This window comes from Streptomyces sp. NPDC050610 (assembly GCF_040654875.1).
GTDB lineage: Bacteria > Actinomycetota > Actinomycetes > Streptomycetales > Streptomycetaceae > Streptomyces.
This window is the reverse complement of sequence record NZ_JBFAIV010000051.1, coordinates 1-44,674: the sequence shown is the minus strand read 5'-3', so window position 1 is coordinate 44,674 and position 44,674 is coordinate 1. Positions and strand designations below refer to the sequence as shown.

The following is a 44,674-nucleotide window of genomic DNA, read 5'->3' as shown; positions in this document are numbered from 1 at the left end:
CGTGGTCACTACTTTAGCGGATTTCCCTGGTGACTCATAATCGAGTCCGTGGTCCGAATTCCGGCATGCCGAAATCTGTCCCGTTCAGGGGCCGTACTGTAGTGATTTGCCGCCGGTGCGGCTGAGGTGGCTGTCCCGCCGTCCTTTCGGACGCCGCGGCAACTCGGAGCACACTACACGAGGGCTCGCCGAGCGACAAAACCTGTGGCGGGAGGCCGCTCGGGGGTGTACGGGCGGGCCCGCTAGCCCTGGCCGGAGGCCAGTTCGCGGCTGCGGTCGCGGGCGGCTTCGAGGGCGGCGATCAGGGCGGCGCGTACGCCGTGGTTCTCCAGTTCGCGGATCGCGCTGATCGTGGTGCCGGCCGGGGACATGACCGCCTCGCGGAGCTTGACCGGGTGCTCGCCGCTGTCGCGGAGCATCACGGCGGCGCCGATGGCCGCCTGGACGATCAGGTCGTGCGCCTTGTCCCGGGGCAGGCCGAGCAGGATGCCCGCGTCGGTCATCGCCTCGACGAGGTAGTAGAAGTACGCCGGGCCCGAGCCGGACAGGGCGGTGGCCGCGTCCTGCTGGCTCTCGGCGACGCGGAGCGTCTTGCCGACGGGGTTGAAGAGCGCTTCGGTGCGCTGGAGGTGGGCCTCCGTGGCGTGGGTGCCCGGGGAGATGACGGACATGCCCTCGTCGACGAGGACCGGGGTGTTCGGCATGACGCGGACGACGGGGGTGCCGGCCGGCAGCCGTTCCTCGAAGAAGGTGGTGGGCAGACCGGCCGCCGCGCTGATGATCAGGCGGTCGTCGGCCACGTGCGGGGCGAGGTCGTCGAGGAGGGCGCCCATGTCCTGCGGCTTGACCGCGAGGATGAGGATGTCGGCGGCCTTGGCCGCCTCGGCGTTGGTCACGGAGTCGACGCCGTACTTGCCGCGGAGCTCCTCGGCGCGTTCCGGGCGGCGGGTGGTGACCAGGACGTCGGCGGGGGACCAGCCGGCACGGATCATGCCGGAGAGCAGGGCCTCGCCGATCTTCCCGGTGCCGAGTACTGCGACCTTCTGGGACTGGGACATGGGTCTGTTCACCTCACCGATGCGCCGGACGTATCGCGGGCCATCCTCGCATTTCACTTCCGCGGCGAACCGTTGGTTTCAGCTGCTGGGATGGGCCCGGTGGGCACGCCGTCGGAGCGGGGTAGGGGGCGTACAGCGCGCGGGAGGGCGCTTTCGCTCGTCCGTCCGCCGGCGTGAACGGAGCAGTCAATTCCGGTTCAGTGACCCTGAGTTCATTTTGCTGTTACATGACTAATCACAATTCGACGTTGTTCTCTGGACACAATGGTGGTGAGTGTCCAACCACGCCGTAGGGGGGTCGATGGCCGTGGCATCCCAGCGGGTCGGCCGTGCGCTGCTGACATCCCTGTCGCTGCTGCTCGCCCTCCTCTTCGCCGTGGACGGCCTGACCACACAGGTCGGACACGTCTCTGCCGCCACTTCGCTCCCTGCCGCGTCCTCCACCGCGCTCACCGAGCGCGCCGAGGAAGAGGCCGAGCGCCGCGAGACGCGGCGGGCCGCCGGGTCCTCGACCGCCGTGCCCGTACCGCACCCGCGGTCCGGGCGTATCCGCGGGAGTGGTTCCGGCCGCGCCGTCAGGGACGCCGGTGCTCGTACGCGCGAGGCCGGGGACGGCGTCGGGCGGGCTGCCTCGCCGCCGCTGAGATCCGGCGAGTTGTCCATCGCTCTTCAGGTCTTCCGCTGCTGACAGCCGCCGGCAGTCGCTGACAGCGGTCGGCAGCAGCTGGCAGCAGCTGACCGTTCTGTCGCCGCTCGGCCTGTCCCCCCTTCGCCCGTCCCCGTTCCGGCGGCCGCGGGCGGCTCGTACGCGCCCTTGACCGGCTCGTACGGTCCGCGCTGCCCGGGCGCGGTCCGGCCCGTTCGCACATCACCCGCCAGGTAACGCATCTCATCGACATGCGCCCGCCGAGGCGCGCTGGAGGCGCTCCGCATGCAGAAATCTCCGTTCGACCACGCCCGAAAAGCCCGAGCCCGACGCGGCCGACCGCACGGCCCCTCCCCCTGGTCCGGCCTCTCCCCCCGGGCGCTGGCCTCCCGGACCCTGGGGTCGCCCTGGTTTCGGACCGACGCCCCCGCCGACCTCACGGCCTCTCTCGTCGTCTTCCTCGTCGCCCTCCCCCTCTGCGTCGGCGTCGCCGTCGCCTCCGGGGTCCCGGCCGAGCTGGGGCTCGTCACCGGCATCGTCGGCGGGCTGCTGACGGGGCTGCTGCCCGGCAGCAGCCTCCAGGTCAGCGGCCCGGCGGCCGGGCTGACCGTGCTCGTCTACGAGGCCGTGCGGGAGTACGGGCTCGGGGCGCTCGGCGTCCTCGTGCTCGTCGCCGGCCTGTTGCAGATGACGATGGGGGCGCTGGGCATAGGCCGGTGGTTCCGGGCCATATCCGTCGCCGTCGTGCACGGGATGCTCGCGGGCATCGGGCTCGTGCTCATCGCGGGCCAGCTGTACGCGCTCGCCGACGCCAAGGCCCCGGCCGGCGGGCTGGAGAAGATCGGATCGCTGCCTGGGCTCGTCGCGGACACGGCCGGTTCCGGCGCCGCGCTCACGGCCGTCGCGGTCGGGGCCGGGACGGTCGCCGTGCTCGTACTGTGGCCGCGCTGGCGGCGCGGCGCCCGGGCACTGCCCGCGCCCCTGGCGGCGGTCGTGCTGGCGACGGCCGCCGTGGCGGTCCTCGGTCTGCCGGTGGCCCGGGTCGAGGTGCACGGCCTGCTCGCCTCGGTGCAGCCGCCGGGCGCCGCCGACTTCGCGCGCCTGGCCGACGTGGGGGTGCTGGGCACGGTCCTGGCCTTCACGCTGATCGCCTCCGCCGAGTCGCTGTTCAGCGCGGCGGCCGTGGACCGGCTGCACGACGGGCCGCGTACCGAGTACGACAAGGAGCTCATCGCGCAGGGCGCGGGCAACGCGGTGTGCGGGGTGCTCGGCGCGCTGCCGATGACCGCCGTGATCGTACGGAGCTCCGCCAATGTACGGGCCGGGGCGCGGACGAAGATGTCGCGCGTGCTGCACGGGGCGTGGCTGCTGATCTTCGCGGTGGTCTTCCCCGCGGCCCTGGGCGTCATCCCGCTGGCGGCCCTCGCGGGCGTACTGGTGCACGCGGGCTGGAAGCTCATTCCGCTGCGCGAGCTGGGGCCGCTGTGGCGTGAGCATCGGGGAGAGGCCGTGGTGCTGATGGTGACGGCGGTGGCCATCGTGACGACCAATATGTTCGAGGGCGTGGTCATCGGGCTGCTCATGGCGGTCGCCAAGGCCGCGTGGGAGACCTCGCACGTACGGGTGGAGACCACGCAGGTGAGCAGCGGTGGCGGCGCGGCGGCCGAGGGGACGGCTGTCGACGGGGCGGCTGTCGAGGGGACGACGGCCGGCGGGACGGTGCGGGTCCGGGTGCTGGGCAGCGCGAATTTCCTGCGGCTGCCGAAGCTGCTGGACGAACTGGAGACGCTGGCCCGCTCGCTGCCGCGCGATCGGGGCGTGGAGCTGGACCTGAGCGGTCTGCGCCATGTCGACCACGCGTGCGGGGTGGCGCTGGAGGGCTGGGCGGAGCGGCACGCCTCCGCGGCCGACGGGCCGGCCGCCCGGAAAGCGCTGCCCGACGCACTGCCTTCCGAGGCGTGACCGCTCGGGCCCGCCGCTGCCGGAGGGACGACGGCGGGCCCGGCATGGCCGCACGGCGGGGACGCATCGGGTGCGCGTCGAGGTCGCGTCGGGGTCGCGTCCCGGATATCCCCGTCGGCGAACTCCGGGGTGGCTCAGGGTCTTCCCCCATAGTGTTCGCGGGCCGGCGGCGGGACCGTGACGGTATGAGTCGTTCATACCGTTCAGGTGAGGTATCCCGTACCGAGGAGCGGCAGTTGGCCGTGGCCTCGGCCAGTCTCGGCCCGTGGCGGGCCGCGGCCGCGGTCGGCGCGCTCGGCGGCGGAGTGTCGCTCGGGCTCGACGCGGTCACCGGCGAGTTCGGCCTCGCCGTCGTGGCCGGCGCGCTGTCTCTCGCGCTGATGCTGTTCTTCTTGGTCGGCGGCGCGGGGGCGGTGCTCGGCGGTCGCGACGGCGCCCGCGGGGACCACCGCATCCGCCGCTGGGCCCGCGGTCACCCCTGGCAGGTCGCAATCGTGCCCGCCGGGGTGCTGCTGGTCAGCGACTTCCTGATGCGCCAGATCCTGACGGGCGAGGGCTTCTTCGGCAGCCTGTGGGACGGCCTGTGGCGCGGGGTGCTGGTGGCCGGCGTGATCGGGCTGATAGGCGCGATGAGCGGCGCGCGCCGCCGGGCCTGAGCGGGGACGGACGTACGGGCCTGAGCGCGTACGGGCCCGAGCGCGTACGGGCGTATGTACGGGGGCGGGTCGGCGGTGCGGGCTCCGGCTGTTCCGGCTGCTCCGGTCGTTACGGGTGTCCCGGCTGTTCCGCCCCGCTAGCGGTTCTTGCGCTTCTTCGCCTTGCCCGCCGGGTTTCCCGTACGGGCCGTGCGCCGCCGCTCGTACCGTCGGCGCTCCTCCTCGTACTCCGCTCGCCGCAGCTTCTCGCCCGGCGCCTCGACGAAGGTGCGGCAGAAGTAGGCGAGCAGGATGCCGACGAAGCCGATGACGCGGATGCTGCGCATCGACTTCTCGGCGGCGGCGTCTGCCGGGGCGTCCGGGCGGCGTACGAACCCGGACCAGGTGTGGCGGAAGGCGAGCGCGCTGCAGATGGCGAAGGCGACGACGAGCAGGACGTTGACCAGGCTGCCGGCCTTGGCGTCCGCCACGCCCTGGAAGGCGAAGCGGAGCACGAGGCAGCCGGCCGCCGCGGCGACCAGCGCGCCGATCGCGGTCGCGGCGCGGCGCAGCGCGTATCCGCCGTCGTGGTTCAGCCAGGTCGTGCCGTAGAACCGGATCTCCGTGGGCTGAGGGCCCGCGTCCGGGGCCTGCCGCTCGTCGCTCATACCCCCGATTATCGCCCGGCCCCGCCGAACCGGTCGGGCCGGTGGGCGGCGGGGCCGGGCGCGGCGCGTGCCGCCCACGCGGGAGCGGTCCGCGCGGCAGTCGCGACGGTGTCGTCGGTGTCGGCGGATGACCCGGGCGAGGGGCTGCCCCACCGAGGGCCCGTCAGCCCGAGCAGCGCACCGTGACGAAGCCGTCGCTGCCCGTCTTCACGTACGCGTCGGAGATGTACTGGCCGGGCGCGATGCTGTCCCAGATGTCCGTCGTGCCGTACGGGCCGGAGACGCGCTGGCCGCGGGTCTGGCAGCGGATCGGCACGCGTGAGCCGATCGCCAGCTTCTTGACGAGCTGGCTGCTGGTGCTGGGGCCGCGTCGGACGTTGAGCTGCACGCCGGGCGCGACCGGGTAGTAGACGACGCCCGCGGCGAGCGCCCCGGCCCCGGCCCCCTCGTCGGCTTCTTCGACCTGTTCGACTTCTTCCACAGCCATGTGGCCCTCCCCCGGGTAAATGTCGGACCCCGCGCGGACGGCGGGGCCCCAACCGGCCGCGTCGGCCGGTGACATGCGCAGGCTAGCAACGCTTCTCGGGAACCGTACGCACCATCGACTAGGCTCCGGGCGTCGCGTGGACGCGGCCGAGAACACGGGGGTGGGGTATGCCGCCGCTGCGCAGTACCGGGACGGGCCCGGAAGCGGAGGAGCCGGAGTACGCCGGGGAGTACCGGCTCGAAGCGCGGCTCGGCGCGGGCGGAATGGGCGTCGTGCACCTGGCGCGATCGGCCTCCGGACTGCGGCTCGCGGTGAAGGTCGTGCATGCGCAGTACGCGGCGGACCCCGAGTTCAGAGCACGGTTCCGGCAGGAAGTGGCGGCCGCGCGGCGGGTCAGCGGGGCGTTCACGGCGCCGGTCGTGGACGCGGACCCGGACGGCGTACGGCCCTGGATGGCCACCCTCTACATCCCCGGTCCCACCCTCGCCGAACGCGTGAAGCGGAACGGGCCGATGGGCCCCGGCGCGGTGCGGCTGGCCGCCGGGCTCGCCGAGGCGCTGCGCGACATCCACCGCGCGGGCGTCGTGCACCGGGATCTCAAGCCGAGCAATGTGCTGCTGGCCGAGGACGGGCCGAAGGTCATCGACTTCGGCATCTCCCGCCCGTACGACAGCGAACTGCGCACGGAGACCGGCAAGTTGATCGGCACGCCGCCGTTCATGGCGCCGGAACAGTTCCAGCGCCCGCGCCAGGTCGGGCCCGCGGCCGATGTGTTCGCGCTGGGGTCGCTGCTGGTGCACGCGGCGACGGGGCGTGGGCCGTTCGAGTCGGAGAGCCCGTACATCGTGGCCTACCAGGTCGTGCACGACGAGCCGGAGCTGGCGGGCGTTCCGGAGGATCTGGTGCCGCTGGTGCGCGCGTGCCTGGCGAAGGAGCCTGGGGACCGGCCGACGCCGGACGCGCTGATGGCGGAGTTGCGTTCCGCGCTCGTACGGTCGCCGGCCGCGCCGCCGCTGACCGATCCGGTCCCGCGCGTGCCGGTGCAACGTGGCCCGGCTTCGCACAGTGATGCCTCCGGCGCGCCGGAGGACCCGCCCACCCCGCTCCGCGCGGTCCCGCCGCCGCGCGAGCGGGCGTCGGCCGCCGCTTCCGCCGCCGGGCGCGGCAGGCCGCGGGCGCGGCTGCTGGCGGCCGGGGCCGTGGCGCTGGCCGTCGTGGGGGCGGGGGCGGCGTGGACGGTGCAGCGGCTGGACGGCGCCGAGCCCGCGCAACCGCGCCGGGCGCCCGTGGCGGCCGGGTGGCGGCCGTGGGAGTCGGGGGTGTACGAGGGGTCCGCGGCCAAGGGCGGCGGGGTGCGGGCGACGTTCTGCTCGTACGGGTACGGGGCGCTGTTCTGCTCCGGCCGCGGCGTGCAGGCGGCCCGTATCGACCCCGCCGACGGCAAGGTGGCGTGGCAGCGGCCGGCGGCGGAGACCGGGGGCGCCCCGGACAAAGGAGGGGCGCCGGTCGCGCCCGTACTGTCCGGCTCCGCGGTGCAGGTGGTCTCGGGGGACGGTACGCGGCTCACGGCGCTCGATCCGCGTACGAAACGGGTGCGGTGGAGCCGGGACGTGTCCGCGTACGGCGGGCGGGTCTACCACGCGGGCGACACGGTGCTGCTGGTCGCGGCGGACGGCACGGTCACGGCCGTGGACAGCGCGACGAACAAGGAGCGCTGGCACCACCGGGTGGCGGGCCAGGACCAGCCGCAGTTCTCCTCGTACGGCGACGGGCACGCGGCCTACGCCGTCACGCCCTCCCCCGACGGCCGGCACACTCAGATCACCGCCGTCGACCCGGTGCGCGGCACGACGCTGTGGCAGCGGCGGAGCGAGGGGTCGCTGACGGCGGCCGGTACGGGCCCGAGCGGCGTCCTCTTCCTCACCGCGACCGCGGCGGACACCCGCACCTCGGCCGTCGTCCGCTACGACCCGGCTACGCGCGTCGAGCACCGGGTGCGGCTCTCCTCGCCGCTCGCCGCGGTCAGCGTCACGGCCCGCGGCTCCATGGTGTATCTGCTGGGCGCCGAGGGCGGGCTGGTGGCCGTGGACACCGCGCGCGGCGGGCGCGGCTGGCGGCTGGAGACGTCCGTCGCCAACGCCTCGCAACTGGTCGCCGGCGAGGGCCGGCTCTACTTCTCCGCCGCCGACGGCCGGCTGCTGGCCGTGGACACGGACCGGCACACGCTCATGGGCCAGACCCCGCCGCGCCTGGCCCGCGCCGGACACGGTTACCTGGAACTGGTGCCCGCGCCGGTGGTGGCCGACGGCAGGGTCTACGCGGCGGCGCCGGACGGCACGGTCTTCGCGGTGGACGGGCGGGCTCCGGGGCGCTGGTAGCGGGGGTGCCTGGGCGTTCGTAGCGCGGGTGTCCGGGGTCGGCTTGTGTCCGGCCCCTGTTGCCCGCGTGTGTGCGGAGGCGAGCACCCCGGACGCACCGGATGTACCGGACACACCTGACGCGCCACCCAGGGCGCCGTCTTTCAGAACTGCCGAAGGTGGTCGCGCAGTCTGCGGGCGACCTGTGACATGAGCGCGTCGGCGCCGGGCTGGGCGCCGGCCGGAACGAGCGATTCCGTGAGGACGGCGATGGCGAAGGACTGGCCGTCGGAGTGCTCGACGACCCCTATCTCGTGGCGGAGGTTGAGGAGGGTGCCGGTCTTGGAGGACCAGGCGGTGGCGTCGGAGCTGAAGTCCGGGGTGAGCCGGTGCCGTAGCAGGTTGTGCGCCATGAGGCCGCGTATCCGTGCGGCCACCTCGGGGTGGATCTTCGAAGGGGTCCACAGTGCCTGGAGCAGTTCGACGTGGGCGCGGGCGCTGCCGGTGTTGGCCCGGGTGGTGTCGAGCTGCGGCACCCGGTGGCCGCGGCCGCTGGTGCCGGCGTCGATCGCGAGGGCGTGGGCGAGGTGGACCTGGGCGGCGTCGAAGCGTTCCACGGGGGTGTCGGCCAGTTCGCGCATGGTGTGCCGGACAGCGATGCCGCGCAGGCCGAGTCCGTGCAAGAGCTCGGTGACCTGGGCGGGCGGGGTGAGGTCGAACAGCGCGTCGGCGGCGGAGCCGTCGCTCACACAGGTGCTCAGGTACAGCAGGTCGTCGACCGCGATCCGGGCGGGGTGGCGGAACCGGCTCACCCCGGCGGGGCCGGGTGTGGTGATGCGTCCGGGCGGTACGTCGATCATCGTCGCCCCGTCCAGTTCGCCGCGCCGGATGCGCTCCGCCGTCGCCAGCGCGAGCGGGACCTTGACCAGGGAGGCGGAGGGCAGCTGGGTGTCCGGGTCGATCCCCAGCTCCTCTCCCGTGTGCAGGTCGCGTACGAGCAGGCAGCCGCGCAGACCGCCGTCGCGCAGTTGCCGGCGCAGGTCGCGCAGGAGAGGCTCGGTGTTCACGCCGTCGTCCTTCCCGCGGTTCCCGCTCCGGCGCGGGTCCGGTGGTCCGGGCCCAGGCAGCGTGCGATGGCGTCGCCGAGGCGTGTTTCGATGTGCTGGGGATCGCCGTCGCCGGCGGCGGTGAGGGCGAAGCCCCGGCTGAGCCGGAGGTCGCCGATGGGCCGCCAGGCCAGGGCGAGTTCCGCCGCCTGCGCGGGGGAGCACAGCAGCAGGTCGTGGGTGCAGAGGACTTCGGCCACGGCGGTCGTCAGGTCGGGCGCGGCGACGAGCTGCGCGGGCCGCAGGCCGAGCGCGTCGCGCAGGCGCGTCAGCGGGTCGCGGATGTGCGGTACGTCGTCCTCCTGCTGGAGCCAGACGCGGCGGGGCGGGCCCGGGGAGGCCCGGCCGATCCGTAGCGTTTCGAGGTAGACGCGCTTGACGCCGGGGTCCTCCCGGGCGGTGGCGAGGCCGAGCGGCACGGACCACGTCGCCTCGTCCGGCGGGACCGCGAGCAGGGCGGCCCGTACCTGCTGGGAGTGGACGAACTCCCTTCGTCGCGCGGGGGCGGCGGGACGGAGGTCGAGGGTGACTCCGTGCCCTCTCGCCTCGGCGACGAGGCGGGCGAGGGCGACGGTGGAGCAGGTGCCGGGCACCGCCAGCCGCCATGGCTTGTGCTTGGCGGCCTCCGCCTCGTGCAGCAGCGCTTCGGACGCCCGTACGACTTCTCTGGCCGTCGGCAGCAGGTCCCGGCCGTAGGGGGTGAGGACGACGCGCCGCGACGAGCGCTCGAACAACTGCCCGCCGAAACGTTCCTCCAGGGCGGCGACGCGACGGCTGGCCACCGACTGGGACATCCGCACAGCGGCCGCTCCGACGGTGAAACTGCCGTGGTCGCTGACGCTGACGAACGCGCGGCACGCTCCCACCAGATCCACGGCCCGAACTCTATGCCAGTTCGGCATGGAACGGCGCGGGAGCGTATTGGACCGCATGACCGGCCCGAGGCGAAGGTGTTCCCGGCGTCCGCGATCGGCACCGGTATGGATTCATGCCATTCCATATCGGGCTATTTCCCGTGTGCCCTGCGCACCCTGCACGCACTCCTCGCCCCACTCACCCCGTAAACCCGCAGCGATTCGCATGCCCTGCCCCTTACATACCTGCCCGCATACATCCCATATGCGCCAGACACCTTGGGTGTCAGGCGTCTTGGAGGTCTGGACTGTGAAGCTCATCCGTACCCGACGAGTCGTTCGCGGCGCGCTCGCCGCACTCGTCCTCGTTCCGCTCGCGGCCTGCGGGCACGACTCGTCCTCGTCCTCATCCTCGCCCCCGGCCATGTCCGCCTCGGCGTCTCTTACCGCCGGGTCGAAAGGACCGGACGCGGGCGCGAAGTCGTACGCCCGTGCCTTCATGGGGCTTGAGCGCAAATACGACGCGAGGATCGGCGTCTACGCCGTCGATACCGGCACCGGCCGCGAGGTGACCTACAAAGACGGCGAGCGGTTCGCCTACAACTCCACGTTCAAGGCGCTGGCCGCCGGCGCCCTGCTGCGGAAGTACTCCCTGAGCGGGATGGACCGGGTGATCAAGTACTCCGAGAGCGATCTGATCGCCAACTCGCCCGTGACCGAGAAGCACGTCGGCACCGGGATGAAACTCGGTGAACTGTGCGACGCGGCCGTCCGCTTCAGCGACAACACCGCGGCCAACCTGATGTTCGACGAGATCGGCGGCCCGAAGGGGCTGAACGCCGAACTCAAGAAGATCGGTGACGATGTCATCCGGATGGAACGCCGCGAGCCGGAGCTGAGCCGCTGGCTCCCGGGCGACACACGGGACACGAGTACGCCCCGGGCGATGGCAAAGGATCTGCGCGTATTCGTTCTCGGAAATGTCCTGGGACAGAAAGAACGCGCACAACTCACCACCTGGCTGCGGACCAACACGACCGGGGACAACCTGATCCGGGCCGGGGTGCCCAAGGGCTGGGTGGTGGGCGACAAGACCGGAACCGGCAGCTATTACGGGGCTCGCAATGACATCGCCGTACTGTGGCCGCCGCACAAGGCGCCCATCGTCGTAGCGATCCTGTCGCACCGGAACAAGAAGGACGCCGAACACGACGACAAAGTAATCGCGGAAGCGGCGACGGTGGTCACCAATACGCTGTCGTCAGCGCAGAGTTCCGCTTCGACGCGGCCGTAATTCCACGGAGGCACGGCCGCCGGTCACCGCGCCGGGGCGGTGCCCGTAACCGCTCCAACCCTCCAGCGCCCTCCGGTACCCCAGCGCCTCAACGCCCCAGCCGGCCGTCGACCCGTTCTCTCGGGCCCGTGCGCGGGACGGTCGCCGGTTCAGTGGTCCCCGCCGTGGCCTGGGCGAGGAGGGACAGCGCCTCCTGCGACGGGGAGCCGGGGTCGGCGACGGCCAGGGTCAGCCGCTGTTCGTCGGCCTGGGGGAGGACGAGGCTCTGGTGGGTGACGGTGAGCGTGCCGACCAGGGGGTGCCGCATCTCGTGGCGGGCGGCGGCGCAGGGCTGTACGCGGTGGCCGGTCCACATGGCCGCGAACTCCTTGCTCCGGACCGTGAGTTCACCGATGATCGAGGTCAGGAGCGTGTCGTCGGGGTTGCGGCCGGCGACCAGGCGCAGGTGCTCGACCATGCCCTTGGCCTTCGCCTCCCAGTCCGCGTACAGCTCCCGCGTGTGGGCGTCCAGGAACAGCATCCTGGCGAGGTTGGGCCGCTCCGCCGTCCGCCGCGGGCCGTCGAAGTCCACGTGCGCGGCGAACAGCGCGTGGCCGAGCCCGTTCCACGCGAGGACGTCCGCGCGGCGGCCGTACACGAGCGCCGGAACGCCCTCCAGGGTGTGCAGCAGGGCGAGCGTGTCGGCCCCCACGTGTTCGGTCTGCGGCCGACGGGCCGGGGTGCGGCGGCGGCCGGCGTCGGCGAGGTCGTGCAGGTGCCGGCGTTCCGCCTCGTCCAGGCACAGCGCCCGTGCGACGGCGTCCAGGATCTCGGGGGACGCGCCCGTCGCCTGCCCCTGCTCCAGCCGCGTGTAGTACGACGCGCTGACGCCCGCGAGCAGCGCCAGCTCCTCCCTGCGCAGGCCCGACACGCGCCGCCGGTCGCCGTAGTCCTTCAGGCCGACGTCGGCGGGGCGCAGCTGGGAGCGCCGGGCGTGCAGGAAGTCTCCTAGGCGGCCGCGTTCTCTCATGCCTTCCAGTCTGCATCGGCGCGTACGGCCCAGCCTGACCCTGCCGGAGGTAGGCAGCGGCGGGGCTGGCCCGGCCGGGCGGGCCCGACGACGGTGGTGCTCCCGACCAGGGTTCCGACGAAGAACATGGAGCACCCGATGGACCTCACCAGCCCCACCGACCGCATCGAACTCGGCGACGTCACCGTCACCCGCGTCAAGGAGTTCTACGGCCCCATCGGCTTCACGCCCGAGGCCTTCGTCCCCACCGTCCCCGAGGACGCCTGGCGCGCCAACGCCGACTGGCTCGCGCCCGACTTCGTCGACCCGCGTACGAACATCGTCAACGCGGCCGTACAGACCTGGGTGCTGCGCAGCGAGGGAAAGACGATCCTCGTCGACACGGGGGCGGGCGACGACAAGGAGCGCCCGTACGCCCCCGTCTGGAGCCGCCTGCGGACCGGCTTCCTGGACCGCCTGGCGCGGGCGGGTGTCGCGCCCGAGGACGTCGACATCGTGGTCAACACGCATCTGCACACCGACCACGTCGGCTGGAACACCCGCCTGGACGGCAGGGAGTGGGTCCCCGCCTTCCCGAACGCCACCTACCTCATCCACCAGGACGACTACGACTTCTGGAATCCGGAGAACGGGCACGAGCCCGTGCTCGGGCGCGGCAACCAGAACGTCTTCGAGGACAGCGTCACCCCCGTGCACCGGGCCGGGCAGGTCCGGCTGTGGGAGGGAAGCCACCGGATCGACGCCGCCCTCCGCCTCGACTCGGCCCCCGGCCACACCCCCGGCTCCAGCGTCCTGGCCCTCTCCAGCGGAACGGATCGGGCGGTCTTCATCGGCGACGTCGTGCACAGCCCCATGCAGATCGTCGATCCGCACCACAACAGCTGCTTCTGCGAGGACCCCGCCGGGGCACGCGCCACGCGCCGCCGGGTCCTGGGGTGGGCTGCGGACCACAACGCGCTCGTCTTTCCGGCGCACTTGGGGGGCCGCGGAGCCGCCGAGATCGAGCACGCGGGCGACGGGTTCGCGATCAAGGAGTGGGCCCCGTTCGCCCCGTACGAGCCCGCCGGGAGCGACGCCGAGGGCCGGGTGGCACGGGCATGACGACGCGTACCGTGACCACCGCGCAAGGAGCCGTCCGCGGCGCCCTCCGCGACGGCTTCGCCGTCTTCCACGGCATCCCCTACGCCGCGCCCCCGTCCCGCGCCGGGCGCTTCGCCGCGCCGTCGCCGCACGAGCCGTGGCCCGGCGTCCGGGACGCGACCGCGCCCGGCCCGACCGCGCCGCAGGCGGAGCGGAACCTGGGCGCCATCGACATGTCGCCCTATTTCGGGCCCGGCTGGGTCCTCGGGGACCCCGGGGGCGCCGGGGACGACTACCTCACCGTCGACGTGTGGACGCCTGACGACGTACGGGTGCCTGGCGACGTACGGGCATCAGACGGCATCCGCGTGCCTGACGACGTACGGGCGTCCGACGGCATACGGGCGTCCGACCCCCACCACGGAGACCACAGAGACCACGGCGAGCAGCCCCTCCCCGTCATGGTCTTCGTCCACGGCGGCGGCTTCGTGGCCGGTTCGGCGCGGGCGGGCCTGTACGACGGGGCCGCCTTCGCCCGCAGCGGCGTCGTCCTGGTGACCGTCCAGTACCGCCTCGGCATCGCCGGATTCCTCGACCTCCCCAGCGCGCCCCGCAACCGCGGCCTCCTGGACGTGCTCGCCGCGCTGCGCTGGGTGCGGGAGAACATCGCCGCATTCGGCGGCGACCCGGACCGCGTCACGCTCTTCGGCCAGTCCGCCGGGGCGACCGTCACCGGGGCCGTCATCGCCTCCCCGCGGAGCGACGGCCTCGTGCGGCGCGCCATCGTGCAGAGCGGCAGCGGGCTGGGGGCCTTCTCGCCCGAGCAGGCGGCGCGGGTGACGAAGGCGGCGGCTGCCGCGCTGGGGGTCGCGCCGGACGCCGGGGCGTTCGCCGCGCTGTCCGACGCGGACCTGGTCGAGGCGGCGTCCAGGCTCGGCGGCATCGATTTGCGGACCGCGACCGCCTATGACCCGCTGATCGGACCCAGCCCCTTCAGCCTGGTCCTGGACGAGCAGCCCGCCGACGCCGTCGCCGCCGGGCGCGGGGCCGCCACCGGTATCGATCTCCTCATCGGCGTCAACTCCGAGGAGGGCAACCTCTATCTCGTGCCCTCCGGGGCCCACGCCGCCTCGACCGCGGCGGACGTCCGTACGGCCGCGGAGCTCTCCCACCCCGATCCGGACCGGCTCCTCGACGCCTACCGCGCGGAGCGCCCCGAGGCCGCGTACGGGCAGTTGCGCTCCGCCGTCATGGGCGACGCGCTGTTCGGGGCGGGGACCTGGGCGCTGGCCGGGGCGCATGCCGACCGGTCCGCGGGGGTCACGTACAGCTATCTGTTCGACTGGCGGTCGCCCGCCCTCGGCGGGCGGCTCGGGGCCGCCCACACCGTGGAACTCCCCTTCGTCTTCGGCCTCGACCCGGCGCCGCTGCGCGGGGAGCGCGCGCTGCTCGGCCCCGCCGGTCCGCCCGCCGGTCTGGCCGCCCGTACGCACGCCGCCTGGGTCCGCTTCGCCCGCACCGGGGACCCCGGCTGGGACCCGTACGACGCCGAGCGCCGGGCCACCATGGTCATCGGCGGCGAGTGGGAGGTACGCGAGGACCCGCGCGGCCCCGTCCGCGAGGCGTGGCAGCGGTGAGCTGACAGACGTCCGCCCGCCCACGGTGATCGACCGTGGACGGGCGGACGGACAGGCGGACAGCAGTGCTCAGCCGAGCAGGCTCACGTCCCGCACCGCGCCCTTGTCCGCACTCGTCGCCATGGCCGCGTACGCGCGCAGCGCCGTGGAGACCTTCCGCTCGCGGTTCTTCGGGGCGTACGTACCGCCGAGCGCCGACCGGCGGGCCGCCAGCTCGTCCTCGCCGACGAGGAGTTCCATCGAGCGGTTCGGGATGTCGATGCGGATGCGGTCGCCGTCCTCGACGAGCGCGATGGTGCCGCCGGACGCCGCCTCGGGCGAGGCGTGGCCGATGGAGAGGCCCGAGGTGCCGCCGGAGAAGCGGCCGTCGGTGACCAGGGCGCACGCCTTGCCGAGGCCGCGGCCCTTGAGGAACGAGGTCGGGTAGAGCATCTCCTGCATGCCGGGGCCGCCCTTGGGGCCCTCGTAGCGGATGACGACGACGTCGCCCTCCTTGATCCGCTTGGTGAGGATCGCGTCGACGGCGTCCTCCTGCGACTCGCAGACCACGGCCGGGCCCTCGAACGTCCAGATCGACTCGTCGACGCCCGCCGTCTTCACGACGCAGCCGTCCTCGGCGAGGTTGCCGTAGAGGATCGCGAGGCCGCCCTCGGTGGAGTAGGCGTGCTCCATGTCGCGGATGCAGCCGCCCTCGGCGTCCGTGTCGAGGGTGTCCCACCGCTCGGACTGCGAGAAGGCGGTGGCGGAGCGGACGCAGCCGGGGGCCGCGTGGAACAGCTCGACGGCCTCGGCGGACGGCGATCCGCCGCGGATGTCCCACTGCTTGATCCAGTCGGCGAGGGACGGCGAGTGGACGGTGTGGACGTCCTCGTTCAGCAGGCCCGCGCGGTACAGCTCGCCGAGGATGGCGGGGATGCCGCCGGCCCGGTGCACGTCCTCCATGTAGTAGACGCCGCCGGGGGCGACGTTCGGGGCGACCTTCGACAGGCACGGCATGCGGCGGGAGAGCCCGTCGATGGCCTTCATGTCGAAGTCCAGCCCGGCCTCCTGGGCGGCGGCGAGCAGGTGCAGGATCGTGTTGGTGGAGCCGCCCATGGCGATGTCGAGCGCCATGGCGTTCTCGAAGGCGGCGCGGGTGCCGATGTTGCGCGGCAGCACGGTCGCGTCGTCCTGCTCGTAGTGGCGCTTGGTGATCTCGACGACCGTGCGCCCGGCGTTCTCGTACAGCGCCTTGCGGGCGGTGTGGGTGGCCAGCACCGAACCGTTGCCCGGCAGGGACAGGCCGATGGCCTCGGTCAGGCAGTTCATGGAGTTGGCGGTGAACATGCCGGAACAGGAACCGCAGGTCGGACAGGCGTTGTCCTCGATACGGGCGATGTCCTCGTCCGAGACGCTGTCGTTGACGGCCTCGGAGATCGCGGTGATCAGGTCGAGCTTGCGGACCGTGCCGTCGACGAGGGTGGCCCGGCCGGACTCCATCGGGCCGCCGGAGACGAAGACCGTCGGGATGTTGAGGCGCATCGCGGCCATCAGCATGCCGGGGGTGATCTTGTCGCAGTTGGAGATGCAGATCAGCGCGTCCGCGCAGTGCGCCTCGACCATGTACTCGACGGAGTCGGCGATCAGGTCGCGGGACGGCAGCGAGTACAGCATCCCGCCGTGGCCCATGGCGATGCCGTCGTCGACCGCGATGGTGTTGAACTCGCGCGCGATGCCGCCCGCCGCGTGGATCGCCTCGCTGACGATGCGGCCGACCGGCGCCAGGTGGGTGTGGCCGGGCACGAACTCGGTGAAGCTGTTGGCCACCGCGATGATCGGCTTGCCGAAGTCCTCGCGCGCTACGCCCGAGGCCTGCATAAGGGCTCGGGCGCCCGCCATGTTGCGGCCGTGGGTGACAGTGCGGGACCTCAGCTCGGGCACTTTGGACACTCCCTCGGGGTTGATCGGCGCCATCGGCGCGGCTGTGGCCGAGCGTACGCCCTTCACTCCATGATCTGGACAGTGCCTCCGGTATGTGAGACGGGGGTTCGCTGTGCGGACACCTGCGGGCACCTGCGGACACCGGGGCGGGCGGTTTACGGGCGGGGGCGGCTGCGTACGGGCGTAGAGGCTCAGGGGGCGGGCGGCGGGCGGCGGGCGGCGGGCGGCGGGCGGCGGGCGGCGGGCGGCGGGCGGCGCCTTAAGGTTCACCCCTCGAAGCTCATCCCTTGCCGGTCAAGTGTCGCTGCATCGCCGGGGCGACCATGGCGATGACCTTCTCGATGTCGGCCGACGCGAGCGGCTCGGCCTTGATCACGTACCGCAGCAGCACGGCGCCCACCACCTGCGCGGTCGCCAGCTCGGAGCGCAGCTCGGGGTCCGGTACGTCCAGCTCGCTCGCGATGCGGACCATGAGTTTGCTGGTGACGAGGTTGCGCAGGACGGTCGCCGCGGTCTCGTTGGTGACGGCCGAGCGGACGATGGCGAGCAGCGGATCGCGCGTGGCCGGGTTCTCGTACATCCCGAGAATGAAACGGGCCAGCCGCTCCCCCACGCCGTCCCGGTCGCCCGCCAGCACGGTCTCGGACGCGGACACGGCGGGCGCGAAGGCGACCTCGACGGCCGCGGCGAAGACCTGTTCCTTCGTACCGAAGTAGTGGTGGACGAGGGCCGGGTCCACGGACGCGCCCTTGGCGATGGCGCGGATGGACGCCCGGTCGTAGCCGCGCTCGGCGAACTCGGCGCGGGCCGCCGTCAGGATGCGGTCGCGGGCGCCGGGGCCCTGGGCCGTGCTCGTACGGGCGGGACGGCCGCGCTTCTTCGGGGCGGGGCCGGCCTCGGGCCGGGTCTCAGGGCCGGTCCCAGGGGAAGGGCCGGTCCCAGGGGAACAGTCGGTCCCGCGTCCGGAACCGGCCTCGTCCACATGCCCGTTCATTCGCCCGCCCGCGGGCTCCTCGGCGTCGTTCATGATCCCGGCACCCCGGTGGAGGAGGCGAGGTAGAGCCGGGTGAAGGCGAGCGCCTCCGCCAGGTCGGCCTCGCGTTCGGCGGCGGACATCGCCCGGCGGGTATTGACCTCGACGACGACGTGCCCGCCGAAGCCGGAGTTCGCGAGCCGTTCCAGCAGCTCGGCGCACGGCTGCTTGCCGCGGCCGGGCACCAGGTGCTCGTCCTTGTTGGAGCCGTTGCCGTCGGCGAGGTGGACGTGGGCGAGCCGGTCGCCCATGCGGTCGATCATCCGCAGCGCGTCCGTGCGGGCCGTGGCGGTGTGCGACAGGTCCACCGTGAAGTGCCGGTAGTCGTCGTTGGTGACGTCCCAGTCCGGCGCGTACGCGAGCACCTCGCGGTCCCGGTACCGCCACGGGTACATGTTCTCCACGGCGAACCGCACGTCCGTCTCGTCCGCCATCCGCCAGATCCCGTCCACGAAATCCCGCGAGTAGTGGCGCTGCCAGCGGAACGGCGGATGCACCACGACCGTGGACGCGCCCAGCTTCTCGGCCGCCGCGCGGGCCCGCTGGAGCTTGACCCACGGGTCCGTCGACCACACCCGCTGCGTGATCAGCAGGCAGGGCGCGTGCACGGCGAGGATCGGTACCCCGTGGTAGTCGGAGAGCCTGCGCAGCGCCTCTATGTCCTGGCTGACGGGGTCGGTCCACACCATGACCTCGACGCCGTCGTAGCCCAGGCGCGCGGCGATCTCGAAGGCCGTCGCCGTCGACTCCGGATATACCGAGGCCGTGGACAGGGCGACCTTCGCATCCGGGATGCGCACCACTGGCTCCGTCACGAAGGACAGCGTACGACCGCCCGTCATCCGGCGGGCAGCCGGTCCAGCCGCCGCAGGATGACGCCCTCGCGCAGCGCCCACGGGCAGATCTCCAGCTCCGTCACCCCGAAAAGGTCCATCGCACCCTCCGCGACCAGCGCACCGGCCAGCAGCTGGGGAGCCCGTTCCGCGGAGACTCCGGGCAGTTCGGCGCGGTCCGCGCGGGTCATCGCGGCGAGTCTGGGCACCCACTCCTCCAGCGCCGCGCGGGAGAGCGAGCGCTGCGCGTACACGCCCTCGGCGGACCGCGCCGCGCCCGCGATCCGCGCCAGCTGCTTGAAGGTCTTGGAGGTCCCCACGATGCGGTCGGGCGCGCTGTGCCGGGCGAAGTCCCCGATGACGCGGGCTATCTCGGCCCGTACGTGCCGGCGCAGCGCCCGTACGTCCGCGGGGTCCGGCGGATCGCCGGGCAGCCAGCCTGCCGTGAGCCGGCCCGCGCCGAGCGGCAGGGAGGCGGCCACGTCCGGGGTCTCGTCCATGCCGTAGGCGGTTTCGAGGGAGCCGCCGCCGATGTCGAGGACCAGCAGCTTCCCGGCCGACCAGCCGAACCAGCGGCGGGCGGCGAGGAAGGTGAGCCGCGCTTCCTCGGGGCCGGTCAGTACGGACAGCGCGACGCCGGTCGCCTGGTGGACGCGGGCCAGGACGGCGTCCGCGTTGGACGCCTCGCGGACGGCGGAGGTGGCGAAGGCGAGGACGTCCTCGCAGCCCTTGTCCTCGGCGGCCTGGAGCGCGTCGCGGATGACGTCGACGAGGCGCTGGATGCCGGTCTCGCTGATCGCGCCGCCGACGCCGCCGCCGTTCTTGTCGCGCTTCTCACTCCAGTCGCTCCAGCGGTCGTCGCCGGCGCCGTTCTCCCGCCGGCCCGCATCGCCTTCCTGCCGGCCCCCGTCGCCTTCCCGCTGCTCCCCGTCGTCTTTTCGCCGCTCCCCGTCGTCTTCCCGCTGCTCTCCGTCGTCTTCTTTCTCTCGGTCTCCGACATCTTTCGTCTGATCCGCGTCGTCCTTTTCCAGGAGTTCGGCGAGCCGCAGATCCGCCTTGTGGGAGTGGGCGGGCAGCGGGCGCGCGCCGGGATGCGCGTCCACCACCAGCAGGTGGACGGTATTCGAACCCACATCGAGGACACCGAGTCTCATGGACGGAACGCTACTGCGGGCCCGCACGGCGCATAGGCTGGCGGGGTGGCAAAGACGAAAAAGGCGAAGCGGGACAAAGAAGTGAAGAAGACGGCGAAGACAGCCAAGACGGCGCAGCCGCAGCCGTCCGACGAGGTCGGCCTGGACTTCGCCCGCGCCTGGGTCGAATTCCCCGACCCGGCCGACGACGAACAGGTCTTCCGCTGCGACCTGACGTGGCTGACGTCACGCTGGACGTGCATCTTCGGACAGGGCTGCCAGGGCATCCAGGCGGGCCGCGCGGACGACGGCTGCTGCACCTTGGGCGCGCACTTCTCGGACGAGGAGGACGAGCAGCGGGTCGCACTGCACGTGGACCGGCTGTCGCCGGAGGTCTGGCAGTTCCACGACGAGGGCAAGGCGTCGGGCTGGGTCCAGGTCGACGAGGACGGCGAGCGGCAGACCCGCCGGTACGAGGGGTCGTGCATCTTCCAGAACCGCCCGGGTTTCGCGGGCGGCGCGGGCTGCTCGCTGCATATCCTCGCGCTGCGCGAGGGCCGCGAGCCGCTGGAGACCAAGCCGGACGTCTGCTGGCAGCTCCCGGTCCGGCGCACGTACGACTGGATCGACCGCCCGGACGACACGCGGGTGCTCCAGGTCACGATCGGCGAGTACGACCGCCGGGGCTGGGGCCCCGGCGGCCACGACCTGCACTGGTGGTGCACGTCGGCGACGTCCGCGCACGGCGCGGGCAAGCCGGTGTACGTCTCGTACGCGCCCGAGCTGACGGAGCTGATGGGCGAGGAGGCGTACGACCGGCTGGTCGAGCTCTGCGAGGCCCGGCTGGCGGCGCAGCTGCCGATGGTGGCGCCGCACCCGGCGGACTGACGGACCGCTACGCCATCGACCGGCCTTCGCCCGATCCCCTCAGCCGCCCCCGCAGGCACCGCCCGGCCTTTGCCCGATCTCCTCACCCGATCCCCTCAGCCGCCCCCCGCGGGCGTCACCGACGGGGCCGGGGAGGACGGGGTCGGCGTCGGCGTGGTGGGGCTCGGGGACGGCGGGGTGGGCGTCGGGGTGGGGGTCCGGCCCCGGCCTTCCACGGTGATCACCGCGCCCGCCGGGGCCACGGCGATCCTGGCCTTCCAGGGCCCCGCGGGCTCCCGCTCGTGGTCCACGGCGACCGTGATCGTGACGCTCTGCCCCGGCTCCAGCGAACCGGACGACTCGCTGAGGCTCAGCCATGGGGCGTCGGCCGAGGCCGACCACCGCACGGCCCGCCCGCCGCTCGCCGTGAGCGTCACGGCCGTACCGCCCCCGCTCGGCTGCGCGTCGACCGTGAGCCGCCCGGGCCCCGGTGCGGGGCCGGGCCGCCCCGGCGCCGAGCCCGCGCCGGTCGGACGGCCGCCGTCGCCGTCCGCGCCTTCGCCGCCCCTGGCGCTGCCCGGCGCACGGCTCGCGCCGGGCAGCGGTCTCCCGTCGGAGCCGGTCACCTCCACCGTCACGCCCGGCGAGGGGCTCCCCGCCGGAAAGCGCGAGACGACCCGGTCGTTGCGCACGTTGCCCGCCTTCTCGTACGGACGTCCGTCGAGCCCGTCCGACGAACGGGCCGTCACCGACGCCGCGCCGTCCTGCCCCTCCCCCGTCTCCGGCGCGCCGCGGTAGGCGGCCCACAGGGCGAGGACGGGCGCGGCCACCACGGTCGCGACCACCGTCGTCGTGACGGCGCGGTTGCGCATCCGGCGGCGGCGCGCGGCGCGGTCCTTGGGGGCCATGGGGAAGCCGCTCCGATCGAAACGGGGACCGGCGAGCGTAGTGCCGCGCGCCGGGCGTGCGCGCAGCGCGAGCTGCATGGCGGCGTGCGCCGCCGGACGCGGCGCTTCCAGTACGGGCAGGGCCGCGGCGGCGGCCACCGTGCCGGGCCAGGGCCCGCCCGCGGTGGCCCGTTCGGCGGTGCGGCGGCACTCGCCGCACTCGTCGACGTGGCGCACCAGCTCGCTCCGGAGCGCCGTGCCCAGCAGCACCTGGGTGTCCTCGGCGAGCCGGGCGACGACTTGGCAGTTGCCGAGTTCGACGACGGCGAGGGCGGTACGGGTCCGCTCCACCTCGCACGCGGCGGCGGAGAGCAGGGCCCGCGCCGCGCCGTGCTCCATGCGCAGCACGGTCGCGACCTCGGCCGGGGAGAGCCGGTGCCGCACGGCGAGCTCCAGCGCCTCGCGCTGCTCGGAGGAGGTGCCGGCGGCCTCGGGCCAGGCGAGCCGGGCCAGTTCGCGCTGCCGCTGTCCGGCGGCGGCCTCGGACATGCGGTCCGCGTCCGCCGCGCCCGCGCCGTTCGCCGGGTGTCCGGCCCGTTCAGTGTGGGCGGTGTGGCCGACGTGTCCACCGTGCCCGGTGTGTCCCGCGTGTTCGGCGTTCAGCTCGGCGAGCTTGCGCAGGCAGGTCCAGCGGGCGAGGGCGTACAGCCAGGGGCGGCGCAGCACCTCGCCGTCGGGGCAGCGGTCGCCGCGGCGCTCGGCGAGGGCGAGCACCTCGCCGAGCACGGCGGTCGCCGCGTCGTGCTCGCACAGAACGGACAGGCAGTAGGTGAACAGCCCGTCCAGAAACGGCTCGTACCGCGCGGGCGGCGCTTTCACCGGTCGAGGCGGCGGGGACGACGACTCGGACGGCGGGGACGACTGAGACGGCAGGGAGGACTGGGACGACAGGGCCGGCAGGGACGACAGGGAGGGCACGGAGGGCACGGAGGGCACGGAGGGCACGGAGGGCTGAGACTGCTGAGACTGCTGAGACGGCACGGACGCCGGCCGCGGCTGCGACGGCGGAAGCTCTTGGGACAGAGGGGCCTGCGGGGGCCGAGGGGATTGCGACGGCTGGGGCTCTTGAGGCAATTGGGGTGCACGACGCCGCGCCCGGTGTGCGCCGGTGGAGTGCGTGGGGTGGTCGGGCCTGCTGCTCATCACCCGGCGACGGTAGAAGGATGATGCAGATCACCTCGCGCCTCTTGCTCCCTTTTAACCCTTACGGGTGACCATCTCCCTCAAAAGGGGACACGAGCCTGACGTTCCGTGATCACGGCCGGCGCTCCTCCCTGGGCGGTGCCGTGAGCATCGCCCGATGCCGCTCGGCGCCGACCGCCCCGGTACTGGTCGGATCGGCTGCATCGACCGCATCGACTGCGTCGGCCGGGGTGTCAGTGGGCCGCGCTAGCGTTACCGGCATGGCAACCCGTAAAGCGTCCGCCAAGGACCGTCCCTCCTACCGCTGCACCGAGTGCGGCTGGACCACCGCCAAGTGGCTCGGCCGCTGCCCGGAGTGCCATGCGTGGGGCACGGTCGAGGAGTTCGGCGGCGCTCCCGCGGTCCGTACGACGGCGCCCGGCAGAGTCACCGCCGCCGCCCTGCCGATCGGCCAAGTGGACGGGCGCACGGCCACCGCGCGCTCCACCGGCGTGGACGAGCTCGACCGCGTGCTGGGCGGCGGCCTCGTACCCGGCGCGGTCGTGCTGCTCGCGGGCGAGCCGGGCGTCGGCAAGTCGACGCTCCTGCTGGACGTGGCGGCGAAGGCGTCCTCCGACGAGCACCGCACGCTCTATGTGACGGGCGAGGAGTCGGCCAGCCAGGTCCGGCTGCGCGCCGACCGCATCAACGCCCTCTCCGACCACCTCTACCTCGCCGCCGAGACCGACCTGTCGGCCGTGCTCGGCCACCTCGACACGGTCAAGCCCTCCCTCCTGGTCATGGACTCCGTCCAGACGGTGGCGTCCTCGGAGATCGACGGCGCGCCCGGCGGCATGGCCCAGGTCCGCGAGGTGGCGGGCGCCCTGATCCGCGCCTCCAAGGAGCGCGGCATGGCCACGCTGCTGGTCGGCCACGTCACCAAGGACGGCGCGATCGCCGGCCCCCGGCTGCTCGAACACCTCGTGGACGTCGTCCTCAGCTTCGAGGGGGACCGCCACGCCCGGCTGCGCCTGGTGCGCGGCGTCAAGAACCGCTACGGCGCGACCGACGAGGTCGGCTGCTTCGAGCTGCACGACGAGGGCATCACCGGCCTCGCCGACCCCTCCGGTCTCTTCCTCACCCGCCGCTCCGAGCCCGTGCCCGGCACCTGCCTGACCGTCACCCTGGAGGGCCGCCGCCCCCTGGTCGCCGAGGTCCAGGCGCTCACCGTCGACTCGCAGATCCCCTCCCCCCGCCGCACCACCTCCGGCCTGGAGACCTCCCGCGTCTCGATGATGCTCGCCGTGCTCGAACAGCGCGGCCGGATCAGCGCGCTCGGCAAGCGGGACATCTACAGCGCCACGGTCGGCGGAGTGAAGCTCTCCGAACCGGCCGCCGACCTCGCCATCGCGCTCGCCCTGGCCAGCGCGGCGAGCGACGCCCCGCTGCCGCAGAACCTCGTGGCGATCGGCGAGGTGGGGCTCGCGGGCGAGGTCAGGCGGGTCACGGGCGTACAGCGCCGGCTCTCCGAAGCGGCGCGCCTCGGCTTCACGCACGCCCTCGTACCGAGCGACCCGGGGAAGATTCCCAGCGGTATGCGGGTCCTGGAGGTCGCGGACATAGGGGACGCGCTCCGGGTACTGCCGAAGCGCGTACGCCGGGAGGCCCCACAGGAGGAGGACCAGCGCCGGTAGACTTTGCCCGGGTCTCGCCCGTACGCCCGCGTACACGCGCCGGAGGGGCGGGCTGCGGCACCGTTGACCTTGCGACCGGAGGAGTGCAGTGGCAGCCAACGACCGGGCATCGGGCCCCGGCAGGGCCGGGGGAAGCTCCGGTGCCGACGGCCTGATGCGCGCCACGCTGAGCGCGGTCGCCCCCGGCACCGCCTTGCGCGACGGCCTGGAGCGCATTCTCCGCGGCAACACGGGCGGGCTCATCGTGCTGGGCATGGACAGGACCGTCGAATCGATGTGCACGGGCGGCTTCGTCCTGGACGTCGAGTTCTCGGCGACCCGGCTGCGCGAGCTGTGCAAGCTCGACGGCGGGCTGGTCCTCGACAAGGACATCACCAAGATCGTGCGGGCGGGGGTGCAGCTCGTGCCGGACGCCTCCATCCCCACCGAGGAGACCGGCACCCGGCACCGCACCGCGCAGCGCGTCTCCATCCAGGCGGGCTTCCCCGTCGTCTCCGTCAGCCAGTCGATGCGGCTCATCGCGCTGTACGTGGACGGGGAGCGGCGCGTCCTGGAGGAGTCCGCGGCGATCCTCTCCCGCGCCAACCAGGCGCTCGCCACCCTGGAGCGCTACAAGCTCCGCCTCGACGAGGTCGCGGGCACCCTCTCGGCCCTGGAGATCGAGGACCTGGTGACGGTCCGCGATGTCACGGCGGTCGCCCAGCGCCTGGAGATGGTGCGCCGCATCGCCACCGAAATCGCCGAGTACGTGGTGGAGTTGGGCACCGACGGACGGCTCCTCTCGCTCCAGCTCGACGAGTTGATCGCCGGCGTCGAGCCGGAGCGCGACCTGGTCGTGCGCGACTACGTACCCCAGCCCACCGCGAAGCGCACCCGTACGGTCCCCGAGGCGCTGGCCGAGCTCGACTCGCTCACCCACTCCGAGCTGCTGGAACTGCCCATCGTGGCCCGCGCGCTGGGCTACAGCGGCTCGCCCGAGACCCTCGACTCGGCGGTCTCGCCGCGCGGCTACCGGCTCCTCGCGAAGGTGCCGCGGCTGCCGAACGCCATCATCGAGCGCCTCGTGGACCACTTCGGCGGCCTCCAGAAGCTGCTCGCCGCGAGCGTCGACGACCTCCAGACCGTCGACGGCGTCGGCGAGGCCCGCGCCCGCTCGGTCCGCGAGGGGCTCTCCCGGCTGGCGGAGTCCTCGATCCTGGAGCGCTACGTGTAACGCGGCGCCCGGCCGCGTCGGACACAGCAGCAGGGCCGCCCGGGGACGATTCCCCCGGGCGGCCCTGTCGGTGTCGGTGTCGGTGTCGGTTTCGGTTTCGGTGCGTTCCGGCGTCCGATGCGTGCGCGGCGGGCGCTTTCCGGTGCGTCAACCCGTACGTCATCGCGTCCGTACGGCAGGCCCGTACAGCAGGTCAGAACAGCTCGGTCTCGTAGTGGTGCTGGACGATCGTGCCCAGGGACCCCAGCCCCTCGCCGAGGTTCGCGGCCATCTTCTCCGCCATCTGCGCGGTGACCTGGGCGTAGAAGTCGCTGGTGAGCGTGAGGGAGTCGGACAGGCCCCGCGGGTCGTCCTCCCACAGCCTGGCGCGGATCACGGCCTTTCCGCACTGGAAGAACGCCTCGCGCACCTTCACGATCGTCGCGAGGACGGCGGGCTTGCCCTCCGCTCCGAGCTGCTGCAACAGGTCGGGGTCGTCCGTGACGAACGCGTCGCCGTTGATCCGGACCGTCTCCCGTACGCCGGGTACGAAGAAGACCATGCCGACGCCCGGGCTGCGGGTGATGTTCTCGAAGGTGTCGGCGGTGCGGTTGCCCGGCCGGTCGGGGACGGCCAGGGTCCACGGGTCCAGGATGCGGACCGAGCCCGGCGGGTCGCCCTTGGGGCTGGCGTCCACGGCCCCGGTCTCGTCGACGGTGGCCAGGCAGAAGAAGGTGCTGTGGGCGATGAAGCGGCGCATGAAGTCGCCGATGAACGGCTCCTTCTTCTCCGCGATGAAGGGTTGCGGCTCGCCGAGGATCTCCCGGACGCGGTCCATGCCGATGGGGGTGTAGGCGTCGGCGGCGGTGTGCTCGGGGGCGGGCCGGCGGTAGTCCCACAGGGCCGGGGCGGTTTCGGTGCCGATGGTGGAGAAGGGGTCATACGCATCGCCGCCGGCCGTACCGGAGAAGGCCTCGGGCGCGTCAGGGGCATCAGGCGCGTCAGCGGCGTCGCGAGTGCGGGAAGTGTCTCCCCCGGCGGTGTGCCGGGAGGCGGTGGCCAGGTCCATGGTGCGCTCCTTGGTGAATGGGCGGGTGGGCGGACTAGGCGGTCGAACGGACGGATCGAAGGACGGACGGATCGAAGGACGGACGGTTCAGGCGGGCGGACGGATCGAACAGACCGATCGGACGGATCGATCGGACGGATCGATCGGACGGATCGATCGCCAGGTGCGGGTCAGATGTCGAGGACCAGCTGAGGGGTACGGGCGCGGGAGACGCAGACGAACATCCGGTCGCCGTTCTCCCGCTCGTCCTCGGAGAGGATGTCGTCGCGGTGGTCCGGCACTCCGTCGAGCACCCGCGTCTCGCAGGTGCCGCACACGCCCTCGCGGCATGAGCTGGCCACTCGCAGGCCCGCGTCGCCGAGCGCGTCCAGGACGCTGCGCTCCGCCGGTACGTCCACGGTCTTGCCGGACCGTTTGCAGACCACCTCGACCGGGGCGTTGGGCAGCGGTTCCCTGGTCCGCGGCCTGAACCGCTCCATGCGGACGGTGCCCTTCGGAAGGTGTGCGCCGCCGTCCGCCACGGCGTCGAGCAGCGGTTCGGGGCCGCAGGCGTAGACGACCGTGCCCGGCGCGGTCTCACCCAGCAGATCGGCCAGCGGAATGTGGCCGGACCGGTCCGAGGGGAAGAGGCGGACGGAGTCCCGGTGGGGCGCCAACTCGTCGCGGAACGCCATGGAGACGGCGGACCGCCCGCCGTAGAAGAGCTGCCACTTCGCGCCCGTGTCGATGGCCTGACGCACCATCGGCAGGATCGGGGTGATGCCGATGCCGCCCGCGATGAACAGGTAGGACTCGGCCGGCTCGAAGCCGAAGTTGTCGCGGGGGCCGCGGATGCGCAGCGGCTGGCCGGGCCGCAGGAAGGAGTGCACGTACTCCGATCCGCCGCGGCTGGCGGGCTGGTGCCGCACCGCCACGCGGTACGCGGACAGGTCGTCGGGAGAGCCGCACAGCGAGTACTGCCGGACGATGCCGGTGGGCATCAGCAGCTCCACGTGGGCGCCCGGCCGCCAGGGCGGCAGCTGCCCGCCGTCCGGCCGGGCCAGCAGCACGGAGACCACTCCGGCGGCCTCCCAGCGCAGCTGTCGCACCATGACCAGGGTTTCCTGCCCCTCGGTCTCCGGAGCCTGTGGTGCAGCGGCGGCGGGCACGGTCTCGGTCGCCATTCCTCCTCCTTCCGACGGGCTCCTCGCGGATTGCCCGAGGGAACCAGTAACGACGTTAACAACAACAAATTAAAGCTAGTGATAACATCGTTAACATGTCAATTCAGGGAAGCGGCGAAGCCGGTACGCGCAAGGGCCCGATCCGCCCGGACACCGTGGTGGACACCGCGTTGGCCCTGGTCAACCTCGGCGGCCTGGAGTCGCTGACCATGCGGCGGCTGTCCGACGCCCTCGGCACCCAGCCGCCCGCCCTGTACCGGCTGTTCCACGACAAGGACGCCCTGGTGGACGCGATGGCCGACGCGGTACTGGCCTCCGCACTCGGCCCGCTCCCCGAGGCGGGCTGGGAGGACCGCGTCCACGTCATGGCCGGACGGCTACGGGCGGCCCTGCTCGGCCAGCGCGACGGAGCCCGCATAGTGGGCGGCTCCTACACCACCCGGCAGCCCAACCTCACGGTCGCCGACACCTTGCTGGCCGCGATGGACGAGGCGGGCTTCACCGGCGAGGAGGCGATCTGGGCCATCGCCACCGTCTTCTCCTACGTTCTCGGCGAGGTGCTGGAACAGCAGGGGCGCATCGAGGTGGACCCCAAGGCCGTACGGGCGTCGCTCTCCGCCGAGGAGTACCCGCACCTGGCGCACAGCGCGCTGCCGTCGCTGCTCGACTTCGACGCGAGGTTCGCGTTCGGGCTCCGCGTGCTCACGGCGGGAATCCGCGCGGAACTGGCCTCGGCGCGATAGCGCTGCGTCAGAGCTGCGTCAGGTACGGACTGATGGGGCAGCGCCCTGAAGGGGCGCGGGCCTAAGGGCCCAAGGGTCTACGGGGCTAAAGATCTACGGGCCTAAAAACCCAAAGGCGCCCGAGGCACTGCGCGGCCGGCCACGACGCGCCCGCAGGCGACCCGCAGGCGACCCTCAGGGCCGGCCGGCGCGTCCCGCCCTTGGCGGAACGTTCCCGCCCTTGGCGGAACATTCAGTCCTCCGCGAGGACGAAGGAGCCCTGCGTCTTGCCCAGCCCAGGGACCTCCGCCTCGACCAGGTATGTGCCGGGCTTGACGGAATCCGTGGCCGGGGTCGCGCAATTGGCGGCGCTCGGCTTGCGGTCCCACTCCACGGTGCGCTTGGTCTCGCTGTCGGCCGCGACCTCGATCGGGGCCGGCCCATCGCTCTTCGGACAGTCGCCCGAGGACCACACCGGCTTGTCGGGCTCCTTGGTCGGCGCGATCTTCAGCACGGCGGACTTCACGCCGAAGTCGACCTTGCAGGCGTCGCTGCCCGTGTTCTTGGCGATGACCTCGAACTTCGGCTTCTCGTCCGGGGCGTAGGTGTTCTTCACGCTGCGCACCGTCAGATGCACCGCCGACGTGGTGCACTCCGGCAGGCTGGACCCGGCCGGTACGGCCTTCCCGTCGCCGGCCCCGAGCACGCCGGCGCCCCCGGCTCCGCCCGAGCCCGTACCGCCGCTGCCACTGCCGCCGCCGCTGCCACCGGAATCGGAGCCGCCGCTTCCGCCGCCGCTGCCGGACTCGTCACGGCCGCCCGGCCGTTGGCTGTAGTGCGTACCGGACGGGGTCGGCCCCGGCGTGATGGTGTTGGTGGGGCCGGAGCCCTTGCCGCCGCTCGACCCCTTGCCCTGGTCGTCCTTGCCGGCGCTGCCGCTGCCGCCCAGATTGACGGCCCACACCACCAGCAGCACCAGCAGCGCGATCAGGGCCAGCGCAACTGACCTCCGCCGCCAGTAGATGGAGGAGGGAAGCGGCCCGATCGGATTGCGCAGAGATCCCACGCGAAGACTCTACGAGAGATCCGCCACGGCACCAGCCAATACCCGCCGTAGGGCCCCGTACTTTTCTCATCATCTGCCCGGAAGCCGTGCTCAGACGCGGCACACGGGCCTTTCGGGCCGCGACACGCCGACGCCGCTCGACGCGCGACGCTACCGCCGGGTGTACGGACGTACGGGCACCGAGCCGCCGTCAACGTGACGCGGACCACTCCCGCTTGTGCCCGAACCCCTGGGCGTTGTCGATCAACCTGAGCCAGTCGGGGCGCAGTTCCCACAGGTCCGTGGCCTCCATGGCCGCGCGCAGCCGATCGGAGGCGACGGTGAAGGGGAAGCGCTCCGTGTACGTACGCCAGGCGGCGGCCCGTTCCGCGCCTGCCAGCCGGCGGCAGCCGCCCCGGCCCTGCACCCCCGTCAGCTCCGTCCACTCCTGGCCGTCGCGCTGCGCCGTGAAGGCAGCGCGGGCGCCGGGGGCGTCGAGGGCGCGGCCGTGCCGGGTGGAGGTCGAGGTGACGAAGTACAGGACCGGCGCCCCGGCGTCGCCGCCGCGCGCGTACAGCACGGCGCACGCCTGCGGGCCGTCCTCGTCCGCATACGCGAGCGTCATCGTGGTGAGTCCATCGAGCGCCCGCAGGACGGGCCCGGCATCGCCCGCGCCGGGCGCACCGTCGGTATCGGCCTGGACCATCGTGAACTCCTCGGGGGTACGGCGTGCGGCGACGCGGGATCGGCCGGGAACGGGATCGGGCTCGGCGGGACGCCAGGTGCGGCCGTGCCCGGCTGTATATAAAGGCGTCGCTGATATTGGAACACCCGCGCTCGCCGAGGCTCCTCCGGCCACGGCGGGGCGAGGGCGGAGCAGCGGCCCATCCCGGCGGAGGCCGATCACGGCGGAGGCCCATCCCGGCGGAGGCCCATAACGACGGAGGCCGATCAAGGGCAGAGACTCGCGCGGGCCGACCTGGGGCGTCACGCATGCCCCCGCCCGTCCATGCCAGGATCGATGAGCCATGACTACGACGCCAACGCCCACCACGCCCCCGACGCCGGCCGCCGCCCCCGCGTCCCCGCCCCCCGCGGCCCTGCACGCCGCCGTCATCGACTGGTTCGACACGCACGCGCGCGACCTGCCCTGGCGCCGCCCCGACGCGGGCCCGTGGGCCGTGATGGTCAGCGAGTTCATGCTCCAGCAGACCCCTGTCAGCCGGGTGCTGCCCGTGTACGAGCAGTGGCTGGCGCGCTGGCCGCGCCCCGCCGACCTGGCCGCCGAGCCGCCCGGCGAGGCCGTACGCGCCTGGGGTCGGCTCGGTTACCCGCGCCGCGCGCTGCGGCTGCACGGCGCGGCGGCGGCGATAGCGGAACGGCACGGCGGGGACGTACCGGACGACCACGCCAAGCTGCTCGCGCTGCCCGGCGTCGGCGAGTACACCGCGTCCGCCGTCGCCTCCTTCGCGTACGGGCAGCGGCACCCGGTCCTCGACACCAACGTGCGCCGGGTCTTCGCGCGCGCCGTGACCGGCGTGCAGTACCCGCCGAACGCCACCACCGCCGCCGAGCGCAAGCTCGCCCGGGCCCTGCTGCCCGAGGAGGAGCCGACCGCCGCCGCCTGGGCCGCGGCGACCATGGAGCTGGGCGCGCTGGTCTGCACGGCCCGCGGCCCCGCCTGCGGCCGCTGCCCGATCGCCGCGCGGTGCGCCTGGCTGGCGGCGGGGTCGCCGGCGCACGACGGGCCGGCGCGGCGCGGCCAGACCTACGCCGGTACGGACCGGCAGGTGCGCGGCAAGCTGCTGGCCGTGCTGCGCGAGGCGGTCGGCCCGGTGGAGCAGGCGGTGCTGGACGGGGTGTGGGACGAGCCCGTCCAGCGGGCGCGCGCACTCGACGGGCTGGTCGCGGACGGCCTCGTGGAACCGCTCGCGGACGGGGCGTACCGGCTGCCGCTGACGTGACGAGACATGGCGTGACGTGACGCATCGTGACGAGAAGTGACGACCGCGCTACGACCGACGCGGCGACTGCCGTAACGGCCGACGTAACAGTTCCCTTAACGGGGGGACGTAACGGCCGACGTAACGGCCCCCGTAACGGGGGACGTAACGACCATGGCGGCTGCCGTAACAACAAACGCCACAACCACCCCACAGTCTCCAACTGCCGCCATTACAGGGGTCTTTCACCCACGAAAATCGCCACCGAAGCCGTCACCGGACCGTCACCGTCCGCCATCCCGACGAGGATAATGTCCGGTTCGTTCCCCCTGTTACACAACCTATGGACAGCTGTGCACGCTCCGAAGGGCTATCGCACATCGCGTTGCAACAGCGCCTCCGTAGCGTCCTCTACGTGCTGGACGACCACCAGCGTGACGCGGGGAACGCAAGCGGAATGGAGGCTGCTCGGATGGCTGGCAGCGGCAAGGTTCTGGATTTTGAGGAGTACGTCCGCAACCGTCAGGACGCGCTGTTGCGCAGCGCCCGCCGACTGGTTCCGGACCCCATCGACGCTCAGGACCTGCTCCAGACCGCGCTGGTGCGCACGTACGGCCGCTGGGACGGCATAGCCGACAAGTCGCTGGCCGACGCATATCTCCGACGTGTCATGATCAACACTCGCACGGAGTGGTGGCGCGCCCGTAAGCTCGACGAGGTGCCGACCGAGCAGCTGCCGGACGCGAGCGTCGAGGACGGCACCGAGCAACACGCCGACCGCGCCCTGCTGATGGACATCCTCGGAGTCCTCGCCCCCAAGCAGCGCAGCGTCGTCGTGCTGCGACACTGGGAGCAGATGAGCACTGAGGAGACGGCGGAGGCGCTCGGCATGTCGACCGGCACGGTCAAGAGCACGCTGCATCGGGCGCTGGCCCGTCTGCGTCAGGAACTGGAGAGCCGCGACCTGGACTTCCACGCGCTGGAACGAGGCGAGCGGGGGCAGGAACGGTGCGCGGCCTGACAAAGCCGGCTCCTCCCAAGCCTGCACTGATCACCGGCGGCGCGGTGGCCTCGATGGCCGCCGCCGCCTGCCTCGTGCTGTCCGGCTGCAACGCGAGCGGCGAGGGCGTACGGAAAGAGGGCCCCGCACAGAGCGAGAGCGCGGCCAAAGGGAAGCGAACACCCTCGGCGTCGGTTTCTCCCTCCCAGGAGAAGGTCGACGCCGTCGCGCTGGTCAAGGCCGATCCGAAGGTCAGCCCGCAGATCAAGCGGAATCTGAAGCCGTGCGCGAAGAACCAGTACCCCGTCGACGTCTCGTACGGGCAGCTGACCGGCTCGGCCCGCACCGACATCGTCGTGAACATCCTGACCTGCGGCGACTCCTTCGGCGTGGGCGCGTATGTGTACCAGCCCAAGGGGGACTCGTCGGACAAGGGCGGCTCGGGCCAGGGGAGCTCGGACAAGGAGGGCTCGGACAAGGGCGGCTCGGATAAAGGGGGCTCGGACTCGTACGAGAACGTGTTCTCGGCCGAGCAGTCGCCCGTCTACGCCGACATCGACCGCCGTGACCTGCGGGTGACCAAGCAGATCTACGCTTCGGGGGACGCGGTGTGCTGCCCGTCGGGCGAGGACGTCGTCACGTATCACTGGAAGAAGGACAAGTTCCAGGAGACGGGGCGCACGCACACCGACTACAGCAAGACCGTCAACGGCGACGACAAGGACGACCTCCCCAGCGCGGGAACGGAGGGCTAGAGCAGCGGTGGCTGATACACATGTGCTTTTCGTCGAGGACGACGACGTCATCCGCGAGGCCACCCAGCTCGCCCTGGAGCGCGACGGCTTCGAGGTGACGGCCGTGCCCGACGGGCTGACCGGGCTGGAGAAGTTCCGCGCCCACCAGCCGGACATCGCGCTGCTCGACGTGATGGTGCCGGGGCTGGACGGCGTCAGCCTGTGCCGCCGCATCCGCGACGAGTCGACCGTCCCCGTGATCATGCTGTCGGCGCGCGCCGACTCCATCGACGTGGTGCTCGGCCTGGAGGCCGGCGCCGACGACTACGTCACCAAGCCCTTCGACGGCGCCGTGCTCGTCGCCCGCATCCGGGCGGTGCTGCGGCGCTTCGGTCACGCCAGCGGACCGGGCGGCGCCTCCGCCGCCGACGACGCGCAGCTGGAGGGCGGCGTCCTGACCTTCGGCGACCTGGAGGTCGACACCGAGGGGATGGAGGTGCGCAAAGGAGGCCGGTCCGTCGCGCTGACCCCGACCGAGATGCGGCTGCTGCTCGAATTCTCGGCCGCGCCCGGCACCGTCCTCTCCCGCGACCGGCTGCTGGAGCGGGTCTGGGACTACGGCTGGGGCGGCGACACCCGCGTCGTCGACGTCCATGTGCAGCGGCTGCGCGGCAAGATCGGCCAGGACCGCATCGAAACCGTCCGCGGCTTCGGCTACAAACTTCGAGGCTAGCCTCTCCTCATGGTGCCGCACTCCCTCGGGGAAACCCCCCTCGCGCCCCGGCAGCCACCCGCTCCCCACCGGCCGCGCCGCGTCGGATCGGGGTGCACGAGTTCCGTCGGATCGGTCGAAACGAGCCGCGTCGGACCGGGGCACACGAGCTGCGTCGATTCAGGGCACACGAGTTACGTACGTCCCCAGCGCACGGGTTACGTACGTCCCGAGCGGGCGAGTCGCGTACATCCCGAGCAGGCGAGTGGCGTGCGTGCCGAGCAGGCGAGTGGCGTGCGTCTCAGGCTGACGCGGCGCGGTCGCGTACGTCCCGGACTGACGCGCCGCGGTCGCGTAGCGCCCGGACCGGCAGGCGCGGGCCCCCGCCGGTCCGCGCCGCGAGGCGAGACACGGGGCAGGGCGCAGGGCAAGGCACGGGGCAGGTCACGGTGAAGCTCGACCTGCGCACCGGGCTGCGCTGGAAGGTCAGCCTCGCCATCGCCGGGGTGGGCGCGCTCGTCGCCATCGCGCTGAGCCTCGTCGTGCACAACGCCGCGCGCGTCTCGATGCTCGACAACAGCCGCGATGTGATGGATCAGCGGGTGCAGGACGCCCAGCGCATCTACGACTCCACCCACCGGCTGCTGTTCCGCACGAAGATCGACGACCCCGCGCTGCCGCAGCAGCTGCGGGAGGCCGCCGCAGTCGGGCTGCGCGCCACCTACCTCCAGGACTCGGGCGGCGCCCCGGAGGTATGGGCCTCCGTGCCGCTGCGCGACGGCAAGATCCTCTCCGTCCACACCCGGTTCAAGGACCGCTTCGCGATCCTCGACGAGCTGGACAAGGCGCTGGTCATCGGGTCGATCTCGGTGGTGCTCGGGGGTTCCGCGCTCGGCATCCTGATCGGCGGCCAGCTCTCCCGGCGGCTGCGCAAAGCGGCCGTCGCCGCCCGCAACCTCGCCGAGGGCCAGTCGGACGTGCGCGTCGGCGACTCCATCAGCGGCCGGGTGCGCGACGAGACGGACGACCTCGCGCGTGCCGTGGACGGGATGGCCGAGGCGCTCCAGGACCGGCTGGAGGCCGAACGGCGCGTCACCGCCGACATCGCGCACGAGCTGCGCACCCCGGTCACCGGCCTGCTCACCGCCGCCGAGCTGCTGCCGCCGGGCCGCCCCACCGAGCTCGTACGGAACCGGGCGCAGGCGATGCGCACGCTCGTCGAGGACGTACTGGAAGTGGCGCGGCTGGACGGCTTCGCGGAGCGGGCCGAGATGCAGGACGTCGAACTCGGCGAGTTCGTGATGCGCCGGGTCCGGGTGGTCGCCCCGGACGCCCACTGCCGGGTCATCCGGGACGCCTATGTCTCCACCGACCCGCGCCGCCTGGAACGCATCCTCGGCAACCTCCTCGCCAACGCCGCCAAGCACGGCAAGGGGCCGTTCGAGGTCACGGTCGAGGGCCGTGTGCTGCGGGTCCGCGACCACGGTCCGGGGTTCCCGGAGGAACTGCTGCGGGAGGGCCCGAGCCGCTTCCGTACGGGCAGCAAGGACCGCGCGGGCAAGGGCCACGGCCTGGGCCTGACCATCGCGGCAGGCCAGGCCAGGGTCCTCGGCGCACGGCTGACCTTCCGCAACGCGGACCCGGTCGCCGAGGGCGGCACCGGCGCCGTGGCGGTGCTGTGGCTCCCGGAGTCGGCCCCCACCAGCACGGGCAGCTTCCCGGTCATCCAGGTCCCGGACTGAGCCGCTGAGCCGGCACCCGGAACGGAGTACGGGGTACGGAGTCAGGAGCGGCCAGTCGCCAGCTGAGCCGGTACGGGCCCGTACGGGCCCGAGGGGCCGGGCGTAACCCGGGCCGAGGCCGGGCGTACGGGCCCGAGCGGCGGCTCAGCCGCGTCTCGGCAGCGACCCAGCAGCGGCCCAACGACGACCCAGCGACGACTCAGGTGCGGCCGGGCACGGCGAGTCCGGTCTACTCGGTGCACTCCCCCCAGCTCTTGCTCATGTCCATCTGCTCGCTCGGCTGGGTGAGCGCGAAGCAGTTGCCCGAGTCGTCCTGGAAGACCGCCTCGATGCCGTACGGCCGCTCCTGCGGCTCCTGGAGGAACACGACGCCCTTCGCGCTGAACGCCTCGTAGTCGCCCTTGATGTCGTCGGTGGTCAGCACCCCGGGGCCCAGCACCCCCTTGGCGACCAGCTTCTTCACCATCTCGACGGATTCCTTGTCCAGCCTGCCCTCGCTGGGCAGCGACAGCGTCAGTTCGAGGTCCGGCTGGTTCTTGGCTCCGACGGTCAGCCAGCGCATTCCGCCGTCGCCGCCGATGGTCATGTCCATACGGACCTCGAAGCCGAGCTTCTCGGTGTAGAACTCCTTGGCCCGGTCCTGGTCGAGCACCCAGACGTTGCCGATGGCGAGACCCTTGATCATGACGCGCTCCTAGGGATGAGGTCCGTCACTGCCACCGTAGGCAGGACGGGTTCAGCACGCTTCTTGAGAGCGGCGTGGGCGGGCGGCTGCCCGTACACGCCCGTACACGACCGACTGTTGCTTGCTGTCCCCGATACTGGCAGGGGGGTCTGACAATCGGCCGTGAGCTGCGGAAACCCCGCCGGGACGGCTCCCCACGCGGCCAGAAGCGAAGCTCAACGGCCCGAGGAGTCAGGAACAGGAGCAGGAGCAGACGAAGGGGAAGGCGAAGGAGAGGCCGAGCGCGAGAGTCCGACCGCCGCGAAGGCCAGCGCGGCGAGTACCTCGGTCCCGGCGGCGGTCATCAGCGCGCCCGTCAAGGACCAGCCGGCGATCGGTCCGGCGAGCCCCGCCCCGACCGCGAACCCGGTGATCTTCAGACTCGCCCCCGTGGTGAAGATCTGGCCGCGCAGCCCCTCCGGCGCTTCCCGGTGCCGTACCGCGAAGAGGGCGGTGAGCTGCGGCCCTTCGCCGACGCCCGCGAGCACCATGGCGGCGATGAGCGGCACGGTCCGGCCCGTCGCCGCCAGCAGGAGGGCGACGGCGAGGATGAGGGGGCTGCACCACAGGACGGTGTCCGGGCGCAGCAGCCGGGGGTAGCGGGAGAGCACCGCGTTGGCCGCGAGGGCGGACGCGGCGACGACGGAGAGCAGCAGGGCGCCACGTCCGGCGCCGCCGAGGACCTGCGCCCCGAGCAGCGGGCTGCACGCCACGAGCATGCCCTCGCCGAGGCAGGAGACCACGGAGGCCGCTGTCGCCCGGGCCAGTGCCGCCGTCCGTACGACGGCGCGGAAACCCGCCGCGAGGCCAGTGAGGACCGAGGCCGCCGGTGCGGCGGACGCCGGGCGGGGCACTGGTGGCAGCGTCCATGCCGAGGGCAGGGCGAGGCAGATGAGCGCGACGGCGACCGCCACCCCGGCCGGGGCCCCGGCCAGGCCCGCGACGGTTCCGGCCAGCGCCGGGCCCGCCAGGCTGGCGACGTTGAACGTCATCGCGTCGAAGGCGTTGGCGCGCGGCAGCGCCTCCGGCGTCGCGACGCGCGGCAGCTGCGAGGTCCAGCCGCCGGCCAGGGCCGGCCCCAGCAGCCCCGCGAGCACCGCGATCGCCACGGAGCAGGTGAACGGGGTCCGGCCGAGGCTGAGAAGGACGGAGGCCAGCGCGGCGGCGTAGCCCGCGAGCGCTCCGGCCAGCAGCCGGCCGGGGTGCGCGGACCGGTCGAGCAGCACGCCGAAGAGCGGGCCGCCGGCCGCGGCCGAGACCGTCATGCCCGCCAGCAGCGCGGACCCGTGGGACGCCGATCCGGTGGCCGCGAGCCCGGCCAGCAGCAGGGCGGGCCCCGACATCTCGTCCCCGGTACGGGCGGTCGCGGCGCCAAGCGCGTACGACCTCATCGCGTAACGCTTATGCATGCGCAGCACGTTACGTACGTAACGCAGAACTTGACCAGGCGCGTTACATTGCCCTGGTGTCGACTCCGAACAGCGAATGGCCCGCCCGGCACTCGGTGCAGAACACCGCCCGGCGGACCGCGGCCGTCATCAACGCCCTGTCCGCCGAGGTCCCCGCCGCCTCCGCGGCCGGAACCGTCGCCGACGTGCTGCGCGCGCACGGCGAACCCGGTCCCGTCTCCCTCTCCGCCCACGACATCGCGGAGATGCGGGAGGTGGCCGACTCACTGCGGGAGGTGTTCGCCGCCGAGGACGCGGACATGGCCGCGGCCGTACTGAACCCCCTCCTCCAACGCACCACCGGTACCTTCCGCCTCACCTCTCACAGCAACGGCTCCCCCTGGCACCCCCACCTCGACAGCCACGACGACGCGCCCTGGGGCGAGTGGTTCCTCGCCTCGTCCTGCCTCGCCCTGGCCGTCCTGGTCTGGGACCGCCAGCGCCCGCCCGGCGGCCGCTGCGCGTCGCCGCGCTGCCGCGACGTCTTCGTCACCCTCAACAGCGGCCCCGCCCGCCGCTACTGTTCGCGCCGCTGCGCGACGCGCGAACGCGTGGCGGCCCACCGGCGCGCACAGGCCTGAGGGCTGAGCGCGAGCCCGATGGCCGAGCACGAGCCCTGACGGCCGAGCACACCCCTGACGGCCGCACACGAACCTGAAGGCCGCGCGCAAGCCCGTACACCGCGCACAAGCCCGACGGCCGCACGCACCCCCGAGGCCCCGCCCACCGCGCCCCATCGCGCCCCACCGCGCCCCGCGGCGACACGTCGGAAAGCAAAAACCGCACCCGCCCCCCCGGCCCAGGGGGCTGGCGGGGAGCGGGTGCGGCAGATGGCGAAGGAGGCCGGTCTCAGCGCGTCAGGCGCTGCTGACCGCCGTCTGCTCGGCCGGAGAGGCGTCCGCCGGGGCGGCCTCCGGCTTCGGCTCGGAGCCGCGGAGCGGGATCTCCTTTATGAACCAGGCGGCGGCGAAGCCGATGATGCTGATCCCCGCGCCCCACAGGAAGACGTTGTGCGTACCGCTGGAGACGGCGTGCATGTACGCGTCCTTGATCATGGCCGGCATCTTGGCGAGGCTCTTCGGGTCCATCTGCGCCCCGCCGGAGACGACCGCGTCGCCCTTGCCGCCGAGGCGGCTCGTCATCGTGTCCTGCACCTGGTGGGTGAAGATCGCGCCGAAGATCGCGACGCCGAACGAGCCGCCGATCGTACGGAAGAGGGTGGCCGACGACGAGCCGACGCCCATGTCCTTCATCTCGACGCTGTTCTGCGCGATGAGCATGGTCATCTGCATCAGGAAGCCCATGCCGGCGCCGAGCACCGCCATGTAGACGCCCGAGGTGAAGCGCGAGGTGCCGGTGTCCATCTGGGCCAGCAGGACCAGGCCGACGGTGATGAGCGCGCCGCCCATGATCGGGAACATCTTGTACTTGCCGGTGTTCGTGGTGACGCGGCCCGCGATCAGCGAGACGGTCATCATCGACAGCAGCATCGGCAGCAGCAGCAGGCCGGAGTTGGTGGCCGAGGCGCCCTGCACGGTCTGCTGGTAGAGCGGCAGGAAGGTCATCGATCCGAACATCACGAAGCCGACCAGGAAGCCGATCACGGTGACGAGCGAGAAGTTGCGGTTGCGGAAGATGTGCAGCGGCAGTACCGGCGCGCTGACCTTGCGCTCCACGAAGACGAAGGCGATGAGCGCGACGACGCCGAGCACGCCCAGCCCGATGATGCGGCCGGAGCCCCAGGCGTACTCCGTGCCGCCCCAGGTGGTGATCAGCACGAGCGAGGTGATGCCTATGGTCAGCAGCGCCGCGCCCACGTAGTCGATACGGCCCTCGGCCCGCTTCTTCGGCAGGTGCAGCACCGCCGTGACCATCGCCAGGGCGATCGCGCCGAGCGGCAGGTTGATGTAGAAGGACCAGCGCCAGCCGAGGTGGTCGGTGAGGGTGCCGCCGACCAGCGGCCCGCCGATCATGGCGACGGCCATCACGCCGGCCATCATGCCCTGGTACTTGCCCCGCTCACGGGGCGGGATCAGGTCGCCGATGATCGCCATCACGCCGACCATCAGACCGCCGGCGCCCAGGCCCTGGACGGCGCGGAAGGCGATCAGCTGGTCCATCGACTGCGACATGCCCGACAGCGCCGAGCCGATGAGGAACAGCACGATCGAGGTGAGGAAGATGCCCTTGCGCCCGTACATGTCGCCGAGCTTTCCCCAGATCGGGGTGGAGGCGGCGGTGGCGAGCGTATAGGCGGTGACGACCCAGGAGAGATGGCTGAGGCCGCCGAGCTCTCCCACGATGGTGGGCATCGCCGTGCCCACGATCATGTTGTCCAGCATGGCCAGCAGCATGGCGATCATCAGCGCCATGAGAACAACGCGCACACTGCGCGGTTGTCGAGTCTTTGCCGGACTGTCCGACGAATCCACTGGTGGGGCCTCGTGTCGGGAACGGGCGCTTGACATACTTTTTGCTCCCCCTGGGGCGGCAAGAGAGCCAGCCAGCAACTTACTTGCCGACCGGCTAGATGGGTACACTCAGTAAGGTAAGCCGCTACTAGCCGGGCGTCAAGTAAGTTTCAATGGGCCCCACACCCAGCCGAACGCAGGAGAGCATCCATGGGCACACCGCAACCGCGCCGAAGCGATACGCACCAGCGCATCCAGGACGTCGCCCTCGAACTCTTCGCCGAGCAGGGCTACGAGAAGACCTCACTCCGCGAGATCGCCGAGAAGCTGGGCGTCACCAAGGCGGCCCTCTACTACCACTTCAAGACGAAGGAAGACATCTTCGTCTCCATCTTCGAAGACCTCGGCCGGCCGCTGGACGAGCTCATCGCCTGGGCCCAGGATCAGCCCCACACCCTGGAGACCATGACGGAGCTGCTGCGCCGCTACAGCACTTCCCTCAGCGAAGCCGCCCCCCTCTTCCGCTTCATGCAGGAGAACCAGGCGACCGTGCGCGAGCTGAGCATCGGCGAGCGCTTCAAGAAGCGCATGATCGCCATGAGCGAGCTGCTCCGGGACCCCTCGGCGCCGCTGGTGGACCAGGCCCGCTGCGTGGTCGCGCTGTTCAGCCTGCACGCCGGAATGTTCGCGCTCAACAGCATCGAAGGCGACCCCGAGGAGAAGCACAAGGCTGTCCTGGAAGTCGCCATCGATCTCGTGACACAAGCCCACTCGACTGAGGTCAGTTGAGCGGGCTTGAGGTGATCACTGGGGCAATCTCGGCAATCTCGGCAGTCTCCTGAGGGCATCCCGCTGGTTCAGCGGAATCCGCCGAAGTCGCTGAAGCTGCCGAAACCGCTCAGAGCTTGTCCCCGTGGTCGCTCATGAAGTGGAGCGGCTCCACCGAGGTGCCGTAGTTCGGGGTGGTACGGATCTCGAAGTGCAGGTGCGGGCCGGTCGAATTGCCGGTGGAGCCGGAGCGGGCGATCTCCTGCCCGGTCTTCACAGACTGGCCGACCTGAACGTCGATCTTCGAAAGGTGCGCGTACTGCGAGTACGTGTTGTCGTCGTGCTTGACGACGATGGCATTCCCGTACGCGGGGCCGTCGCCGCCGCCATTCGGGCCCGCCTTCACGACCGTACCGCCGTGCACGGACTTCACCGGGGTACCGGTGTCGACCACGAGGTCCTGCCCGCTGTGGTTGTGCGCCCAGTGGCTGCCGGCGATGCCGTACGGCTGGCCCATCTGGTAGGAGTCCACCGGCTTCACCCAGGAGGAAGCCTTCTTCGCGACGGCCTTCTTGTGCTGCGCGGCGTCCTTCTTCTCCTGGTCGGCGGCCTTCTTCTGGTTGCTGGCCTGGGCCTTGATCGCGTTGTCGATCGTCGACACCGAACCGAGCTCCAGCAGGCTGCCGTGGCCGGCGTCCGCGGCCAGCGCGACACCGGAGCCGAGCGCGGCCGAAGCACCCAGCCCGGCGGCCAGTACGGCGGCACGGGTACGGAGAACGGACTTGTTCGACTTATTGGACTTCTTCGGACTGCGGAACGGGGCGTGCTTCGACATACGGAACAACCTCCAAGGGTGCCAGGAATGAATAAGTCCCGGCTGCGGACCGGGAGCGCCATACCTTGGTAACCCGGCAATGGCGTGCCGCCAAGGGGGGTCGCTACTAGGCTCGGCCGTACCGGAGGAAAGGGAATTCCGCCTCTTACCGACCGCGCCAGGAGGGGCCGGAAACCCCTCTCCGAGCAACGCCGAAATGCCCCTCCCACCACTGCGGGGAATCGCCTGACCTGCCCGTACGCTCGTACGCCCGAAAGCCCCGCGCCCCGCCCCCGCGAAAGCCCCGGGCCCAGCGGGCCGAAAGTCCCGGACCCGGACACAACGCTCCCCCTAAAGCGTTTAGTACCGAGGAAAAGGGCTGTGCGGCATGTCACCGCCACATAAGATCCACTCGAATTCCGGCGGGACTTTCGGATGTCCGTTTCGGGACCGACGGCCCGGCGCCGGCGGTACGCTGCCGGGCAGCAGACAGCGCCGCACAGTCCCCTGGGGGTACGGGCGAGTGGATCCCGCAAGCACCGGTGCAGTACGGCTCGCGTCCAGCGCCGTCGCACCGCTCATCAAGAAGCTGTTCGTGCGCGAGGGCCCCGGCGCCGGTCTGGTCGACAGACCCGTTCGCGTCTCAGGGCTGGTCTCCTTCGGGGCCGAGAAGCGGACGCTGGAGCACGAGGACGTACGCAAACTCGCGTCGCACCTCGTCGACCGGGCCGTACGAGCCGCCGGACCGCACGACGCGCTGCCGCCCGACGAGCGCCATGCGGTCGCCGACGCCCTCTCCCGCGCCCTTTACGCGCTGGGCTCCCTGGACATGGACGACGTACAGGCCGTCCGCCTCGGCCACACGGGACTCGCCCGCCGACTCAGCGACCGAAGCGATCGGGCCGGCTCCCCAGCCCGGCACCTCTCCCCTGACGCGCGCTACCTCCACGACTCCGTCCTGGATACCGCCTGCCTGCACATCCTCCACTTCTTCACCCAGCGCTCCACCTTCGTGGCCCGGACCCTGGTGGAGCAGAGCGCCCGGACAGCCGAGCTGATCGCCAAGGTGGACGCCCTCATCGCCCGGACCCCGCGCCCGGGGGACGAGGACACCGCTTTCGAGCGCCGGTACCTCGCCCACATCGCGCAAAAGCACGGCAAGCTCACGATCTACGGCATCGACCTCACCAATTCCCCGGACCGCTGGCCGCTGGACACGGCGTATCTGAGCCTGGCGGCGAGCGAGCCGGAGCGGGTGGTGACGCTCAGCGCGTACGGGGACTGGCGGGGGAAGGGGATGGCGGGCGTCCTCACCGGCTCGATGGGCGACGAAACGCCCGGCGGGGTCCCCCATCCGACGGAAAACGAGGTGCCCAGCGCCCTGACCCGCGCGATGAGCAGGGCACTGCGGGCCGTACCGCCCGACGGCGACCACCAGCTCGTACTCGGCGACCCCGACGGCGCGGGCGAGCCCACCGTCCTCGGCCACTTCACCTCCAGCACCCCGCTCCCCGCCGACCAGGCGCTCACCCACCACGACCGGGTGCTGCTGCGCGGCGTGGCCGGATCGGGCAAAACCACCCTCGTCCAGTGGCTCGCCGTGTCCGCCGCCACCGGCCAGGACCTGGCCGAACGGATGGCGTACCTCCAGGACCGCATCCCCTTCGTACTGCCGCTGCGCACCCTCCCCACCCACGGCGAGCGCGCCCCCACCCCCGACCGCTTCCTCGCCGCGACCGGCTCCCCGCTGGCCGGGGCGCAGCCCGACGGCTGGGCGGACCGCGTACTGCGCGCCGGGCGCGGGCTGCTGCTGATCGACGGCGTGGACGAGATCCCGGACACCGACCGGCCGCTCACCCGCACCTGGCTGCGCGATCTCGTCGACCTCTACCCCGGCAACCGCTGGCTGATCACCTCGCGCCCTTCCGCCGTACAGGACGACTGGCTGGCGTCCGACGGCTTCACCGAACTGACGCTCGCGCCCATGGGACCCGCCGAGGTCGCCTCCTTCGTACGGCGCTGGCACACGGCGGCCCGCGCCGGGGCGAGCGTCGAGGAGAGCGCACAGCTCGATACGTACGAGCCCCAGCTGCTCAGCGCCGTCGCGGCCAAGCCGGACCTGAGCCGGCTCGCGACCAACCCCTTGATGTGCGGTCTGATCTGCGCCCTCCACCGCGACCGGCGGGGTTTTCTGCCGACCGGACGCAAGGAACTGTACGACGCGGCCCTGTCCATGCTGCTGACACGCCGCGACCGCGAGCGCTCCATGACCGGCCTCGCCGAGGTCGAGCTCCGCGAGGAGCCCCAGATCCAGATCCTGCAAAGGCTCGCCCACTACCTCATCCGCAACGGCCGTACGGAGATGACGCGTTCCCGCGCCGAGGCCATCATCGCGGACGCGCTGCCCGCCGTCCGCGAGGCCGCCGCCCAGTGCGACGCCCCCACGCTCCTCAAGCACTTCGTCCAGCGCAGCGGGCTGCTCCGCGAGACGTCGACGGAGACGGTGGACTTCATCCACCGGACCTTCCAGGACTACCTGGGCGCACGGGCCTTCGTGGAGGAGGGAGACTTCGGGCTACTGGCCCGCAACGCGGAGGACGACCAGTGGGAGGACGTCATCCGCATGGCGGTGGCGCACGCGAGGCCCCGCGAACGCGCGGAACTTTTCGGCGGCTTGCTGGCCCAGGGCGAGACGGCGAAAGACGCTGCGGCCCGGACCCGCAGCTACCTCCTGTCGGCGGCGTGCCTTGAGAAGCTGTATCTCAACCGGACGTGGTCGTTTGGTTTTCGCTGGTCAGGCATGGTTTCGGTCGGGGTGAGGGAGAGTTTCGGCGTTCTGTTCCGT

General features: G+C 72.3%; 38 protein-coding genes. 19 read left to right on the top strand and 19 right to left on the bottom strand.

The window, feature by feature from the left end; all coding sequences use genetic code 11:
- Positions 1–242 precede the first annotated feature (242 nt).
- Positions 243–1,058, bottom strand: a complete 816-nt coding sequence (proC, locus tag AB0I22_RS36550; RefSeq protein WP_363135339.1) for a pyrroline-5-carboxylate reductase — start codon at positions 1,056–1,058, stop codon at positions 243–245.
- A gap of 301 nt (positions 1,059–1,359) precedes the next feature.
- Here proC and AB0I22_RS36545 point away from each other — a divergent pair, with 301 nt between their 5' ends.
- The 3 genes from AB0I22_RS36545 to AB0I22_RS36535 all read left to right on the top strand — a co-directional run bounded on the left by AB0I22_RS36545 (position 1,360) and on the right by AB0I22_RS36535 (position 4,322).
- Complete coding sequence (locus AB0I22_RS36545) at positions 1,360–1,746, top strand: hypothetical protein (protein ID WP_363135338.1); 387 nt, start codon at positions 1,360–1,362, stop codon at positions 1,744–1,746.
- 243 nt (positions 1,747–1,989) lie between these two features.
- The gene (locus tag AB0I22_RS36540; RefSeq protein ID WP_363135337.1) at positions 1,990–3,666 is read left to right on the top strand and encodes a SulP family inorganic anion transporter; all 1,677 of its coding nucleotides are present in this window, start codon (positions 1,990–1,992) and stop codon (positions 3,664–3,666) included.
- Positions 3,667–3,851: 185 nt separating this feature from the next.
- A complete protein-coding gene (locus AB0I22_RS36535; RefSeq protein WP_363135336.1) occupies positions 3,852–4,322 on the top strand; it encodes a hypothetical protein in 471 nt (156 codons plus the stop codon).
- A gap of 137 nt (positions 4,323–4,459) precedes the next feature.
- Here AB0I22_RS36535 and AB0I22_RS36530 read toward each other — a convergent pair whose 3' ends face one another.
- Positions 4,460–4,969 carry a hypothetical protein gene (locus tag AB0I22_RS36530; protein WP_363135335.1) on the bottom strand — a complete coding sequence of 170 codons (510 nt, stop codon included), beginning with the start codon at positions 4,967–4,969 and terminating at the stop codon, positions 4,460–4,462.
- Between the two features lie 163 nt (positions 4,970–5,132).
- A complete protein-coding gene (locus AB0I22_RS36525; protein WP_363135334.1) occupies positions 5,133–5,456 on the bottom strand; it encodes an SH3 domain-containing protein in 324 nt (107 codons plus the stop codon).
- A 167-nt stretch (positions 5,457–5,623) separates the two neighbouring features.
- On the opposite strand from AB0I22_RS36525, the gene AB0I22_RS36520 reads away from it, so the two are divergent.
- The gene (locus AB0I22_RS36520; RefSeq protein WP_363135333.1) at positions 5,624–7,834 is read left to right on the top strand and encodes a serine/threonine-protein kinase; all 2,211 of its coding nucleotides are present in this window, start codon (positions 5,624–5,626) and stop codon (positions 7,832–7,834) included.
- A gap of 143 nt (positions 7,835–7,977) precedes the next feature.
- Here AB0I22_RS36520 and AB0I22_RS36515 read toward each other — a convergent pair whose 3' ends face one another.
- Together AB0I22_RS36515 and AB0I22_RS36510 are read right to left on the bottom strand one after the other, a co-directional pair.
- Positions 7,978–8,880, bottom strand: coding sequence for a serine hydrolase (locus tag AB0I22_RS36515; RefSeq protein ID WP_363135332.1), 903 nt, complete (start codon positions 8,878–8,880; stop codon positions 7,978–7,980).
- Positions 8,877–9,794 (bottom strand): LysR family transcriptional regulator, encoded by a 918-nt coding sequence (locus AB0I22_RS36510; protein WP_363135331.1) that lies wholly within the window; start codon positions 9,792–9,794, stop codon positions 8,877–8,879. Before AB0I22_RS36510 ends, AB0I22_RS36515 begins: the two co-directional genes overlap by 4 nt.
- 289 nt (positions 9,795–10,083) lie before the next feature.
- Between AB0I22_RS36510 and bla the strand changes: the two genes are divergently transcribed.
- Positions 10,084–11,067, top strand: coding sequence for a class A beta-lactamase (gene bla / locus AB0I22_RS36505; protein WP_363135330.1), 984 nt, complete (start codon positions 10,084–10,086; stop codon positions 11,065–11,067).
- A gap of 88 nt (positions 11,068–11,155) precedes the next feature.
- On the opposite strand, the gene AB0I22_RS36500 is transcribed toward bla, so the two are convergent.
- On the bottom strand, positions 11,156–12,076 hold the full coding sequence (locus tag AB0I22_RS36500) for a helix-turn-helix transcriptional regulator (RefSeq protein ID WP_363135329.1): 921 nt from the start codon (positions 12,074–12,076) through the stop codon (positions 11,156–11,158).
- 138 nt (positions 12,077–12,214) lie between these two features.
- Here AB0I22_RS36500 and AB0I22_RS36495 point away from each other — a divergent pair, with 138 nt between their 5' ends.
- Together AB0I22_RS36495 and AB0I22_RS36490 are read left to right on the top strand one after the other, a co-directional pair.
- Positions 12,215–13,177, top strand: coding sequence for an MBL fold metallo-hydrolase (locus AB0I22_RS36495; RefSeq protein WP_363135328.1), 963 nt, complete (start codon positions 12,215–12,217; stop codon positions 13,175–13,177).
- A complete protein-coding gene (locus tag AB0I22_RS36490; protein WP_363135327.1) occupies positions 13,174–14,793 on the top strand; it encodes a carboxylesterase family protein in 1,620 nt (539 codons plus the stop codon). Before AB0I22_RS36495 ends, AB0I22_RS36490 begins: the two co-directional genes overlap by 4 nt.
- Positions 14,794–14,862: 69 nt before the next feature.
- Here AB0I22_RS36490 and ilvD read toward each other — a convergent pair whose 3' ends face one another.
- The 4 genes from ilvD to AB0I22_RS36470 form a co-directional block, all read right to left on the bottom strand.
- A complete protein-coding gene (ilvD, locus tag AB0I22_RS36485; RefSeq protein WP_363135326.1) occupies positions 14,863–16,713 on the bottom strand; it encodes a dihydroxy-acid dehydratase in 1,851 nt (616 codons plus the stop codon).
- A gap of 280 nt (positions 16,714–16,993) precedes the next feature.
- Positions 16,994–17,740: a TetR family transcriptional regulator gene (locus AB0I22_RS36480; protein WP_363135325.1), complete on the bottom strand. Its 747-nt coding sequence runs from the start codon at positions 17,738–17,740 to the stop codon at positions 16,994–16,996.
- Positions 17,737–18,546, bottom strand: coding sequence for a sugar phosphate isomerase/epimerase (locus tag AB0I22_RS36475; RefSeq protein ID WP_363135341.1), 810 nt, complete (start codon positions 18,544–18,546; stop codon positions 17,737–17,739). Before AB0I22_RS36475 ends, AB0I22_RS36480 begins: the two co-directional genes overlap by 4 nt.
- Before the next feature lie 38 nt (positions 18,547–18,584).
- Positions 18,585–19,733 (bottom strand): hypothetical protein, encoded by a 1,149-nt coding sequence (locus AB0I22_RS36470; protein WP_363135324.1) that lies wholly within the window; start codon positions 19,731–19,733, stop codon positions 18,585–18,587.
- Between the two features lie 45 nt (positions 19,734–19,778).
- On the opposite strand from AB0I22_RS36470, the gene AB0I22_RS36465 reads away from it, so the two are divergent.
- Complete coding sequence (locus AB0I22_RS36465) at positions 19,779–20,600, top strand: hypothetical protein (RefSeq protein WP_363135323.1); 822 nt, start codon at positions 19,779–19,781, stop codon at positions 20,598–20,600.
- Between the two features lie 95 nt (positions 20,601–20,695).
- On the opposite strand, the gene AB0I22_RS36460 is transcribed toward AB0I22_RS36465, so the two are convergent.
- The gene (locus AB0I22_RS36460; RefSeq protein ID WP_363135322.1) at positions 20,696–22,345 is read right to left on the bottom strand and encodes a sigma-70 family RNA polymerase sigma factor; all 1,650 of its coding nucleotides are present in this window, start codon (positions 22,343–22,345) and stop codon (positions 20,696–20,698) included.
- A 584-nt stretch (positions 22,346–22,929) separates the two neighbouring features.
- On the opposite strand from AB0I22_RS36460, the gene radA reads away from it, so the two are divergent.
- On the top strand, positions 22,930–24,342 hold the full coding sequence (radA, locus tag AB0I22_RS36455) for a DNA repair protein RadA (protein WP_363135321.1): 1,413 nt from the start codon (positions 22,930–22,932) through the stop codon (positions 24,340–24,342).
- Between the two features lie 88 nt (positions 24,343–24,430).
- Positions 24,431–25,555, top strand: a complete 1,125-nt coding sequence (disA, locus tag AB0I22_RS36450) for a DNA integrity scanning diadenylate cyclase DisA (RefSeq protein WP_363135320.1) — start codon at positions 24,431–24,433, stop codon at positions 25,553–25,555.
- 193 nt (positions 25,556–25,748) lie between these two features.
- Here disA and AB0I22_RS36445 read toward each other — a convergent pair whose 3' ends face one another.
- Positions 25,749–26,603 (bottom strand): MSMEG_1061 family FMN-dependent PPOX-type flavoprotein, encoded by an 855-nt coding sequence (locus AB0I22_RS36445; RefSeq protein WP_363135319.1) that lies wholly within the window; start codon positions 26,601–26,603, stop codon positions 25,749–25,751.
- A 170-nt stretch (positions 26,604–26,773) separates the two neighbouring features.
- Positions 26,774–27,766 (bottom strand): PDR/VanB family oxidoreductase, encoded by a 993-nt coding sequence (locus AB0I22_RS36440; RefSeq protein WP_363135318.1) that lies wholly within the window; start codon positions 27,764–27,766, stop codon positions 26,774–26,776.
- Between the two features lie 95 nt (positions 27,767–27,861).
- Here AB0I22_RS36440 and AB0I22_RS36435 point away from each other — a divergent pair, with 95 nt between their 5' ends.
- Positions 27,862–28,509 carry a TetR/AcrR family transcriptional regulator C-terminal domain-containing protein gene (locus AB0I22_RS36435; protein WP_363135317.1) on the top strand — a complete coding sequence of 216 codons (648 nt, stop codon included), beginning with the start codon at positions 27,862–27,864 and terminating at the stop codon, positions 28,507–28,509.
- 232 nt (positions 28,510–28,741) lie between these two features.
- On the opposite strand, the gene AB0I22_RS36430 is transcribed toward AB0I22_RS36435, so the two are convergent.
- Together AB0I22_RS36430 and AB0I22_RS36425 are read right to left on the bottom strand one after the other, a co-directional pair.
- On the bottom strand, positions 28,742–29,554 hold the full coding sequence (locus tag AB0I22_RS36430; RefSeq protein WP_363135316.1) for a hypothetical protein: 813 nt from the start codon (positions 29,552–29,554) through the stop codon (positions 28,742–28,744).
- Between the two features lie 190 nt (positions 29,555–29,744).
- On the bottom strand, positions 29,745–30,239 hold the full coding sequence (locus AB0I22_RS36425) for a pyridoxamine 5'-phosphate oxidase family protein (protein WP_363135315.1): 495 nt from the start codon (positions 30,237–30,239) through the stop codon (positions 29,745–29,747).
- Between the two features lie 322 nt (positions 30,240–30,561).
- On the opposite strand from AB0I22_RS36425, the gene AB0I22_RS36420 reads away from it, so the two are divergent.
- From AB0I22_RS36420 to cseC, 5 genes are all read left to right on the top strand, one after another.
- Positions 30,562–31,497, top strand: a complete 936-nt coding sequence (locus tag AB0I22_RS36420; protein ID WP_363135314.1) for an A/G-specific adenine glycosylase — start codon at positions 30,562–30,564, stop codon at positions 31,495–31,497.
- Positions 31,498–31,948: 451 nt separating this feature from the next.
- Positions 31,949–32,497: a SigE family RNA polymerase sigma factor gene (locus tag AB0I22_RS36415; RefSeq protein ID WP_363135313.1), complete on the top strand. Its 549-nt coding sequence runs from the start codon at positions 31,949–31,951 to the stop codon at positions 32,495–32,497.
- Positions 32,485–33,231 (top strand): hypothetical protein, encoded by a 747-nt coding sequence (locus tag AB0I22_RS36410; protein WP_363135312.1) that lies wholly within the window; start codon positions 32,485–32,487, stop codon positions 33,229–33,231. The genes AB0I22_RS36415 and AB0I22_RS36410 overlap by 13 nt, the downstream gene beginning before the upstream one ends.
- Before the next feature lie 7 nt (positions 33,232–33,238).
- Complete coding sequence (gene cseB / locus AB0I22_RS36405; RefSeq protein ID WP_363135311.1) at positions 33,239–33,943, top strand: two-component system response regulator CseB; 705 nt, start codon at positions 33,239–33,241, stop codon at positions 33,941–33,943.
- A 428-nt stretch (positions 33,944–34,371) separates the two neighbouring features.
- Positions 34,372–35,664: a two-component system sensor histidine kinase CseC gene (cseC, locus tag AB0I22_RS36400; protein WP_363135310.1), complete on the top strand. Its 1,293-nt coding sequence runs from the start codon at positions 34,372–34,374 to the stop codon at positions 35,662–35,664.
- A 229-nt stretch (positions 35,665–35,893) separates the two neighbouring features.
- On the opposite strand, the gene AB0I22_RS36395 is transcribed toward cseC, so the two are convergent.
- Together AB0I22_RS36395 and AB0I22_RS36390 are read right to left on the bottom strand one after the other, a co-directional pair.
- Entirely contained in the window at positions 35,894–36,349 is a 456-nt protein-coding gene (locus tag AB0I22_RS36395; protein ID WP_363135309.1) for a VOC family protein, read from the bottom strand.
- A gap of 215 nt (positions 36,350–36,564) precedes the next feature.
- Positions 36,565–37,797: an MFS transporter gene (locus tag AB0I22_RS36390; RefSeq protein ID WP_363135308.1), complete on the bottom strand. Its 1,233-nt coding sequence runs from the start codon at positions 37,795–37,797 to the stop codon at positions 36,565–36,567.
- A gap of 56 nt (positions 37,798–37,853) precedes the next feature.
- Between AB0I22_RS36390 and AB0I22_RS36385 the strand changes: the two genes are divergently transcribed.
- The gene (locus tag AB0I22_RS36385; protein ID WP_363135307.1) at positions 37,854–38,417 is read left to right on the top strand and encodes a CGNR zinc finger domain-containing protein; all 564 of its coding nucleotides are present in this window, start codon (positions 37,854–37,856) and stop codon (positions 38,415–38,417) included.
- 276 nt (positions 38,418–38,693) lie between these two features.
- On the opposite strand, the gene AB0I22_RS36380 is transcribed toward AB0I22_RS36385, so the two are convergent.
- Positions 38,694–40,208 (bottom strand): MDR family MFS transporter, encoded by a 1,515-nt coding sequence (locus AB0I22_RS36380; protein ID WP_363135340.1) that lies wholly within the window; start codon positions 40,206–40,208, stop codon positions 38,694–38,696.
- Positions 40,209–40,457: 249 nt separating this feature from the next.
- Here AB0I22_RS36380 and AB0I22_RS36375 point away from each other — a divergent pair, with 249 nt between their 5' ends.
- Positions 40,458–41,036, top strand: coding sequence for a TetR/AcrR family transcriptional regulator (locus tag AB0I22_RS36375; protein WP_363135306.1), 579 nt, complete (start codon positions 40,458–40,460; stop codon positions 41,034–41,036).
- 109 nt (positions 41,037–41,145) lie between these two features.
- On the opposite strand, the gene AB0I22_RS36370 is transcribed toward AB0I22_RS36375, so the two are convergent.
- Entirely contained in the window at positions 41,146–41,850 is a 705-nt protein-coding gene (locus AB0I22_RS36370) for a M23 family metallopeptidase (RefSeq protein ID WP_363135305.1), read from the bottom strand.
- Positions 41,851–42,352: 502 nt separating this feature from the next.
- On the opposite strand from AB0I22_RS36370, the gene AB0I22_RS36365 reads away from it, so the two are divergent.
- A partial coding sequence (locus AB0I22_RS36365; protein WP_363135304.1) for an NACHT domain-containing protein occupies positions 42,353–44,674 on the top strand: 2,322 nt, incomplete at its 3' end.

What these genes read in the sequence shown, in the direction of transcription:
- proC (WP_363135339.1), bottom strand. Translation starts at nt 1,058, where the DNA reads ATGTCCCAGTCCCAGAAGGTCGCAGTACTCGGCACCGGGAAGATCGGC.
- AB0I22_RS36545 (WP_363135338.1), top strand. Translation starts at nt 1,360, where the DNA reads ATGGCCGTGGCATCCCAGCGGGTCGGCCGTGCGCTGCTGACATCCCTG.
- AB0I22_RS36540 (WP_363135337.1), top strand. Translation starts at nt 1,990, where the DNA reads ATGCAGAAATCTCCGTTCGACCACGCCCGAAAAGCCCGAGCCCGACGC.
- AB0I22_RS36535 (WP_363135336.1), top strand. Translation starts at nt 3,852, where the DNA reads ATGAGTCGTTCATACCGTTCAGGTGAGGTATCCCGTACCGAGGAGCGG.
- AB0I22_RS36530 (WP_363135335.1), bottom strand. Translation starts at nt 4,969, where the DNA reads ATGAGCGACGAGCGGCAGGCCCCGGACGCGGGCCCTCAGCCCACGGAG.
- AB0I22_RS36525 (WP_363135334.1), bottom strand. Translation starts at nt 5,456, where the DNA reads ATGGCTGTGGAAGAAGTCGAACAGGTCGAAGAAGCCGACGAGGGGGCC.
- AB0I22_RS36520 (WP_363135333.1), top strand. Translation starts at nt 5,624, where the DNA reads ATGCCGCCGCTGCGCAGTACCGGGACGGGCCCGGAAGCGGAGGAGCCG.
- AB0I22_RS36500 (WP_363135329.1), bottom strand. Translation starts at nt 12,076, where the DNA reads ATGAGAGAACGCGGCCGCCTAGGAGACTTCCTGCACGCCCGGCGCTCC.
- AB0I22_RS36495 (WP_363135328.1), top strand. Translation starts at nt 12,215, where the DNA reads ATGGACCTCACCAGCCCCACCGACCGCATCGAACTCGGCGACGTCACC.
- AB0I22_RS36490 (WP_363135327.1), top strand. Translation starts at nt 13,174, where the DNA reads ATGACGACGCGTACCGTGACCACCGCGCAAGGAGCCGTCCGCGGCGCC.
- AB0I22_RS36480 (WP_363135325.1), bottom strand. Translation starts at nt 17,740, where the DNA reads ATGAACGACGCCGAGGAGCCCGCGGGCGGGCGAATGAACGGGCATGTG.
- AB0I22_RS36470 (WP_363135324.1), bottom strand. Translation starts at nt 19,733, where the DNA reads ATGAGACTCGGTGTCCTCGATGTGGGTTCGAATACCGTCCACCTGCTG.
- radA (WP_363135321.1), top strand. Translation starts at nt 22,930, where the DNA reads ATGGCAACCCGTAAAGCGTCCGCCAAGGACCGTCCCTCCTACCGCTGC.
- AB0I22_RS36445 (WP_363135319.1), bottom strand. Translation starts at nt 26,603, where the DNA reads ATGGACCTGGCCACCGCCTCCCGGCACACCGCCGGGGGAGACACTTCC.
- AB0I22_RS36440 (WP_363135318.1), bottom strand. Translation starts at nt 27,766, where the DNA reads ATGGCGACCGAGACCGTGCCCGCCGCCGCTGCACCACAGGCTCCGGAG.
- AB0I22_RS36435 (WP_363135317.1), top strand. Translation starts at nt 27,862, where the DNA reads ATGTCAATTCAGGGAAGCGGCGAAGCCGGTACGCGCAAGGGCCCGATC.
- AB0I22_RS36425 (WP_363135315.1), bottom strand. Translation starts at nt 30,239, where the DNA reads ATGGTCCAGGCCGATACCGACGGTGCGCCCGGCGCGGGCGATGCCGGG.
- AB0I22_RS36420 (WP_363135314.1), top strand. Translation starts at nt 30,562, where the DNA reads ATGACTACGACGCCAACGCCCACCACGCCCCCGACGCCGGCCGCCGCC.
- AB0I22_RS36415 (WP_363135313.1), top strand. Translation starts at nt 31,949, where the DNA reads ATGGCTGGCAGCGGCAAGGTTCTGGATTTTGAGGAGTACGTCCGCAAC.
- AB0I22_RS36395 (WP_363135309.1), bottom strand. Translation starts at nt 36,349, where the DNA reads ATGATCAAGGGTCTCGCCATCGGCAACGTCTGGGTGCTCGACCAGGAC.
- AB0I22_RS36390 (WP_363135308.1), bottom strand. Translation starts at nt 37,797, where the DNA reads ATGCATAAGCGTTACGCGATGAGGTCGTACGCGCTTGGCGCCGCGACC.
- AB0I22_RS36380 (WP_363135340.1), bottom strand. Translation starts at nt 40,208, where the DNA reads ATGGCGCTGATGATCGCCATGCTGCTGGCCATGCTGGACAACATGATC.
- AB0I22_RS36375 (WP_363135306.1), top strand. Translation starts at nt 40,458, where the DNA reads ATGGGCACACCGCAACCGCGCCGAAGCGATACGCACCAGCGCATCCAG.
- AB0I22_RS36370 (WP_363135305.1), bottom strand. Translation starts at nt 41,850, where the DNA reads ATGTCGAAGCACGCCCCGTTCCGCAGTCCGAAGAAGTCCAATAAGTCG.